Raw genomic sequence first — 46,728 nt, 5'->3', positions numbered from 1 at the left:
CTTCGTCGGTCGCTTCTTCAGCATTTGCCCCAGTTGCCTCGACTTCGTCGGTCGCTTCTTCAGCAGTTGTCGCAGCCGCCTCGATTTCGTCGGTCGCTTCTTCAGCATTTGCCTCGGCCGCCTCGACTTCGTCGGCCGCTTCTTCAGCATTTGCCTCAGCCGCCTCGGCTTCGTCGGTCGCTTCTTCAGCATTTGCCCCAGTTGCCTCGACTTCGTCGGTCGCTTCTTCAGCAGTTGTCGCAGCCGCCTCGATTTCGTCGGTCGCTTCTTCAGCATTTGCCCCAGTTGCCTCGACTTCGTCGGTCGCTTCTTCAGCATTTGCCTCAGCCGCCTCGACTTCGTCGGTCGTTTCTTCAGCATTTGCCTCAGCCGCCGCGTCTTCGTCGACAGTTTCTTCAGCAGTTGTCGCAGCCGCCTCGACTTCGTCGGTCGCTTCTTCAGCATTTGCCTCAGCCGCCTCGACTTCGTCGGTCGCTTCTTCAGCATTTGCCTCAGCCGCCGCGTCTTCGTCGGTCGCTTCTTCAGCAGTTGCCTCGATTGCGTCAACTTTGCCGACTGTCGTCTTGTCGGCATCGGTTTCGTTGGTTTCCTCCGCCTCAGGCTCGCCGCGTATATCGGCAGAAGCTGCAAGACGTTCTTTCTTCAGCAGGCGAGCGTTGTAAAAGGTGACGCCCAAGGATGCTGTAAGTACGAAGATGAGGATGATTGCATAATGCGTTGCCGTCAAGAAGGATGAGATGTTGAGCGTCGCAAAATTCACGAGGAAGGCCATGACTGCGCAGAGAATCAAGGGTTTGTACTTGATGGGGCAGTCAAAGAAAATGGCGATTCGGTGAAGAAAGAGGATACTCGCCGCCATGATGGCGACAGCAAGCAGGAAAAACGTCAATACCTATCACCACGCTTCGTTTCGATAAGTTTTTCCGCAGACGCCTTTGCGTCCGCAGGGGCTGGGGGCTGCTTGCAGAACCCCTGACATTAGCTATTTCGACGCCTATCCTTGAATTCCTGCCGCAGTTTTTGAAAAACTGCTTCGTTAAAGTCTTTTGATAAAATTTTTCTCTGCAAAAAGGGAATGTCGGACGGACGGCGAATATTATACATTGAATAGGATTCACGGGACAGTGCATCTTGTTTGGAAGTTGCGCTGTTTTGGTGATGTGAGGTTTTGCTTTGTTCTTTTTTTGGTAAGGAGAGATTCAGATGACAGAGGCAACATTGACGATTGAGAACAAGACGGGAATCCATGCGCGTCCGGCTTCCGTTTTTGTACAGACGGCTGCAAAATTCAAGTCCAAGGTGCAGGTCAAAGCGAAGGGCAAGACGGCGGATGCCAAGAGCATCCTCATGCTCATGAGCCTGGGACTTGCCAAGGGAACGGAAATCACGATTGAGGCGGACGGCCCCGATGAGGCAGATGCTGTGGCGGCTCTCAAAGAACTTATCGTAACGAAGTTCGGCGAGGAGTAATCAGGGAAGCTCCGGGGAGATGTTCGTTTATGCCCCGGAGCTTTTTTATAAGAATTCATCAAAATCGTTGTGCGACATCTGAACGATCCATGAATGGGGGAGAAGCATATGGCAGAAAGTTTGCGCGGCAAGGGCGTCATCGCCGGCATTGCGATCGGCACGATCATGATGGCAGGACAGAACATTGACGGCCACCTTAAAGGATATACGCCCGGCAACAAGGACATTGAGAACCAGAAAATCAAGGATGCCATTAAGGCTGTTGTCGCCGTATTGCAGGAGAATATCAAGACGCTGCAGGCGAAGGGGATGGCGGAGCAGGCGGCTATTCTTGAAGCGCACCGCATGCTCGCACAGGATCCGATGATGGAAGAAACGATGCACACGAAGATCGAAACGCTCGCGAATGCTCCTCTGGCGGTGCTCGACACGGCGAAGGAACAAGCGGCAATTTTTGAGCAGATGGACGATCCGTATTTCCGCGAGCGCGCTACCGATATCCGCGACGTCGGCAAGCGCATCGCAAAGTACATTCTTGGCGTCAAGGAGCCGGAGATCGGCGACGATCCCGTGATCCTCTGCGGGCACGAGATCGAACCGTCCGTCATCGCCAACATCCCAACGGACAAGATCGCCGGCGTGATCTTGGGACAGGGAAGCACGACATGCCATGCCGTCATCATCGCCAAGGCGCGCGCGATTCCGACGGTCGTCGGCATTGGCGAGCGACTGGCGGAGATCCCTGATGGCGCATGCGTCGTCATCGACGGCGAGCGCGGCGACATCTTCGTGCGCCCCGACGAGGTGACGTTGGCGGACTATCGCGAGAAGATCAAGCAGCAGGAGGAGCGCAAGGCGTACTACGCCGAGTTAGCGCCTCTGCCTGCCGTCACGACGGATGGCGTGCGCGTCGAGCTTTGCGCCAATATCGGCAATCACATGGACGTTGACGCGGCGCTCACTTATGGTGCAGAGGGCGTGGGACTGTTCCGCTCGGAATTCGTATTCATGGGCAGGCAGGACATCCCGACGGAAGACGATCAGTTCAAGGCGTATAAAGAAGCCGTCGAGAAGTGCGGCGGCAAGATCTGCGTGATCCGCACGATGGACATCGGCGGCGACAAGCCTCTGCCGTACCTCAATATTCCTCCCGAGGACAACCCGTTCCTCGGTTACCGTGCGCTTCGTATCAGCCTGCAGCGGAAGGATCTCTTCTTGCCGCAGCTCAAGGCGATTCTTAGAGCCGGCGTCTACGGCAAAGCGGCAATCATGGCGCCGATGGTCATCAACGTCGCGGAGTTCAAGAAGGTTCTGGAGTTCGTCGACGAGGCGAAGCTGGAGCTTTCGCACGAGGGAAAGGCATTCTCCGAAAACGTGCAGGTCGGCATCATGGTCGAAACGCCGGCGGCTGCCATCATGACGCCCGAGCTTGCCAAGTACGTCGACTTCTTCAGCATTGGCACGAACGATCTCGTGCAGTACACGCTCGCCGTTGACCGCGGCAATTCGAGCATTTCGTACCTCTACAATCATTTCAATCCTGCCGTCCTGCGCCTCGTCGAGCGCACGGCGCGCGCCGCGAAGGACAATGACATCTGGTGCGGCATGTGCGGTGAGATGGCGAGCGATCCCTACGCTGCCGTCCTCTTGATGGCGATGGGGCTGACCGAGCTCAGTATGAGCGCGCCGTCGATTCCGCGCGTCAAGGAAAAGCTGCGCGCCGTTTCCGCTGTGCAGGCCAAAGAGATCCTCGCCGACGTCATGAAGATGGAAGACGGGGAAGAAATCAAGGCGTACCTGCAGAAGGTTCTCGCCTGATGCTGCGCTTTACAGCAAGCAGGAAAAAGATAATTCGAGGTCTGATCGCGGCGATGTTTCTCGCCGCGATTCTCGTTTTTGCCGACCTTTTCGTGTTGAGCCGCAGCGCCGCGCTGATCTTCAACCATGCGATGACCGAGCAGACGATGCTGCGCGGCACGGTGACGGTAGAGAAGCTGCATGCGAACGTCTTCGGGGAGGTGCGCTTTGAAAATCTCGACTGGAAGGATCCGGAGGGCAATACGATCCTTTTTGTGCCGCGCGGCAGTTTTCGTGCGCGTCCCTACGATGTCCTCACGGGAAATTTGAAGTCGACGACGATTCAGGAGCTGACCTTGGACGGCGCCGTGCTCTCGATGGCCTTGGACGACGACATGCAGTTCGATTTCCTGCGCCATTCGCCGGAACTTGACGCGTTGGAGGAGGCAAGACTCAAGGAGAAGGAGCGCGAGGAAAAGGAACGCGCCGAAGAACGTAGAGCGAGGCGCGAAGACATGACGGAGGCGGAGCTCAAGGCGCTCGGCGAGGCAGCGCGAGCCAAGAGGAAGGAGGCGATGAAGGAGCGCCTGAAAAACTTCAACCGCGAGGGCAAGAAGCTGCGCCTGAAGCTCGATCTCACGAACTGCCGCGGTGAGCTTTTCTATCGTCGCCGCCATTACCTGCTGCAGGGCATGGAAGTACATGCCGACATCAACACGTCAGAGGAAGTCGCCGTCAAGGGATCGGTCGTGGGACTCGGCGGCACGATGAAGGGAATCGGAATGACGCTCAATGGCGCGGTCGATATGCGCGAGGCAGATCGCCCTGTCGCCGACCTTTCCGTGCTCGTCAGCGAGGTCGATCCGAGTTCGTTGGGATTCGGCATGGACATTCGCGACAAGATGACGCTCTCCGTGCGTTTCACCGGGCCTTTGGAAGCGATGGAGGGCAAAGGCTTCGTGCGCATGAAGAAGCTCCGTATCCCGGGCATTGAGTTCAGAAACGTTGAGGGAACGGTGCGCTGGCACGACGCTCGCCTTGACTTCACCGACGTCACGGCGGACGTCTTCGGCGGCAAGCTGTACGCCTACGGCGACTACGACCTCGACACGCGCTATTGGAATCTTTACGGGAAAGGCGAGGGATTGGAAGCGGCGGAAGGCTTCCCGAACGCATGGCTCGACTGCAAAGTGGAGCTTGACCTCACGATTCACTCGTCGGGCAGTTCGCGGCGCACCCAGTACAGCGGGAGCTTTCGCTCAGGCGCGGGGACGTACCGCTGGGTTGTGCCGTTTGCGAGCCTTTCGGGTACTTTCGACAGTGCGTGGCACGACCTTCGGCTCGGCAACCTTGAGATCGATCTCGGCGATGGTTACCGCGCACGCGCCGAGATGTTCCGCAAGAAGGACGGCAAGACGACGCTCTCGCCGATCGAAATCTACGACGCCGACGGCAAACGCGCCTCTTTTGGCTGGAAGGAAAAGTGGTAGAGGACAGGCGGGGCTGCTGTATGGAGATCACCGTGCAGCAGCCCCGCTTTTTATGCGAGGACAGAATTATATTAGATTTATATCTCGATAAAAGGAAATTATTTTCCGAAGAAGGATTTTCGTCGCGCATAGCGAATACAATAGGCGCAAGGCGGAAAAGCCCTATTTTTTTGCGCCGTGGTCAAGAGGAAACGCGTGAAAAGCAGAATTTTTCCGAAAAAAACCAGAAAAATCTTATTGCCTATTGCGCGGGTTTATAGTATCATAAACGATGTAGGGCTTTTAGCGATGTTATCATAAACGGAGGGGTAATTGTGGAAATTCTCGTATGTATCAAACAAGTCCCGGGCTCGAACAAGGTTGAAGTCGATCCGGTGACGGGCGTCTTGAAGCGCGACGGCGCTGATTCCAAGATGAACCCGTACGACCTGTTTGCTCTCGAGTGCGGCTTGCTTCTCAAGGAGAAGTACGGCGGGCGCGTGAGTGTCATCACGATGGGACCGCCGCAGGCGAAGGCCGTCCTTTACGAAGCGTTCGCCATGGGTGCGGATGAAGGCGTCATCATTTCCGACCGCTCGTTCGGCGGTGCAGACGTCCTCGCGACGAGCTACACGCTTTCGCAGGGCATCAAGAAGTTCGGCACGTTCGACCTGATCATCTGCGGCCTGCAGACGACGGACGGCGATACGGCTCAGGTCGGGCCTGAGGTCTCCGAGGCGCTCGATCTGCCCTGTGTCTGCAACGTCAAGAAGATCAAGGGCGTCGAGGACGGCGGCATCTTGGTTGACATGGAGATGGCGCAGGACGTCGAGCACTTGAAGGTTCAGTTCCCGTGCCTCATCACGGTGCAGAAGGACATCGTGCAGCCGCGTCTGCCGTCGTATCTCAAGAAGAAGGCGACGGAGACGAAAGAGATTCCGATGTTCACGCTTCAGGACATGGCGGACAAAGACAAGAACCATTACGGTCTGAACGGCTCGCCGACGCAGGTGCAGCGCATCTTCCCGCCGACATCCGACAAGGAGCAGGTTTCGTGGACGGGCACAGCGGAAGAAGTCACGGACAAGATTATGGGCATGCTGAAAAAGAAGAAGTTCATCGCCTGATCGTTTGAACCAAGTCGAAGAAACTGCCCGCATGGCGCGAAAGACGCGCCTTGGAGGGAGTCGAACAAGAACTGGAGGAAATGCACATGGGGAAACTCATTGTTCATCAAGATAAAATTACCAGCGCGGAGATTATGGAGGCAGTCATCGCCGTCTGCCCGTTCAATGCACTGGAAAACAAAGACGGCAAACTGGACATCAACGCGGGCTGCAAGCTCTGTAAGCTGTGCGTGAAGAAAGGTCCTGCGGGCGTCATGGAGTTCGTCGAGGATGAAGTGAAGCCCTCGGTCAACAAGGACGATTGGAAGGGCATCGCCGTTTACGTCGAGCATGAGGAAGGCGTGATTCACCCCGTCACGTTCGAACTCATCGGCAAGGCGAAGGAACTCGCGGCAAAAATCAACCATCCTGTGTATGCAGTATTCATTGGCAGCGACATCAAGGGACGCGTCGATGAACTCAGACACTATGGTGTGGACAAGGTGTTCTGTTGCGACAACCCCGAGCTTAAGTATTTCAAGATCGAGACGTACACGTCGGCATTTGAAGCGTTCATCAACAAGGTGAAGCCGACGGCGATCCTCGTCGGTGCGACCTCGGTCGGTCGTCAGCTTGCGCCACGCATCGCAGCCCGCTTCAAGACGGGACTTACGGCGGACTGCACGATTCTCGACATGAAGGAAAACACGGATCTCGTCCAGATTCGCCCGGCGTTCGGCGGCAACATCATGGCGGAGATTCATACGCCGAACCATCGTCCGCAGATGTGCACGGTGCGTTACAAGATTATGAACGCGCCCGAGAGGAGCGCAGAACTTTCCGGCGAGGTTGAGGAGTTCACGGTGGCGCCCGAGAAGCTCAAGAACCGCGTCGAAGTGCACGGCACGACGAAGAAGCCGAAGGAGCAGAGCATCGAGAACGCCGAGATTCTCGTCGTCGCAGGCCGCGGCGTCAAGAAGAAGGAAGACCTCGCGATGATCGAGGAGCTGGCAGAGCTCTTGGGCGCACAGGTTGCCTGCACGCGTCCGATGATGGAAAGCGGCTGGTTCGATGCGAAACATCAGATCGGTCTTTCGGGCCGCACGGTTCGCCCGAAGCTCATCATCACCTGCGGCGTATCGGGCGCGATTCAGTTCGTCGCTGGCATGAACAACTCGGAAAACATCATCGCCATCAATTCGGATCCGAAGGCTACGATCTTCGATGTGGCAAACTACGCCATCGTCGGAGACATCTATGAGATCGTTCCGCAGCTGATCGAAAAGATCAAGAAAGGGGAGGCCGTTGTAGCATGAGTAACTACAAGACTTTCGACGAAAAAGACTTCGAGGCTCTTGCCCAGATCGTTGAGCGCGAGCGCCTTCTTTGGAAAGATGAGATCAAGGAAGAGTACAGCCATGACGAGTTGAGCGCCGAGGCGCATTATCCGGACGTCGTAGTACGCGTACTCTCGACGGAAGAAGTTTCCAAGGTCATGAAGTACTGCTATGACAACAACCTGCCTGTGACGCCGCGCGGCGCTGGCACGGGACTCGTCGGCGCAGCCGTCGCCGTGCACAAGGGCGTCATGATCGATACGACACTCATGAACCACTTCCTTGAGCTCGATGAAAAGAACCTCACGCTGACGGTTGAGCCGGGCGTGCTCATCATGGAAATCTATGCTTACGTCGAGCCGCATGGTCTTTTCTACCCGCCCGATCCGGGCGAGAAGTCTGCGACGATCGGCGGCAACATCTCGACGAACGCCGGTGGCATGCGCGCCGTCAAGTACGGCGTCACGCGCGACTATGTGCGCGCCCTGGAAGTCGTTATGGCGGACGGCACGATCATGAACCTCGGCGGCAAGGTCGTCAAGAACTCGACGGGATACGACATCAAGGACATGATCATCGGCTCAGAGGGAACGCTTGGCATCGTCACGAAGGCGACGCTGAAGCTCATCCCGCTGCCGAAGAAGACGGTCACGCTGCTCGTGCCGTTCCCGACCTTGAAGCATGCGATCGATACGGTACCCGTTATCATGAAGTCGAAGGTCATCCCGACGGCCGTCGAGTTCATGGAGCGCGAAGTCATCATGGACGCTGAAGAGTTCCTCGGCATGAAGTTCCCCGACAAGACGGCGGACGCTTATCTGCTGCTGAAGTTCGACGGCAACTCGACGGAGGAGATTTCGGGCACTTACGACGATATCGCGAAGATCTGCCTCGATCAGGGCGCGATCGATCTCTTTATCGCCGATACGGAAGAGCGCGAGACGCCGATCTGGAAGACGCGCGGTGCGTTCCTTGAGGCGATCAAAGGCTCGACGACGGAGATGGACGAGGTCGACTGCGTTGTGCCGCGTGACTGCGTCAACACGTTCGTCGAATACGTGCATCAGGTGCGCGAGGACATGGGCATCCGCATCAAGAGCTTCGGACATGCGGGCGACGGCAACCTCCACATCTACATCCTGCGTGACGACATGAACGACGAGCAGTGGAAGAAGAACCTCGGAGATGCTATGGACCGCATGTATAAGAAGGCACGTGAGCTCAAGGGTCTCGTTTCCGGTGAGCACGGTATCGGCTTCGCGAAGATGTCCTACATGGGCGAGAACTATACGCCTGAGAAGATCGAGCTCATGCGCGGTATCAAGAAGGCCTTCGACCCGAAGGGCATCCTGAACCCGACGAAGCTTTTCTGAGGAGATGCAGTCAAGGTGCATTTACACCTTTGGCGACTAAATGATGAAGTTTTGTGGAAGCTGCAGCTGAAAGCAGCGCTTCCCGATAGACAATCCAGCTTATGAAAGCCCCTTTTCCCGCCTTGCTGCGAAAAGCGCCGTGCGGGCCGCCTCCTGCACGATCTTGAGCGGCAAGCCCGGGAGAAGGGGATTTCTTAAGAAATAATATATACTATTTATTTTTAAAACAATTTAATCAAGGAGGATGGACCATGCTGAAAATCTGTCAGGATTGGCCCAAGGAAGCATTCGATGACAAACTCATCGATGCGAAATATTGGGACGATTTTGAGAAAAACGCCACTCTGGCTGCTGCGGAAGTCTTTCGCGTGAAGGATCTGGCAGCGGCGAAGGCGAAGACGGCGGAACTCATCAAGGAGTTCGAGTGTAAGAAGGTCATCGCGACGTGCGGCGACAATAATGCGGGCATCAAGAAGATCTACGAGGAGCTTTCTACGCCCGAGGTGCCGATCTATACGGACAAGTTCGAGATTGCGGAGAATGCACCGACAGCCGACCTCGGCCTTTCTGTCGCGGAATTCGGCGTCGGCGAGACGGGCGGCGTCTGTGTCGATACTTACTCCTATGAGGCGCGCGTCACGGGCATGCTGCCGCCGGTACATGCCGTATACATCAATGCAAACTATATGACGGAAAACCTCACGACGGCTTTGAAGATCATCTCGCGCGTCTACAAGCGCGGCTACGTCGGATTCATCACGGGACCGTCGCGCACGGCGGACATCGAGCGCGTGCTGACGCTCGGCGTTCATGGCCCGAGCCGCTTCTTCGTCATTGCGATCGAAAATATGGAAGGGAGTGAGGGCTGATGGCACGCGATCTGCGCAAGGAAATCAACGAAAAGCTTGAGGACCCGATTCTTCGCGGCGCTCTCGGCAAATTCGCCGAGCAGTATCCGGGCGCTCGCTTGAAGTCGTACGAAGGGTATGACATCGAGGCTCTGCGCGAGGATCTGCGCGCGATGAAGCACGATGCCGTGCAGCACATCGACCAGCTCGCCGACCAGTTCGAGGCTGCCGTCCGTGAGCGCGGTGGCGAAGTCTTCCGCGCGAAGGACGGGCAGGCGGTCAAGGACTACCTCCTCAAGATCTGCAAGGAAAATAACGTCAAGCGCATCGTCAAGTCGAAGTCCATGGCGAGTGAGGAAATCCGCCTCAACGAAGACATCGAGGCGCATGGCATTCACATCCGTGAGACGGACTTGGGCGAATGGATGCTCTCTGTCGCGGGACAGCACCCGTCGCACATGGTCATGCCGGCGATTCATTTGAATCGCGAGCAGTGCGCGGGCTTCTTCTCCAAGGAACTGAAGAAGGACATCCCAAGCGACATCCCCTTCATGGTTCAGACGGCGCGCCAGGTGCTGCGCGAAGAGTTCCTGCAGGCGGATCTCGGCTTCACGGGCGCGAACTTCGGCGTTGCCGAGAACGGTGCGACCGGTCTCGTGACGAACGAAGGAAATGCGCGCATCACGACGACTTTGCCGCGCATCAACGTCGTCCTCATTGGCTATGAGAAGCTCATCCCGAAGGTTGAAGATATTTCCAAGATTCTGCGCCTCTTGCCGCGAAATGGCACGTGCCAGAAGGCGACGAGCTACGAGACGTTCATCTCGGGGCCGACGCCCGTCATCTACAAGAAGGACGGCAAGTGGGTAGAGGAAAACCGCAAGCTCTATGTCATTCTCCTGGACAACGGCCGTTTGGACGCTGCGCGTGACCCCAAGCTCAACGAGGTCTATCAGTGCGTGCGCTGCGCCTCGTGCCTCAACGTATGTCCGATCTGGACACTCGTCGGCGGCAACGTCTACGGGCATATCTACTCGGGCGGTATCGGGGCGATTCTCACGGGTCTTTTGGACAACGGTCTCAAGGATTTCTCGAAGTTCAGCGATCTCTGCATAGGCTGCCGCAAGTGCGTGCAGATTTGCCCGGGCAAGATCCCCATCCCGGACATCATCGATGAGCTGCGCTCGAGGAACGTGAAGGAAAACGGCATGCCGTTTGCAGAAAAGACGGTGTTCCAGAACATCCTCACGAACCGCAAGGTCTTCCATACGCTTCTGAGGATCGGCGCGAAGGCGCAGAAGCCGATGACGAGCGGCAAGTTCATTCGCCATCTGCCTCTGTTCTTTGCGAAGATGACGGACAACCGCAGTCTGCCCGCCATCGCCGATACGCCGTTCCGCGACCGCGCCAAGGCGCTCGAAAAGGACAACCCGCAGAATCCGAAGATGCGCGTCGTCTTCTTCACGGGCTGCAACATGGACTTCGTCTTCCCTGATTCGGCAGTCAACGCCGTGCGCGTGCTGCAGGATGCCGGCGTCGCCGTGACCTTCCCGCAGGAGCAGAGCTGCTGCGGCAAGCCTGCGATGGGCATGGGCGACCGTGATACGGGAAGGAAGCTCGCGAAGAAGAACATCGAGGCGCTTCTCGCGTCGAACCCCGATGCCATCTTCTCGGCTTGCCCGACCTGCACGGAAACCTTGGAGAAGACGTACGTCGAGATCTTCGAGGACGATCCTGCCATGCTCGCGAAGGTCAAGACGTTCTCCAGCAAGGTTCGCGAGTTCACGAGCCTCGTCGCGGAGCTCTACGAGAAGGAAGGCCGCCTAATGCCTGCGGCTGCTGGTGGACAGAAGGTCACGTACCACGATTCGTGCCACATCCGCCGCGGTCTCGGCATCTACAAGGAGCCGCGCGCGCTTCTGGAGGCAACGCCGGGCATCGACTTCGTCGAGATGAAGGACGCCGACCACTGCTGCGGCATGGCGGGCGCCTTCGGCGTCAAGTACGTCGAGATCTCGATGCCGCTGCTCGAGAAGAAAGTCAACAACATCAAGAACACGGGTGCCGAGGTTTGCGCGGTCGCGTGCCCGGCCTGCATGATGCAGATCGGCGGCGGTCTCGACAAGCAGGCGCCGAACATCAAGATCAAGCACGTCGCCGATATTCTTGCGGAAAATATCGCGGCAAGGGGAAGATGAGCTTGATGTAAAACCGCAGTTTGGCAGCGTTCGATGCTTCCTGCAGACAGCCTGCGGGTAGCATCGAAACGGCTGCGATGCCTAGGGACGCAAGTTGTCCCGAATCTTTGAAAACTGGATAGGAGTTGAAATTCATGTTAGCTTTGCTCGCAGCAGTACCTATTCTGCTGACCATCGTGCTGACCGTTGTGTTCAACATGTCAGCGAAGAAGGTTCTGCCGATCGCTTGGGCAGTCATTGTCGTCATCGGTTATTTTGCCTGGGAAATGAAGGTTTTGGACATCGCTGCGTATTCTGTAGCGGGTTTCCTCGGCTCTATTGATACGCTCCTCATCATCTTCGGCGCGATCCTGCTGATGAACATGTTGGACAAGGCGGGTGCCATGCACCGCATCCAGGGCATGTTCAATGGCATCACGGAGGATGCGCGCATCCAGCTCGTCATCGTCGGTTTTGCGTTCAGCGCTTTCATCGAAGGTGCGGCGGGCTTCGGCACGCCGGCGGCGATTGCGGCCCCTCTGCTGATTGGCTTGGGCTTTCCTCCGATGGCAGCTGCGATTTCCTGCCTCATCCTGAACTCGACGCCGGTTCCCTTCGGTGCAGCTGGCACGCCGACGAATGCGGCAGCTGACATCGTCAAGGAGATGCTGCCCACGATCGGCATCACCGACTTCGAGGCGTGGAAGCTCGGACTTTCCTTCATCTCGGCGCTCGGCATGGCCGTCGGCGCGCTCCTCATCATCTTCGTTGTCGTCGGCATCATCACGCGCATGTTCGGCAAGAACAAGTCTTTCATGGATGCCATGCCTGTCCTGCCGTTCTGCCTCTTTGCCGCTGTCGTCTTCGACATCTTCTTCCTCCTCCTTGCCAAGTTCATCGGCTCGGAGATCACGTCGCTGACGGCTGCAGCCATCACGATCTTCGTGCTCATCGGCGCAGCGAAAGCCGGCTTCCTCATGCCGAAGACGGTCTGGCGCTTTGAGAGCGATGAGAAGAAGGATAAGAAGACGGAAGATATTCCGCACATGTCGCTCTTCAAGGCTTGGATTCCGTACCTCTTCGTTTCTCTGTGGCTGATCCTCACGCGCATCCCGCAGCTCGGTCTCAAGGGACCCATCAAGAGCGTCGTCATCTCTGTCAAGGGCATCCTCGGCGTTCCGGAAGCCGCATGGAACTTCGCGATCCTCAACAACCCGGGCGTCGCGCCGTTCATCCTCATCGTTCTTCTCTCGATTCCTCTCTATGGCCTTTCTGGCACGCAGGTCAAGGAAATCTTCTCGAAGTCCGCAAACCAGGTCTATGGTGCGACCATCGCCCTGATCTTCGGCTTCGGTCTCGTCTACATGTACCGCTATTCGAGCATCAACGGCCTCGGCCTTGACTCCATGCTGCTGACGATGGCGAAGGGCGTTGCAGAGCTTGCGGGCGGCAACTACTTCTACTTCGCAACCTTCATCGGTTCGGTTGGCGCGTTCATGTTCGGTTCGAACACGGTGTCGAACATCATGTTCTCCCCGCTGCAGTTCCAGACGGCGCAGCTCCTCAACATCCCGCCGACCGTCATCCTCGCCTTGCAGAATCAGGGCGGCGCGATCGGCAACATGATCTGCATCAACAACATCGTTGCTGCTGCCGCCACGACGGGCGTCATCACGATCAAGGGCATCGAGGGCAAGCTGATCCGAACGGACATCGTGCCATGGGCGATCTACTACGTCATCTGCATCATCACGATGCTTATCGCCATGCAGTTCGGTATTGCACCGACGGTTTGACGCATCATCAGTCGCACACCATACGAAATAGAAAAGAATCCTCAAGTCTCTGGCTTGGGGATTCTTTTTGCTTCAAGCATTCAAAGGGGGAGAGAACGTCAAACGGGAGAGAGACTTCAATTTTTGAGATGGAAGAAATTCTTGATGATGTTCTTCTTTTCCGTGGAGGCGGCCTCGTGCGCCGCGCTGCTGTTTGCACTGTTGTAGAAAGCGTGCGACCCCATCTTGCTGCTCGTCAGCCATTCCTCGGAAAAGATGGGTTTGTTCATGACAAGCGTGGCAATCTGGTTGCGGATGGATTCAAGATCTGCATCAGGCAGTTTCTTTTCCAAGGCGGTACTGAGGAGAGCGCCGATATCGGCAATCTCTTTTTCCTTCAAGGAGCGTATGGTTGGCGTCAGACTCGAAAGGCGCAGAGCGGGAAGGAAGATGTCCTTCGCCATGGTCGGTACGCGGTCTGCCTTGACCTGGAAACCGGCCTTTCCCAGATACTCCGTTATATCGATTTCCTGTAGTTCTACAGGGAGCAGCGGCAGGACGAGATGCGTGTCCGTGCCGTCACAGAGGAGGGGGATTTCGCTCCTTTCCAAAGCATGTTCGAGCTCCTTGCTGTTGGCGAGAACTTGTTTGCCGTATTGACGAAAGGTTTCTGTTCCAGCTTCCAAGAGGGCCGCGGCCAATGCCGCCATATGATTGATATGGAGTGAGGTATGCCCCGTATTGATGACGGTTTTATCGAGCTTCTGACTGATTTCCTTCGTGGAAAGCACGATGGCGCCGTCCGGACCGTGCAGCGAATCATTCGTGGGGAACGTGACGACATCGGCGAACGGCACGGGGGAAGGAAGGAGGTCGGCCGCGACGAGGCCGACGCTCTGCCCGATGTCCACCCAAAGGTATGCGCCGACTTTTCGCGCAATCTCAGAGAGGCGGCGATAATTCGCGTTGCGCGGGTAGCTGACGGGAGAGAAGATGATCAGATGAGGTTTTGTCTCATCCGCCGTCTGCTCGACCTCATCCCAGTCGAGAACTTGTTTTTTTGCGTCTATACCGAAGTTTTTGAAGGTGAAGCTGAGGCCGCTGCAATGTTCTGCTTTGCGCAGATTGAAAGAAAGTACGCGGCTGTTTGGCTGCAGCAGCGCGAGGCAGACGACACGCGAAGCGGCGCCGATATTGCCGAGGCGGACGATGGCATGCTCGCTGCCGAAGAGTTTTTTCGCCCGCTTGATGGCAATCTCTTCGAGATTTGTGCTGTTTGCATTCGGATTTTGTGCATCGAAGGCGCTGTTGGCGAGCAGACTGCCTTCCAGATAGTGAGCGAAGGGCGACATGGCATTGTTGTTTGGCACGAGGGAGAGCATGTAGCGCTGACGCTGGATTTCATCCTGCAGCAGGGCGAAGATTTCGGGATCGAAGGCTTGCAGTTTGCTCAATAACAGCTCTTTTTTCATATAGAAAGCTCCTTTCAGCTAAAACGGCCATACCACGGGGATGATAACAGCGCATACGATGAGAGAAAGTACAGCGAGCGGCACGCCGATCTTCACATAATCCATGAAGCGGAATTTGCCGGGGCCCAGGACCAAGGTGTTGGGCGGCGTGGCGACGGGCGTCGTGAAGGCGCAGGAGGCGGCGATGCCGATCGCCATGAGCACGGGGTGCGGCGACACGCCGATCGATTGAGCGATGGAAATGCCAATGGGGGCGAGGAGCGCCGAAGACGCCGTGTTGGACATGAACTGCGTGAGTCCGCAGGAGAGCAGGAACATGGAGACGACGATCAGCATGGGCGCAGGATGCGTGCCGATGAGGTCGAGGACGCTGTGCGCGATGAGCTTTCCCGCGCCGCTCGTATCCATGGCCTTTGCCAGGGGAAGCATGCCGGAGAAAAGGAAGATCGTCGTCCAGTCAATGCCCTGATATGCCTGCTTTTCCGACACGCATCCCGTGAGCACGCAGGCGAGGGCACCGACGATCGCCGAGGTCTGCATGGGGACGTGGATCTGCTTTTCGAGCACCATCGCGATGACCGTGGCGATGAGGATCGCCGCGCAGATGATCATCTTCCGCGCATCTTTGGGTGCTTCGGAAGATTTGTCGTCCATCTCGCTTTCTGACATAGTGTGCGGGCAGAGGCGACTGCCGATGAACACCATGTAGAGCACGCCGATGATGGACAAGGGGATGCCAATCCAGGCGAACTCGAAGAAGCCGAAGGGCGTCAGGCCGTTCGCGTCCAAGGTTGCGCTCATCAAGATGTTCGGCGGTGTGCCGATCATCGTGATCGTGCCGCCGACGTTCGCAGCGATGGCGAGTGCCATGAGCTGAGGGGCGACGGGAAGCCGCGCGGCGGCGCAGATCTGCATGACGACGGGAATCAGGCAGGCGACGGTCGCCGTGTTTGACGAAACCGAGGACAGGGCGATCGTTATGACCATCAAGGCGACCATCAGCCGCTTTTCGTCAGTGCCCGATTTTTTTACCACTTCTACGCCGATCTTCTGAGCAAGACCCGTCTGGAACATTGCTGCACCGATGACGAACATGCCCGCGAACAATACGACGGTGGAATTCGACAGGCCGGCAAACACTTCGGCGGGTGTCAGCACGCCGAGAAAGCCCAGTGCGATTGCCGCTCCCATCGCCGTCACCGCCAGCGGGATGATTTCCGTGGCGAAGAAGAAGGCGGCAATGCCGAGTACCGCCAAGGTCAATGTTGCTGCATCCATTTTCTTATCATCTCCTCTTCTGAAAGGTACATCTTTATGGACGCTTTTCTGAGTAGTTATATCCTTCTGTTTTTTCTGAACATATCCTGCCTGATTTGGGAATCATATCCTATGAAATATCTTTATAAGATAATAACTAAAAAGAATTATTTTGTATAAGAACATCTTTCTTCCTATAAAATAGAAATAAGACTGCATTTCATCAACAAGGTGAGAGAATGCAGTCTTTGAGATTGTTTGCTCAGCCCTGCCAGCCCATGGCGTGGGAGACGGCGTTCTGCCAGCCGTCGTAGAGGTGTTCGCGCTCTTCTTTGCTGAAGTGCGGCGTGAAGCAGGCGTCTTCCTGCCAGAGGGCAGCGAGTTCTTCCGTATTCTTCCATAGCCCGGCGGCAAGACCTGCCATGTAGGCGGCGCCGAGCGCCGTCGTCTCGCTTTCGACGGGGCGGCGCACGGGAAGGCCGAGGATGCCCGCCTGCATCTGCATGAGCAGATTGTTGCGGCTCGCGCCGCCCGATACGCGAAGCTCCTCGATGGGAAGAGCCGCATCCGAGCGGATCGCTTCGTAGACGTCGCGCACCTGGTATGCCATGGTGGCGAGCGCCGCGCGAACGAGATGAGCGCGGCGCGTGTCCTCAGAAAGCCCGATGAGCATGCCGCGCGTCTCGCTGTCCCAATAGGGTGCGGAAAGGCCGCGGAAGGCAGGTACGAAGTAGACGCCCGCCGTGTCCGTGACGCGCTTGGCGATCCATTCGGATTCTTCGAGCGAGTCGAGGATCTTGAGTCCGCGCCGCAGCCATTCGAGTGCGACGCCTGCCACGAAGATGCTGCCTTCGAGCGCGTAAGTGACATGATCGCCGAGCTTCCAGGCGACGGTGGCGTTGAGTCCGTTGTGCGACTGCACGTAGCGATCGCCCGTGTTGAGGAGGAAGAAAGAGCCTTCTCCGTAAGTGTTCTTCGCCGTGCCAGGAGTGAAGCAGCACTGTCCGAAGAGGTCGGCCTGCTGGTTGCCGAGGATGCCGCTGATGGGAATCTCCGTGCCGAATACAGCAGGCGAGGTCATGCCGTATTCGTGTGAGGATGAATGAATCTCCGGCATGAGGGCGTGCGGGATGCGCGTATGCTGCAGGAGCGTCTCGTCCCATGTGCCATGTGCGAGGTGGTAGAGCATTGTGCGCGAGGCATTCGAGTCGTCCGTCGCGTGCACCTTGCCGCCCGTGAGCTTCCACAGAAGCCAGCTGTCGATCGTGCCGAAGGCGAGGTCGCCTTTTTCCGCCAGCTCGCGTGCGCCGGGTACGTTGTCGAGGAGCCAGCAGATCTTGCTGACGGAGAAATACGGCGAGAGCACCATCGCCGTATTTTGGCGGAACTCTTCCAGGAGATCGGCGTTCTTGCGGAAGCGCTCGACAATCTCCTTCGACTGCATCGACTGCCAGCTGATGGCGTGGTGAATCGGCCGCCCCGTATGGCGATTCCAGATCACCGTCGTCTCGCGCTGATTCGTGATGCCGATCGCCGCGATTTCCGACTTTTTGATGCCCGCCTCGCGAATCGCCTGCTCCGCCGTCTGAATTTGCACCGCCCAGATCTCATCTGCATCCTGCTCGACCCAGCCGGGCTGCGGGTGATAGACGCTTAATTCCTTCTTCACGAGGGCGACGAGATTCGCCCATTCATCAAAAATCGCCGTGCGGTTCTTCACCGTGCCCGAATCGAGTGCAAGGATGTATCTCCTGCGCATAGGAAAAGTCCCCTTCCGTATGATGCCGTCACAGACATTATATCATAGGAAGAGGGCTTTGTGGCTTTTATGTGCAACGAGACGATATTATATACGCATAGAGGATTTGACGTATATCGTATCCCATTGTATAATAAGTGTAGAAGAAGGTGCTACTGGTAAACGGTCAGCCCCTCGTGAAGATTGAGTAAGAAACCCCGCCTACAGTTGTGAGCCGAAGGCGGGGTTTCTTATTTTGCCTTTAACGCAACGATGGAAATCGTTACGAGGAAAACGAACGACAGAAAATCGTACAGTTCCATAAGCAGCGCCCCCTTTCAGGGGCTAAGAATCGACCGCCTACCGTTCTAGCAGCACCAACTATATTATAACATATAGTTGGTCTTAGGTCTGTTCTTTTTTCTGCAAGGGAGAAATTTGGCTATACCTCTTACAGCATGCCGATGCCGTGCGCTACGAAGTAGGCGGCGGCGGCGCCGGCGAGGGGGGCGATGACGGGGATCCAGCCGTAGGCGAAGTCGCTGCCGCCCTTGCCCGCGATGGGCAGGAGGAAGTGGGCGAGGCGAGGGCCGAGGTCGCGCGCAGGATTCATCGCGTAGCCCGTGGGGCCGCCGAGGCTCAAACCGAGGCCGACGATGAGGATGCCGACGATGTACGGACCGTAGCCGGGTACGAACGGGCCGTTGACCTTGGCAAAGATTGCCCAGATCATGAAGAGCAGGAAGAAGGTTGCGATGAACTCGCAGAGGAAGTTCTTCCAAGCGCAGCGAATGGCGGGCGCCGTGCAGAAGAGGCCGAGCTTCGTCGCCTTGTCCTGCGTCTTTTCAAAATGGGGCAGATAGGCGAGCCAGACGATGGCGGCGCCTGCGATACCGCCGAGAATCTGGATGACGGAAGTCGCGAGGAACTGCTGGAAGTTGTAGACGCCGGCAAGCATTTTGCCGATGGTGACGGCAGGATTGAGGTCAGCCTGCGGCGCACCGAGCGAGATGGCGGTGAATACGCCGAAGGTCACGGCAAAGCCCCAGCCAAAGACGATGCAGATCCAGCCGCCTCCCTTGCCCTTGGAGCCTTCGAGGGAGCATGTGGCGCAAACGCCGCAGCCGAAGACGATAAGGACCAGCGTGCCGAAAAATTCGCCGAGAAGATTATCGTACATCTTTGCACCCTCCTATTCTTCATCCGCGAGCCAGTTCGCAGCGTGCTCGACGGCCTTCTTCCAACCCTTGTAAAGCTTGTCTGCTTCCTGTTGGTCGAGCGAAGGAGTAAACCGCGTGTCGAGCTGCCAGCTCTTCTTCAACTCTTCTTTCGACGCCCAGACGCCTGTGGCAAGACCTGCGAGGTAGGCGGCGCCCAAGGCGGTCGTCTCCGTGATCTGCGGGCGGTCGACGGGAACGCCGAGGAGATCAGCCTGGAACTGCATGAGGAGGTTGTTGGCTACAGCGCCGCCGTCGACCTTGAGCGCGGCGAGGCGATTGCCCGAGTCGGCTTCCATCGCGCCGAGCACGTCGCGCGTCTGATAGGCGAGGGAGTCGAGCGTGGCGCGAACGATGTGCGCCTTCGTAGTGCCGCGCGTGAGGCCGATGATCATGCCGCGCGCATTCATGTCCCAATACGGTGCGCCGAGACCGACGAAAGCGGGCACCATGTAGACGCCGCCGGCATCCTTGACCTTCTTCGCGACCCATTCGGAGTCGGGGGCGGAGTCAACGAGACGCAGACCGTCGCGCAGCCATTGGATGGCGGAGCCGCCGACGAAAATCGAGCCTTCGAGCGCATATTCGACCTTGCCGTCAAGTCCCCAGGCAATGGTCGTCACGAGTCCGTTCTTCGACATGCAGAGATCTTCGCCCGTGTTCATGAGCAGGAAGCAGCCCGTGCCGTAGGTGTTTTTCGCCTCGCCGGGAGAGAAGCAATTCTGACCGAAGAGCGCCGACTGCTGGTCGCCCGCCATGCCTGCGACGGGAACGGAAGCGCCGATGATGGACGGAATGGTGTGACCGTAGACCTCGCTCGACGGGCGAACCTCGGGCAAGAGGCTCTTCGGCACGGTCAGATGCTTCAGGAGTGCCTCGTCCCATTCGAGCGTCTTGATGTTGAACATCAAGGTGCGTGATGCGTTCGAGTAGTCTGTCTTGTGCTCCTTACCGCCCGTGAGCTTCCAAAGAAGCCATGTGTCGATCGTGCCGAAGGCAAGCTCGCCCTTTTCCGCGCGTGCGCGTGCGCCTTCCACATGGTCGAGGATCCACTTGACCTTCGTGCCCGAGAAGTAAGCGTCGATGACGAGTCCTGTCTTCTCCTTGAACTCATCGACGAGACCTTGACGCTTCAAGTCTTCGCATATATCCGCTGTCTGGCGCGACTGCCAGACGATGGCGTTGTAGATCGGCCGTCCCGTCGTCCTGTCCCAGATGACCGCCGTCTCGCGCTGGTTCGTGATGCCGATGGCGGCGATGTCACTCGCGACGAGTCCCGACTGCTCGAGAGCTTCTCGCATGACTTCGTGCATGGAGCTCCAGATCTCTTCCGCGTCGTGCTCGACCCAGCCGGGCTGCGGGAAGTGCTGCGTGAACTCCTTCTGTGCGACGCCGACGATCTTGGAATCCACATCGAAGATGATGGCGCGATTGCTCGTCGTGCCGGCGTCAAGCGCCATGACGTATTTCTGTCCCATATTGCCACTCCTTTTCGTTCGTTTCTCGACTCTGTTCCCCTTGCCCAGTGCCGCATTGCTGCATCGCCGGGCAGATCTCGTTGGATGAAACTGTGGGGTGGTGCCTTCTTCGCGTTCCTTGATGACCGCCTCCCTTCCGGGTGAGATTCCTTCCCTGGCGGCTCGTCATATCGGGCTGCAGGAGACTTGAGGGAGCAAGGATATGCTTCCTTATTTATATCCATACGCTTGCGCGAGGATTTCGATGGGGTGGCATGTCGCCTTGCCCGAGCCGTGGCGGATCTGTAGACGGCAGGTGCCGCAGTCGGAGACGACGGTGTCAGCGCCGACCTCGGCGATGCGCTCGAAGACCTTCTCACCGACCTTCATGGAGATTTCGTACTTGTCGCCCTTGAAACCGAAGCTTCCCGACATGCCGCAGCAGCCGGCGGCGAGGTTCTCGATAGAAAGGCCGGGGATGCGCTGCAGGAAGTTGAAGGACGGCAGCCCGATGCCCTGGGCGCGCAGATGGCACGGCGCATGATAGGAGAAACGCCGCTCGATGGGGGCGAAGTCCTCGCTGAGTTCGCCGCGCTCCTCCATGATGTCGAGGAACTCGAAGGCGTCGTAAATGCCCGAGGAAATCTCGCGCATCTCGGAGTCTTCGAAAAGCTCGTGGTACTCGCTCTTGAGCATCAAAGAGCAGCTCGTGCAGCAGGCGACGACGGGAATGCCCTTCGCCTTCCAAGCGAGGATGCGCTCGGCGTTCTTCTTCGCGTTCTCGTGCGCCTCGTCGAGGTAGCCCGAGGCGACCATGGGAGCGCCGCAGCAGATGAAGGATTTGTCCGTGATGACCTCGTAGCCGTTCTTCTGCATGACGTTGATGAAGGCGCGGCCGATCTCCGGCTCGTAGTCGTTGATGTAGCAGCCCGGATAGAAGACGACCTTCTTTTCCGACGGCTTCTGCTCCATCTTGGCGAAGATGCTGTAGAAAGAATCGGGCGCGAAGGCGGGCATATCGCGCTCGCCCGCGATGCCGACGGCGGCGAAGATGCCGAGCGCCTTGCCGATCTTTATGCCGATGTTGGCGCATGTTGCGCCAAAGGGCAGGGAGCGCACGAGCTTTGCCATGCGCTCGCCGTGCGCGAGCATGTCGTCCCTCTGCGAGTGCTTGTGCGTGCGGTAGTATTCGCCGCGCTGCAGCATGTTGAGCGTTGCGACGCGCACGCCCGAGGGACAGGTGATCTCGCAGTTTTTGCAGTTCGAGCAGTATTCGAGACTGCGCTCGATATCGTCCTCGGCGAACTTCATGCGGCTGTGTGCGGGTCCCGTGAGCTTCGGGCCGGCAAAGGCGCGCGTGGCCTCCGTCACGGGGCAGTTCGCGATGCAGCAGGTGCAGGCGATGCAGTGGTCGGCGGTGTCCGGCGTGGTTTCATGCAGTTCAAAAGTTTTTTCCATCAAATTCCGCTCCTTTCACGCCTGTGCCGCTTTGTAGGCCGACGCCAGCGCCACGCCGTTGCCTGAATGCTCGCGACAGAAGTCGCATCCGGCAAGCTCGCGCCCGATGACGTGGACATTTTCGAAGACGAGTGCGCCTTTTTCATCGACGGGGCGAAGCATTTCGTCCGTGCGGATGCCCGCCTTCATGAAGGGCTGAGCATCAAAGATGTCGGCAGCCGTCCACTTCTCGGGGTCTTTTTCGCACGCGACGGGCAAATCGAAGATCGGCTCATAGGCTTCTCCGGGATTCTCGGAGATGAGTCCGGCGCTGTAGAAGCCACCCGTCGCGAGGATGAACTTCTCGGCGCGGTAGTCCTTCTCGTGGACGCCTGTGACGCGAATGGAAAGGCAACGCTTGCCATCTGCCGAAAAGCCCGTGACGTGCGCGTTTTCGAAGAATTCGACGCCCATGCGGCGCGCCGCTTTCATGAGCACATCGCGCAGGCGCATGCCGTTCGCCGAGGGCGGCATGGCGGTCGTCTCAAGGATCTTTCCCTTCATCGCTGCCTGCAGCTTTTTGAAGACCCTTTGTCCACGCACGCCGAGGATCTGCGGGAAGATGAAGACGCGGTTTGCGCCGTCCTCGGCGGAGAGTTGGCGGCTGACCGTCGTTGCACCGTCGCCCTCAAGCCAGCGTGCGGCGTCGAGGATCGAGAGATCGCGCTCGGCGACGGCTTCAGGCATGACCTCGAACGTGCGGATGCTCGAAGCTTCCTTGAGCGCATCGGCGAGGTTCGCCGCGATCATCTCGGGGTAGCAGTCCTTGAGCCCCTTGACGCCGACGACGATGACGTCCTTGCCGGTGAAGTCCGGCGCCTGCATGGATGAAGGCACAAGGCACGAGGGCTTCAAGGTGCCGACGGGCGTCACAGCGGATTGTTGCTCATGCAGGCTGCCGCAGTAGGGGAAGCCCTCCTCTTCCATGAGCTTGAGGAAGAAGTCGGCAGCTTCCTCGATGGAAGCTTTGCCGATTCTATGGTAAGGATGCTCGGCGGGCAGCTGCTCGATTGCCGCCAGGGGATCCTTCACCCATGTGTGTGCTTCGTCGTAGCCGAGGAGGTCGATGAGTCCGCTGTTCAAGGGGAAAGAACCCGAGCCGTAGAGGAATACGCTCGCTTTTTTGCCGTTTTTGGCGCAGACGATGGCAGCCATGAGACCGGCAAAGCCACCGCCGATGATTGCTACGTCCCGTTGTTTCATGCTTTCTTGCCTCCATTGACATTAAAGGAAAGCTCGTAGAGAGCTCGCGTCATCTCCGTCTCGCGGATGTTGCGTCCCATGAGGACGGGGCGCACGCCCTTCCAGCGGCCCTGCAAAAAGCCCTTGAGCTGGCCGAGCGAATCCTTCGCGCCCTCTGTGCTGCCGACGCGTCCGAAGATGCCGGCGGCGCGCAGGCTGCAGAAATTGCCCTGGCACGTGCCCATGCCGAGGCGCGTGCGGCGCCGGATGTCGTTGATGATGTGGCTGTCCGCGCTCTTTGCGATCTCCTCGATCTCTGCGAGCGTGATGTTCTCGCACTCGCATACGAGCGCGCGCGACTCCGGCTCCTCTTCGAGGCGCTTGGCGACGCGCTCGAAGGCGTCCGGGCCGAGGCGCGTTGCCGCGAGGTTCGTGCCGAAGGACGGGAAGTACTTCGCCGCCTTCTTCTTCGCCTCCTCGCTGACTTCGGGCACGAGCGGCTCGTCGGCCGTGCGGCACGGCGTCTTGACGTTGAGCTTCTCGGCGATCTGGTCGCTGATGCGCTCCGCCATCAGACGGTACGTCGTGAACTTGCCGCCGACGATCGTCATCATGCCCTTGAGCCCGTCTTTTTCGTGGTCGAGAATCACGAAGCCGCGCGACGCGCCGCGGCCCGATGCGCCCGGCTGCTTGTAGAGCGGACGCGAGCCGGCGAAGGCGCGCAGAATGCGGTAGTGGCGAAGATCCTCGAAGGTCTCTTCACCGATCTTCATCAATGCCTCGATCTCCTCATAGGACGAGCTCGTGTCCTCGGGATCGTCGATGCTCATCGACGTCGTGCCGAGGATCGTGATCGAGCCGTGCGGCACGAAGATGTCGCCGTCCGACGGCTTGTGCAGGCGATTGACGACGTGGTTCGCGAGGCGCTGGTTGAAGGCGATGAGCGTGCCCTTGTCGGGCTGCACGGGGACGTTGAGTCCCGCAAGCTCTGCGACCTTCTCGCACCAGCCGCCCGCCGCATTGACGAGGATGTCGCAGGCGATGTCGTATTCCTCGCCCGAGAAGCGATTGCGCACGCGCACACCTTCGAGCTCGCCGTTCTTCTGCAAGATGCCGACGACTTCGGCGTATGTCTTGTAGCGGCCGCCGTAGCGTACGGCGGAAGCGACGTTCTGGCACGACATGCGGAAACCGTCGATCGCCGCGTCGGGCACGGCGTAGGCCGAGACGATGTGACGCGACAGGCGCGGCTCCATGCGGAAAGCCTCATCGAGCGTCAAGGGGCGCGCCTCGATGCCGCTCGCCCGACAGCCTTCGACCCAGCTCGCCTCGAAGTCCGCATCGTCCGAGTCGAGACGCACGAACATGCCGCCGATCGGCTCGACGCACGACTTGCCGATCTTTCGGAGGATCGTGTTCTCCTCGATGCACTCCTTGGCAGCCTCCTGATCCTTGACGGCGTAGCGTCCGCCGCTGTGCAGAAGACCGTGGTAGCGCGAACTAGCGCCGTTGACGAGATCTTCCTTTTCGAGCAGCAGCACGTCGATGCCGCGCATGGCGAGATCGCGCAGAATGCCGACGCCCGTAGCTCCTCCTCCGATGACGACGACCGTTGCCTTCTCCATATCGTTCTCCTTTCTTCAAAAGCACGGATAAGATGAAGCCTCTCCGTGTCTGCCGATCTGCCCGAGCGCTGCCGCGCAGCGCGGTGCTTTGAGTTTTGCGCCGTGCAGGAAATATTCTTGGACATGAAACGAAATTTCACTACAGCCTGACAAGCAATACGATTTTTCGTTTCCAAGAGACGCAAAAGCCACTTTTTCTTGACAAGTTCATGGTATCATAAATTTTCAGATTTATCAATATAAAATCGAGGAATTTCCAACGAAAAAAAGAAAATTATTGCGGCGACATTTTGAAGGAGAACATTTTGGCACATGCCATGCGAGGCGGAAGGTTGCTCGTTTTGCTCCTGTCGTAGTATAATGGGGGCGAGAGGAGGCAGACGGCATGGCGATTCAGATGGACGGACAGAAGGAGCGATATAAAAGCTGCATCGAGCGCTTGTGCCTGATGGATGATACGTTCTTCAACGTATGTATGGACGGCTATCTCGCGGGGATGGCGTGCATCCTGCGCATCATCCTGGCGCTGCCGGAATTGATTGTCGAGAGCGTCACGGTGCAGAAGACGACGGACAGCCTCCATGGCCGCGGTGTGAGGTTCGACGCCTTCGCGCGAGCGGGCGAGAGGCTCATGAACATCGAGGTGCAGCGGGACGATCGAGGGGCTGTGCCTGAGAGAGCGCGATTCAACAGCAGCATGATGGATGCGAGGGAACTCCAGAAAGGCGAGGAAGTGACGGAATTGCCCGAGACGTATGTGGTGTTTATTACGGAAAAAGACGTTTTAGGCAAGGGGCTTTCGCGCTATCATATTGAGCGAACAATCAAAGAAACGGGCGAAGGCTTTGGTGATCGATCACATATCATCTACGTCAACGGTACAATACAGGATGAGACGCCGTTGGGCAGGCTGATGCACGACTTCTTTTGTCAAGATGCGGAGAAGATGTATTATGAAGAACTGAGAAATCGAGCGAGTTTTTTCAAGAACGAAGAAGGAGGTCGAGTCGAGATGTGCAAGATCATGGACGAGATTCGTCAGGAAGGTATTAACTGGGGCATGGAGCGTGATCGTTTGGAGAGTTTGCGGACAATCATGCAGACGATGCAGTTGTCAGAAGATGAAGCGATGAACGCACTTTTGATTCCGCCCGAAAAGAGGGCGAAGTACAAGGAGCTTTTGGCGCAGTGAGCGATGAACTCGTATTGTGAAATATACGAAATGAAATACATGCGCGGCAAAAAGGAGGCGAAAGCGTGACGCGTGAGGACTATGTCAAGTCGCTGATCAAATCGAACGGCTGCAATCTCAAGGAATTCGCGGCGAAGATCCACATGCCGTACACGACGCTTCTTTCCATATTGAATGGCTCCATCGGCGGCGCGGCGATGGACAACGTGCTGAAGATCTGCCGTGCGCTCGATCTGACCGTCGAAGAGCTCAACAATATCGTCGCGAAGTCCGCACCTGCGCGTGGGCAGGAAGCGGACGGCATCGACCCGCATTTATTGGAGTTGATCCGCAAGCTGCCGATGGAAAAGCAGCTTGCGCTGAAGCTGCTTTTGGCAGATATGTGAAGGCGCAGCAGGAAGGGAAATCCTTCGTGAAGAATCTGCGTTCTTGAAAGCTGCTGTGCTCCCTAAAAGAGCGGGCAGCTTCTTTTTGCATCGTTTTCGGGCACAAAAAAACGCCGCAGATGCGGCGCGATTTGCATGGCTGGGGTAGCTGGACTCGAACCAACGCATGCGGGATTCAGAATCCCGTGCCTTACCAACTTGGCGATACCCCATTGACGAGCGTTGCTGTCAACGTTGACTATTATAGGAGAAAATACGTATACTGTCAATCCCTTTTTTTATAAAAATTTATGATTCAAAGATTCTTTGGCTGACAGGAATATAAAAACAAGCTATAATATAACTGGAGGGAATGGCATAGAAAAGGGGGATTCTTCATGCAGACAATCGAGGATTTCTACCGTGAAGCGCTGAAAAAGGCCACAGGGCGAGAGGAGTTCGAGTACGATCCCGAGCAGCTCAACTGTCTTTTCCATCCGACAGTGCATGAGCCGGTCTGGGGCGAGGAAAAGCTTTCGGACGAAGGGCAGAAGAAAGCGCTCACGAAGGATGCGCATGCCGTCTTGGAAGACGTCCTCGCGGGCAAGCGGGCGGGGCGCAAGGCGTACATCCTGCTCGCGCCGGCGTTCCTCGGACAGTATCACGATGTCAAGACGGGGCAGATCCGCAATGCCTTCCGCAAGATGGGGTTCGACGGTCTCGTCGAAGTCGCGCTCTTCGCCGACATCCTGACGCTCAAGGAAGCTTTGGAGTTCGACCGCAACATTCAGTCGGAGTCGGATTACATGCTCACGAGCTGCTGTTGTCCCATGTGGGTGGCGATGATCAAGAAGAGCTTCCGGCATCTCATGCCGCATGTGCCGCCGTCCGTCTCGCCGATGATCGCTGCAGGACGCACGGTGAAGAAGCTCTATCCTGACGCCTTGACCGTGTTTTTAGGGCCGTGCATGGCGAAGAAGACGGAGGCGAAAGATCCTGACCTCGTCGGCGCCATCGACCATGTGCTGACGTTCCAGGAGTGCAAGGACATCTTTGATCGCCTCGGCATTCAGCCGCAGGATCAGTCGGACAAGAAGCGCGTCTACTCGTCGGAAGCGGGACGCATCTACGCCTACGCAGGCGGCGTATCCCAGGCGGTGCAGATGACGCTTGACCGGCTGAATCCCGAGCGTGCGATCAAGGTGCGCTCGCGCCATGCGAACGGCGTCGCCGAGTGCAAGCAGATGCTCAACGCCCTCATGGAAGGAGAGGTCAAGGCGAACTTCTTCGAGGGCATGGGCTGCGCGGGCGGCTGTGTCGGCGGTCCGAAGAAGCTCATTCCGCAAGAAGAGGCGAAGGAGCATGTCAAGGCGTACGGCAAGCGCTCGCCGTACCGCACGCCGCTCGACAATCCCTACGTCTTGGAGCTTCTGACGCGCCTCGGCTTCTACACGCTCGAAGGGCTGTTGTACGACGAGACCTTCTTTTCAAGGAAGCGCTTTGCCTGACAAAGGAAGCAGTCTTAAACTAAAAATGAAAATGAGACGGTGCATATGTCGCATTCGGCATATGCACCGTCTTTTTGTGCCGCGATATCCTCCGAATCTGTCTTGCCGCCGTTTGTAGCGGGCGGCAGCTGCAGGAAATATTTCAAGAGGAGCGCTGCATGAGAACACTTGCCAAACGTATGTTCTATATGCTATACTGATTTAGCGAACAAATGTTTGGATAAGATGGGAGGAAGAAGGAATGAAGTATTGGGATTTGCCTGAGGATTGGGAGATCGAGGCGGCGCTGCCCGAATATGTCGATGGGGAGGGCGACGCCACGCGCCTTTTCTTGGCGGACGGTACGGATCGTCTCGTGCGGGCGCGTCTGCGCACTGTGCTGGAGCGTTTGGCAAGGCGTCATTGCCGTTCTCTGCCGCTGCTGCGTGCGTGGGCGAAGGAGCGCACGGCGCTTGCGCAGACGGCGCCCTTGGCGATTGCATCGGAACTCGTGCTCGTGCCCTTTCGCGCACGGCGGCCGCGCATTCGAGGCGATGCGGCGATGGGCGTCGTGAATGCCATGCACGCGCAGCTCGTTCGCGCTGAAGAGTCGGCTGAGATCGAGCTTTCCTGTGGCAGGCGCATCCGTGCGCTTTGGGGCGCGGCAACCCTCGCCGCCCATCTTCGCGCGGCGGAAATCCTGCGTCAAGACCTCGATGCAAAGACCGAAGCTGCCGTACTGCGCCGCCTCTTCTGGCAGAAGGCATGGAATCGTGCCGCTTTAGGAAGGAAATAGAAGAAAATGAAAGAACGTGCGTAGAGCGCCGCAGCGAAATGGGCTGCGGCGCTCTTTGCTGTATGGCGTGAAGAATAGAAAAGCCCCCCAAGCTAGCACCTTGGGGGGCTTTTCGCGTACCGAATTTGATCACAACGTTTGCCACCCACAGTATAACATATTCCGTAATCGCATGCAAGGCACACGCGTCGTCTTCTCCTGCCGCCGTTCGTGTACGCGCCGTTCCTCCCAAACTTCCCGTCGAGTCAACCATCACTCGGCTTTTGCGCCTGCCGCATCCTCTTCGCTACAATAGCGGCAAGCGCTAATACATAGAGGAGCCGGTTCCTCGCCCAAGGGTGAGGAAAATGACGATCAACGAAATGGTTTTACAGTCGCAGAGGGGAAATGGCGAAGTTCTGGCAGAACTTTGCGAGAAGTTTCAGGGGATGTTCTTTCGCGCGGCGCGGCAACGCCATCTGCGCACCGTATTTGAGGACGCTTTGCAGGCGGCACGCGAGAGCTTCCTGCGCGCCGTGCGCGATTTCGACGCGGCGCTCGGCGTGCCGTTCGAGGGCTTTGCCAAGCGCCGCGTCTACGGCGATCTGCATACCTTCTTCCGCCGCGAGCGTGCCTATTGGCAGCGCGAGGTGCATCCGGGAGATGACGAGGAGGGCAAGAGCTTCTGGGAGTCTGTCGTAGATGATGCCGCAGGCGGCACGGCTGCAAACTTCGCGCTCAAGGATGCGCTCTTCGCTGCGATGAGGACGCTGTCGGAGCGCGAGAAGGAGCTTCTGTCGCTCGTCTATCTTGCGGATTGGAGTCTCAAGGAAGCCGCCGCGAAGCTCGGTCTCAGCGCTGCCTATGCCGCCGTCGTCAAGCGGCGTGCGCTGCAGAAGCTGAAGAAGCTGCTCGTGTGATCGGAGAATATGGGAAAACGGCGAAAGGTCAGCGCCTTCGGCTTGACCTCTTGGGGCTTCATGGCAAAAAAAATCATCGCCTTGCTTAAGGAAAATGGAGGAAGCTACGATATAATTGCTGTAAAGTGATAGGGAGGTCGGCGGAGACCTCTGGGCATATCAGGGAAGACAGTCGCAGCGTAAGGAAGCGCGTTTCTTTGGCTGTGGCGTCAATGATCAGGGAGGTTTTTGCTGTGCCACTAGTAGTAAAGAACAATATGCAGGCAGCGAATACGCTGAACACGCTGAACAAGAACGAGAAGGACCGTGCGAAGAGCCTTGCACAGGTTTCCTCGGGCATGAAGATCACGAGCGCGGGCGACGATCCGTCCGGCCTGTCGATCTCTGAGCGCATGCGCGTGCAGATCCGTGCGCTCGATCAGGACAACCAGAACACGCAGAACGGCAACAGCATGATGAAGGTCGCCGAGGGCGCTGTCGCCTCGACCGTCGAGATCTTGCGCACACTCAAGGAGAAGTGCATCAATGCGGCGAACGACACGAATACCGATGACGACCGCGCGACGATTCAGAAGGAAATGGACGCGATGGTCGACCAGATCAACGACAACGCGAACATCCAGTACAACGGCAAGATTCTGATGAGCGGCACGTACAATAACCAGGTGCTCCCAGATGGTGGCGGCACGAAATCCTCTTGGGCGAATCAGTCGTTTGCCGAGGGGACGAATCCGTCGGGTACGGCATTGACCAATTACAAGGATCGTAATGGGAATAGTTTGGGGATTTTGCCAACGGACTGGATGACTGTTTCCTATGTCAAAGATGGCAAGACATACGAGAAGACGTTCCGCGTCGGAAGCTTTAACTTGACGGCTTGTTTTACTAATACTGCAAGTGGAACTGGAAAGTTTGTTCCAGATCCGGGCAATACGGATTTGGAGGCTTATCAAGGCCCGGCACCTAATGGATTGTCCAAGGTCGGCATTGATCAGTATGGGCATGATGTCGTTACAGCGGACGGCAAGGATGCTCTGACGATTCGCGCGAAGAATGGCGGCACGACGGGTCAGATTGGCGGCGTGACCTTCTGCCTGACCGATTCACAGGGCAATATCAAGAAGGCGCAGAACAATATGTTCGACAAGTTCCAGATGACGGTGCGCGCCCAAGATCCGACGCCCGACAATGCTATGGTCTTCCAGATCGGCACCCGCTCGAACCAGGCGGTCAAGGTCGGCTTCACCGATATGCACGCGAAGGCGCTCGGCATGATGGGGTCTGACTCAAAGGCGATTCAGGTCACGACGCGCGCACGCGCCAATGCGGCGGTCAATGTCATCGAGAACGCCATCGGCATGTGTCTCGATCAGCAGACGGTGCTCGGCGCGGCGCAGGCTCGTCTGCAGTTCACGTCGTCAAACATCATCACGGCGAGCGAGAACACGCAGGGTGCCGAGTCGACGATTCGCGACGCCGATATGGCGAAGGCGATGACGGACTACACGAAGAGCAATATCCTCACGCAGACGGCGCAGGCCATGCTCGCACAGGCGAACCAGTCGTCGAGCGGCGTGCTGAGCTTGCTGCAGTAAGTATACAGGTGGCTTTTGCCGCCTCAATGCCCTGCCGAGGCAGGAGTCGAGAAGGAAAGAAAGCCACCACATCTTGTGGTGGCTTCTCTTGCGATAGAAAGGAAGATAAGAAATGAGAGGAATGAGCAAGAAGGACGCCTTGGCTTGTCAAGTCAGCCTTGGTCTCTTTGCCGGCCTCCTCGGCATTGCCTCGACGGCGCACGGTGCGCCGATTGCTGACGGCGGCGGCCCAGCGAATAATGGCGTGCGTGCAGGCAGTGCCGCGATCAGTCAGTCAGGAACGACGACGAACATCACGAGCACCACGACGAACAATGTCATCGGCTGGAAGGATTTTTCCGTCAAGAGCGGTGAGACTGTGCAGTTTGATGGCGGCGCAAAGACGAACAATTACCTCAATATCGTCACGGGCAATGTGACGTCGCATATCGACGGCGAGATGAAGGGCGGCAACAACGTCTATATCGCCAACACGCATGGCGTCATCTTCGGCAAGGGTGCGAGCGTCGATGTCGGCAATCTGTATGTGACGACGCAGGATTTGACGGGTGTCGACTATTCGCAGGCTGCGAACAGCAGCAAGATCGGCGATGGTACTGTCATTGACACGCCAGCAAACGGGAAGGCGGCTTCGTCGGCAAAAGCCGATGTCGTCAGCCTCGTCGATAATACCTCTGGGAAGAACTTGAAAGCAGCTAAGATTGTCCTCGAGGGCAGGAGCGTTCGCATCATGAACGATGCGAATATCGAGTCGAGCGAGGTCTATACGCTTGCCAATACAGATCCACTGAAGGTGGAGGCGGGTGGCACAAAGACGGTGCGCCCGTATACGGGCTATGTGCATGTCGGTCATACGAATACCGGAGTCTTACCAGGAGATCCTCTGCCGACCGTAGGAGCTGGAGGAAAGTACAAAAACTTGACGGGGGACAATCTGTACAAGCTGATTGGCTCGGAATATGAGCTGGACCTCATGGAAAAGAACAAGAACTATATGCTGCGCAGCGATATCACCCTGACCGGCACGCATACGCCGTATGGCACGAGCACGGATCCGTTCAAGGGCAAATTCGATGGCATGTTCCATGAAATCTCAGGTTTGACGCTTGGCGCGGGCACGAGTGCGGAATATGTGGGACTGTTCGGCACGACAAAAGGCGCGACCATTATGAACGTCGGGCTGAAGAATGCAAATCTTTCCTCTGTTCAATATGGCGGCGGTCTTGTCGGTCATGCCAAAGAAAACACGGTTATTAGTGCCGTCTATAATGAATCGACGACAAGTATTGGTGCGGGAAGCTATGCAGGCGGCATCGTTGGAATGTTGGATGGTTCATCATTAGATCATGCCTATAATGCTGCGACTGTGACGCAAGGGGGAGGACTGGCTGGAGCTATAACTGGCAATGTCAAGATATATGCTGTTTATAATACTGGGACAACTACAGGTGGAGTTTCTGCTGGTGTTTATCAGGTTTTGGACAATTATGTTGCAGGCAGTTTTATTAAAGACGCATATACTACGACTGCCGATTTGACTGCACCAACGACCCAAAATTTTATTTTTAACTCCTATACCAAGAATTCTAATGGTAAAGCAACCCTTGTTGTACCTAGCGGTACACCGGTGGAAAAGGATGCCAAACAGGCAGCAACCTACGCTGGTTGGGACATCTCCGACGAGGGTGGTGCGAACAAGACATGGCGCATCTTCGCGGGGCAGTCGACGCCGCTTCTTACCGCCTTTATGAAAGGGACAGTGCAGGCGGAGTATTCGTATGCCGATTTTCAGCAGGCGAATCACGGGCATTCGGACAATATCGCTTCCGGCTATACGGTGCAAGCGGAGGACAAGACGAACGGCAGCTATGTCAAGCGCCCAGGTACGGAGAGCAATGGGGGCAAGGACATCACCAAGCGCACTTACAATGCCGACTATCTGAAGATCGCGCATAAGGACGGCGACAACTACACGCCCGTCACGAGCGTAGGTACGACGGATGATGACATCAAGCTCTACGGCGCGAAGGATCGCAGCCTTGTGGAACTGAACAAAGCGGACTCGCAGGGCAAAGGCGGCGGCGGCGGCCGACGCAATGCGGGCAAGGAAGCCATGCTCGTCAGCGGGCAGCACGGCTACGACATCGCGGGTGCGAACGTCACGATCGACAAGCGCAAGGTTATCGGTGATGTTGGCCAGATGGGCAAAATCCAGCGTGAGTACGACGGCACAGCGAACGCCGGAGATGCGTTCAAAGCAGCGCTCACGGCGGGCAATGTCGTCGTGCGAACCGAAGGGCTCGTCGACGGTGATGGCGCAACGATGACCATAAATACCAACGGCGTGACGTTCCGCGAGAAAGGCAACTGGACGTCAGGCGCGGCTCTAAGTCCCAATGCTGGATACAACAAGTCGATCTATGTAGACAGCTCCAAGGTGCATTTCGGCAACGCCGACGGCAATTACGAATTTGATGCGACGAAGATCAACGACAAGAAGCTCACGGGCAATATCCTTCAGAAGACGATCAAGGCGAAGCTGACTACGGATACGGGGATCAACAAGACGTATGACGGCACATCGGCTGTCATTGGCGCTGCTTATCAGCCGAATCCCAATCTTGTTTTGGATTCGGCGACGCCGCTTGTGGCATCGGGTGATGTAAAGCTAAACCAGGCTGATGTCACGGCGAAGTACAAGACGAAAGCGACGAATGAGGAAGCAAAGAACGCAGGCGCGCACGATGTCGCATATGAAGGTGTCAAGCTCACGAGCACGACTCCTGGGATGACGAAGAACTACAAGCTCGTCGATCAGGAGGGCAATGTCCTTTACCGTGAGGCCATTGACGATGATCCGAATGCAGCTGCCGCCGTGACTTCGGGCGGCACGCTCTGGGGGAAAGGCACGATTGCAAGGCGCAAGCTCGATGTAAACCACTTCAGCATCACGGGCGCTTCGAAGGAATACGACGGCAAGGACTACCTCCTCGTTGACGGCACGGAGCATAAGGTGGAGGTTGCGGTCGATGCGAATGCCGGCACTGCTACGGACACGCAAAAAGGTCTTGTCGAAAAGGACAAGAACAACCTCCAATTCACGATCAGCGCCACAGACGGCAAGGCATACTACAAGAACGCCAGCAATGCCAATACGAAGGATGTTTACTCAGCTACAAGCCCCAACGGCGCGCAGTTTCTTTCCTATACCCTTAAAGCGAGTGGCTCGGCGCTCGAAAACTATGCGTTCGAAGATGGCGCTACGACGAAAGACCTTACGACTACAGACACGTATGACATCAAGAATACAGCCACAATCAAACCGCGCACGATTACGCTCGACCTCTTGAAGAAGACGGGTATCGACAAGGTGTATGACGGCAATGCGAACGTCAAAGATGAGAACAAGGTCTTCGGCACGAACTTCGACTATGCCGCGGGCGCGACGGACAAGCACAAGCTCGTCGCGGGCGACGGCGCGAGCATCACGGCGACGTCTGCCGTCTACAAGAAGAAGGCGAGCGGCTTGGAGACTGCCGACAAGGACGTCTCGCGCACGGCGACGGGCGATGTTATTGAAGATGGCAAGGGCGTCGAGTACAAGATCGGCCTCGCGGGTACGAATGCCGCGACGAACTATCGCCTGAAGTATGGAACGAACACGACGAACGGCGGCGCAACCGATACCATCACGATGACGGGCACGGGCAAGATCACGCCGAAGAAGCTGACGCTTACCTCTACTTCGACAGTCACGCGCGGCTACAATGGCGGCTCGGAGGCTTCGGCGTCGCTGCTGGATGGCAAGCATACCCTCGACGGCAAGATCTCGGGCGATACGATCGCGCTCAATACGGGTACCGGCACTACGATCACGGGAACGTATTACAAGGACGCGACGAAAGCTGAGAAGGCCGTAAACCGCGGCACGGACTATACCGTGGCATATACGGGCATCTCGAAGGCTCTCACGGGAGCGGACAGCGGCAACTATGAGATTGACGATGCGTTCGACGTCCTCGGCGATATCACGAAGATGGTCCTGACGAAGGACAACCTCAAGATACTCTTGAAGAGCAAGGTCACGAAGACGTACGATGCGAACGAACGTGCCGAGGCGGACGGACTGCGGAAGCTCACGGTCGATGGGACGGAACTCAAACCGGGCATCGGCTACGAGATTGAGCGGGCGAACTCCGTATATTACAATACACTTGCCAATACAGGAGACTTCAAGGCACCGAACGCAAACGCGCAGGAGGATGATGGCGCTACACTGCACGCAGGTGCCGCTGCCTATGGCGTCAAATATAAGATCAAGCTTCTCGGAGATGCCGCAGGGAATTACGAGCTTGGCAACTGGACCGATGGGAATGCGGCGACAACAGGAAAGTACACGGTGGACGGCAATCGCATCACCTTCGAGCAGGAAGGCGTCGGCTACATCCAGTCGCGCAAGATGTATGTGAGCCTCAGCGGCAACGCCAAGAACCCGGAAATGACCACGAAGTCCTACGACGGAACGACGAAACTGATCCTCCAGGGAGCGACCAGCGGAGATCCGTTCCTCAGTCTTGGCAATGGCGGACAGAAGGACGCGGGATTTGCCACGAAGGATGATGGTTTGTATGATGCGTCAAATATCTCGACGGGCGCTTATCAAAATCGCAATGCCGGCGTTGCAGACGACAAGGTTCTCTATACGCCGAAGGTTACTGGTGTGCAGACGAACTATGTTTTCTACCATGCGCCGGACGGTGGCTCGACGTATGCGGGACAGAAATGGGATGCTGCGCATGCGCCACTTACGGGCAAAGGCACGATCACCCAGGCGGATCTTCTCGTCAAGGCTCCTACGGACGTCCGGCGGCAGTACAACGGTGATACCAATGTGGATGCGGTGCAGGGCAAACTGATCTTGGCGACGCAGAAAAAGCACGAATCGGCGCCGGGAGCAGACGATGCAAACCGCTCCACGGGTGTACTTGACGACGTCCAGCTCAATGAGATCGACCCGTCGAAGGACGGCACGGGCGCAGGCCTTTCGGACAAGTACTATCGCCACTACAATGCTGCGGATGTCAATGTGGATGCTGCTGCGCAGGATCAGGCGAAGTATGTGACGTATCGTCGCATCAAGCTTACGGGCACGGATGCAGGGAATTATCGTCTGGTCTATGCGGTAGGCGGAGGAGAAAAGCCTCTCGACAAGGATGCGGATTACGCCGGCTACTATACAATGACGGGCAAGGGCATTATAGAAAAGCGCCAGGTCAATAAAGATGATTTCCGCTTTGATTTTGCGGGCGTCAAGAAGGTCTACGACGGAGATACTCCCGTAAAGTACGACAACGATTCGACGAAAGCGGCGAATTACATCACGAAGGTTGCTGTTGATCTTGGCGGCACGATCGGTGAGAAGTCTCTTGGCTATACGCTGGTTGAGGCCAACTATCTGGACAAGAACGTAGCTGCAAATTCGGGTACGGGTAATGTCACCTATAAGCTCAAGCTCAACGATGACCTGCTGAAGAACTACGATTTCGCCGATCTCAACAATACGGCGGGACAGGCTGTGGGCTACAGCTACGACAGTGCGAACAACACCATTACGCGCACGCTCGGCGTCGGCACGATCACGAAGCGTCCCGTCTATGCACATGTCGTCAACTCCAATGTGACGAAGACGTACAATGCGAAGAAGGACGTCATCGATGAGAGCGGCGCTAAGCTTTCGGGCGACCAGCTCGTGACGTTCGACAACGTCAAGAACGGTGTTGCTCAGGCGGAAGCCGGACTGATTAAGAAGGACAATCTCGGAAACGCGACGACGGCTTCCTACACGGAGAAGAAGGTCGGCGATCAGAACAGAACGATCGACTATACGCTTGCTCTCAGCGGCAATTCAGCGCTCTTCAATAACTATGAATTGCAAGATGAGAATGGCCATGCGACGTTGACGACGCATACGAACACGATCAACCGCCGTGCGCTGAGGCTCAAGGCCGATGCGGTCACGAAAGTATTCGACAACACGCCTAATGTCAAGGTCGGCGGCGTAGATTCCCCGAATGACGGACTGCATTTCTTTGACGGCAATGATAAGCAGTGGGATGACAGTCTCACGCCTGTACAAGATGATGTCAAGATCGACACCGTCGCCCCCAACGTCTATGCGCGTGAATACAAGTCGAAGAATGCGACGAGGACAGAAGAGGATAAGAAGAACAACGTCAACTATACGGGTATCAAGCTCACGGGCACGGATGCAGCGAACTACTATCTCGCCGACAGCGAGAAGAACGCGCTCCAGGGCAATGATACGGCAGGTTACACGATGACAGGCGACGGCGAGATCACGCCGTTCCAGGTCACGCGTGCGAATTTCAATCTGAAGCTCAAAGACTTGGACAAGACGTATGACGGCAATGTCTTCGTCAAGGATGGCACGCCTGAAAACCCTGCGGGATGGAAAACCAGTCATATCGACAAGAGCGAGATCACAGACGGCTCGAACAACCATCTCTACGATCTCGATGTCGATAAGGTGGCGTCGGCGACGTATCGCAATGCTGCGGATACGGCGGACGACAAGAACGTGGACACGGGCAAGAAGGTGCTCTTCAAGCTCAAGTTCACGAAAGATACGCTGAACAACTTCGATTTCGACGCTCTCAAGACGGCGGATGCCAACGGCAGCCGCATGATTGACGGCGTTTACCATGCCTACGATACGGGCAAGATCACGCCGAAGGATCTGCGCGTCAAGCTCGATGGCTATGCACGCAAGGCGTATGACGGCACGGCGGACGTCAAGGACGTCGAGGATCGCCTGTCCTTGGTGAAGGAGGATATCGTTTCAGGCGACGAGGTTTCTCTCGGAAGCTCGAAGGGCTACTATCAGCAGGGGACTGCCGCCGGATCGCCGAAGGTGGCGAATGCGAACATCGCGCCGGCGGCGGCGAACGCGAACGGCTACGACGTCGCCTATACCGTGCAGAGCGATGGAGCGGACAGGAACAACTATCGCTTCATCAATGCGGCGGACGGCACGGTGGTCGACCACAACGGCGGCAGCATCTATGCCAAGGGCGACATCGAGAGGCGCAAGCTCTATGCGAGCACGAAGCCCGTCGAAAAGACGTACAACGCTGATACGGATGTGCGTATCAACAATGCGCCGGCAAATGCCAATGACCTCGTGGAATTCCACGACGCCGAGGGCAAGAAGGATGTGGTCTTTGCGTCTGGCTCTTACGGCACGAATGCGACGACGGCAGCCTATGTGGCAAATCCCGCCGTCCCGTCTGCCGCTGCTGCAGATGCGTCCGATACGGCGAACAAGTGGGTCAAGTACACGCTCAAGATCGACGGTCAGGATGCCGGCGGCACGGACTATGCGAACAACTACGTCGTCTACGACGAGGAGCACCCGAACAGCGTCCTCTATGATGCGGCGGCGGGGACGAACGACGGCCTTACGACGACGGCGAACAAGATCAACCGCGCACCTTTGACGGTGACTGCAGGCTACGCGACGAAGCAATACGACGGCGGCAAAAAGGTCAAGAACCCGAGTCCCAACACGCTCCTGAACATCACGGGAGGCTGGAAAGGTACGGACGGCGGCGATCTGAACCGCACGGACTACACGGCGACGTATCTCGATGAGAATGTCAACAAGGAAGGCGTCGACTACGGCAATATCCAAATCGACCCCACGGGAACGACGAAGGTGTCGAATTATACCCTGTCGTACAACGGCAAGGAAGTCGCGCGAAATGGCGAAACCTACAGTCTGCACGGCGATGGCGAGATCACGAAGCGTATCCTGACGGGTGACGACCTCAAGGCTGGCTTTACGACGACGCCGATCAAGAAGTCGTACGACGGTACAGCGGACGTCAAGAACCCCGTGCAGTATGTCAACTATATGCGCACGCGCTACACGAAGGACGACGGCACGCCGCTCGACCTTAGGGCGGATGGCTATACGGTCGAGCGCGCCGACTATGTCGCGAGTGCGAATACCGCGGCGAAGGACGTCGGCAAGAGAAAGGATGTCAAGTTCCAGTTCGCCTTAAGCGACGGCAACTTTGACTATTCGCATCTGACGGATGCGAAGCGCGGTGCCGATGGCGTCTACCGCTTCAGCCAGAACTATGACCGCGATGCGTCGGGCTTTGGGCGCGGTGAGATCTTTGGTAGGCGCGTGGCGCTGACGCTCCACCTCGTGCAGAAGGTCTACGACGGCACGACGGAGGTCAAGGGCGGCTACTATACGAAGGACGAGAAGACGGGCAAGTTCGTTGAACACAATCCGAACCTCGACTGGAAGAAGGTCATCACGCTCGACGGCGACGGCAAGATCGGTGGCGACGAGAACAGTGGCTTTGCACATGGTGAGAAGCTCGACTTCAACGCGACGGGCGAATATACGGATGCTAATGCGAACCGCGACCCGCATTACACGGGGCCGCTGCAGCCGGCGAACAAGGACGTCACCTACAAGATGCGCCTCAAGGATGATGCAGCGAACAAGAACTACACCTTCCAGATTCGCGTCGTCGATGCGGCGGGCAATACGTTGAAGACCGCTGCGTCGGAGACTACGACGTTCATCGATCCCGCGGACAGCACGGTGCATGACGGGCACAAGTTCGACGGTCTCGGCAACATCTGGCAGAAGCAGCTGACGCTCACGAAGACGAACGGCTGGGGCAAGAACTACGACGGTAACGCCAATGTCACGAATGCCGTGAAGAAGGGGCTGCAGTTCGACGGCGTTGCACAGCGTGACACGGGGTTCTTCAACTTCAGTGACCCCGCAAATGCGAGGGCCAACACCTTCGCTGGGAAGCTCTCGGGACGCTACGGCGACCGTGCTGTGGAAGGCTCCTTCCTTGACACGCCGGGCAATACGGCTGTCTATAAGCATGTCAAGCGCCCGCAGGGCAATCTCAACGGTACGCCCGAGGCGCGCGACGTCGAGCTTACGGGCATCAAGGATGCCCTTGCCAGCCTGCAGACGCCCGGTTCCGTCGCAAACAACTACTTCTACGACGGCGACAACACCGTCTACGGCACGGGTGTCATCAAGCCTTTGACGCTCGACCTTAAGAAGACGTGGCTGAAGAACGGCGCGGACTTCTCCAAGACGTACGACGGAGACCCGCTTGCCAAGATCGGCGGCAAGGCGCTGAGCCCTGATAACAAGCAGGCCTTCCACGACAAGCTCAAGCTCAGTGTCGATCTCGGCACGGGGGAAAGTCCCATCGAGCTTGACTATACGCTGTACGGCGATGAGAAGGGCGACTACGAGGGTTACCGTCCGCACTACGAGAACCTCTCGGGCGGACATGCGCACCACGGTCAGAGCGACGCCAATGTGAAAAACAGCGCCGATCCGATGGATACGCTGAACAAAGACATCGTCTACAAACTCAAGCGCATCAACGGCGACAAGGCGTGGGCGAACCAGACCGAAGGCGCTCGCTACAAGGATTGGGAGCTTTCGGAGAATCCGAGCGGCGCCGATCTCCGCTTGAGTGATGCCGCGACCGATACCCATACCGACAATACGTCGGGACTCAGGGCGGTGATCACGCCGAGGAAGGTCGATGTGCAGGCGGACGCCTACAGCAAGATCTACGACGGCACGACGTCTCTGACCGCACCTTCCCTGAGCGCCGGCGAACTGGCGAAAAAGCAGCAGGAGCTCCGCTCCAAGCTGCATGTCACGGACGAAAAGGCGGCGAAGATGCTCAAGGACGATGGCATAGACTTCACGGTCGATACAGCTGCTTCGCATTTCCTCAACAAGGACTCGCGCACGGCCGATGCCGATGTGGCAAGAGACCGCGCGGGCAACGTGCTCAAAGACGCCAAGGGCAATGTCCTCAAAGACGGCAAACTCGTGGAGTATAGACTCCAGAAGACGGGCGACGCCGTCAAGCAGGGCAACTACGAGCTGCCGTCGGCGGCACTTCCCTCGGGCGTGCAAACCGACACCGTGCTCGGCACGGGCAGCATCACGCCGCGCATCGTGCGCGTAGCGTTCGATCCGGCGAGCACGGCTGCGCCGGACAAGATTTACGATGGCACGCAGTATGCCGTCAAGGACGGAAATATCCATAGCCGCACGTTCAAACTCGTGGATGCTGTAGGCGATGAAGGTGTCGTCGCGGCGGACGCAGGCGATGTCAAGCTCAATCAGACATATAACGTCGGCAGGTTCGCCTCGCCGAACGTCAAGAAGGACAAGAACGGCGTACAGGCGCAGGACGTCACCTACCATGAGGGCATAGAGCTGACCAATCGCAGGAACAAGGCGGGCAATTATAAGCTCGTCAGTGACAATCTCAAAGATACGGCGAAGATCATGCCGCGCCCGATCACGGCGACACTCAAGAATGAGCCGATCGTCAAGGAGTACGACGGTACGAAGGAAGTTCAGGATCTTCGCAGGTACATAGGCAAGGACGCCAATGGCAAGGATGCGTTTGAAACGAAGACAGCTTTCCGCGAGGGCAACATCAATCTCGTGGACAAGAATGCGAAAGTCACGGGCATTTTCGCCCCCGCACAGCCGACTTGGGAGGCCAAGGACAAGGCGAGGGGCATGACGCTGACAAAAGCGGAGTACGACAATAAGAACGTCGGCAAGAACAGGCGTGTGACGTACGACATCGCCATGAACAGCGACAACTACATGCTGGTCGATGCAGCGGGCAGTTCGCTGATGTCGGGTGACCGCAAGGCGCAGATTGTGTCAAATCGGGGCGAGATCGATCGCCGTAAGATCAAGATCGATGCTGCGAAGGACGCCAACAAGATTTACGACGGCACGGCGAACGTCCTCAATCCGCTCGGCAATCTGAGCTTCAACTATAACGGAGCGAGTGCGGAGCAGAATGAGGCGAACGGTCTCGTTAAGGGCGAGGGCGATGCCGTGAAGACTGCTCTGGGCGTCCAAGGCGTCTACCGCAACGACAAGGACAGCGACGTTGATGCGAATGCAGCCGACAGCGACGCAAAGGACTACAAGAATCACCCGGTGCGCTACACCTTCAAGAAGGATGAGGAGCACAATCCCGTCCTCGCGAACTATGAAATCACGACGGCAAAGGGCGACAACACCATCTACGGCAAGGGCATTATCCGACGCCGCACGCTGGACGTCCTGCCCGATTGGCAGGCGACGTACGTCGGTAAGGGTGGCATGAACTTCACGGGTCACATCGCGGACGGTTCGGCGCAGGCGAACGAAGGAAGCCCGCTGACGGACAAGGTCAAGAAAGATTTGCAGAGCTTCAACAGCGGTGTGTTCTTCTATGGACCGAAGGGCAGCGTGGACTACAGATCCCCGGATCCGTATGAGATTTTGGGCTGGTACACGAAGAACGGCGAGAAAACGCTGGCGAACGGCAACTACGGCAGCAACTATACGCTGCGTTCCGTGCCGAGCAAGCTCTTCGTCGCACCGCGCGTCGACAAGGTCGTGCCTGAGCGCACGATACGTCCTGACAGCAAGGTGTACGAGAGGGCTGCTTTTGATGAAAGCAACGCGTTCGGCAAGAGCAAGGATCTTAACGCCGCGCTCGCCTATACGGGCGAGGGCGTCAACATCGGCGGCACGAAGCCGCAGCAGGGCACGAGTGCGAATGCCAGCGGTGCGGGCATCCGCCAGCAAGGCACAGGGACGAACATCGGCAGCAGTGCGAGCGTTAGCGGCACAGCAGGTGCGAACGGCAAGGTGCAGGGCGCGACGGGCGCGGCGAATGAAGCCGCGCGCGCAGCGGGTGCACAACCGGGCGCAAGTGTTAAGCCGCAGGGCGCACAGCCGGGTGCAGCAGTCAAGCCGCAGGGCACGACGAGCGGCAACGCCGCGCTTGCCGGCGGCGCAGCAAGTCAGGGCGGCTACTACCGCCCGAGCGCACAGCAGGGCGCAAGTGTTAAGCCGCAGGGCGCACAGTCTGGTGCGGCAGTCAAGCCGCAGGGTACGACGGGCGGCAATGCCGCGCTTGCCGGCGGTACAGCAAGCTCGGGCGGCTACTACAGCCCGAGCGCACAGCTGGGCGCAAGTGTTAAGCCGCAGGGCGCACAGTCTGGCGCAGCTGTCAAGCCGCAGGGTGCAACGAGTGCTGTCGGTTCTGCGGGCAGAACTGGCGGTGCAGAAAGCGTCGTTGATCGCGGTCTTGCCGCAGCAGCGGGCGTGAGCGTCGGTTCTTCGAGCGACGCTCGCACGGGCGCGAGCGGCAGTCTGCGTAACTCGGGCTCTTCGAGCGGTGCAGGCTCCTATGCGGACGGCTCTTCAAAAGCTGCCGACCGAGGCCTCGCCAATGCCTTGGGCAAGGGTGTGGGCAGTGCCGGCTACTACAGCGGCAAGGGCTACAGCCATACCGACGATGACGAGGAGGAGGAAATCAAGAAGAAGACGAAGGCATCAGCATGATCGCCGCGCACGTCTGAGCATAAGGAAGGAGGCTCCCGCCGCAGCGGGAGCCTCCTTCTGCTATGTGCATGGCAGAACGTGCCGAAGTATGCTATACTTTATACGTTGCCTCTCCAGACCGGCAAGGGAAGGAGGTGCATTTGCTGTGGAGGATATCGTTACAACCTTCCTTCTCTCCGTCACGGCAGGGGTGGTCTGCCACTACCTTTGTCAATGGCTTGACGCGAGAGCGAAAGGCAACAAGCCTGAGCCTTAATCCCAGCTCGCAAGAAAGAGGATAGAAAATCCCCCCAAGGTACCATCTTGGGGGGATTTTCGTGCATGTACTATGGAATCGTTACAACATTCCTGCCATCTACAGTATAACATATCTGTTTGTTGTTATGCAAGTCATTCTATCGATGGCATAGAAGTGAAAATTTGATTCGGACGATAGGAAGAAGATATTACAAGTTTAGCGAAGCAGAGCCAGGGCAGAGTAGTGGGATGCCATCGTGTTCATCTGCGCTTTCTGCGCGAAGAGGAAGAGCTTCTGCTGCGTATCGTTGTTCTTGAACTCGCTCGCGGCCTTTGCCATGTCGGTGCCGTTGCTCGTTGTCGAGGCGGCCATGAGGTTTTCTTCCTGCGTGACGAAGTTTGCCGACTGGTAATTGAGGCGCTGCTGTGCCGCGCCGATGGTCGTCGCCTGGTCGAGCGTCTTGTTGAGCGCCGTCGTGACCTTGTCGAGGGCATCGGCGATGCCGGCGTCCGTGCCGAGGTTCAGCGTGGATTTGCCGTTCGCGTCCGTCAGGCCGAGCGCGGAAGAACGCATGTCGCCGAGGTTCGTGATGCTCGTCGAGCCGTCGAGGGAGGCGACGTTCGCGGACTTCGAGCCGTCGAGGAGGTTCATGCCGTTGTACTGGATGCCGGCGTTGTCATTGAGCGTGGCGATCGTCTGATCGACCATCTTGCCGAGATCGCGGCGGTCAGAGTCGCTGTTCGTGCCGTTGGCGGCGTTGAGGAGCGTCTGCTGCAGCTGGCCGAGCGCTTCGACGGAAGAGCTTACGCCGCCTTCCGCCGTCTTGAGCATGGCATTCGTGCGCTGCGAATTGGCATCCGACTGGCTGACAGCGGCGATGTTCGCATTCATGCGCATGTCGATGGCATAGGCGGAAGGTCCGAATACGGCGGACGGGTGCTTCGTGCCGCTCGAAATCTGACGCGCGAGGTTGTTCGATGTATGGTTGATGCGGTTCAAGGTCGAGTGCTGGATGAGGTTGTTTCCGAGTGTGATCGCCATGAGGCAGCACATCCTTTCGTTGGTGACGATATGTTCATTCGTATACGTTCATTATAAAAGAAATTGAAAAAGAAAGCAAGACCTTTTAACTAGAAAAAGCAAAAGTAGGCGCAGGCGGCAAAGTGTGGTATACTATAGGGCAAGGAAAAGAACGCATTTCCGAGGCGCGAGGAGGGGTGTGCCATGGGCAAGCCAATGACGAGTGCAAGAAATGAGGAAAAGATGGAAAGAAAGACGAGCCGGACGAGCCTCGAAGCGGCAAAGCTGATTCGGCAGGCTTCCATAGAGCTGATGAAGAAGAACGCGAAGCTCTACAAGGAGTTGGAGAATCGATGAGCAAGATTCAGTTGGTGGTGGACGATGTGCTTTATTTCCACGAGGAAATGGAGCGCACGTCCCGCATGGAGAAAGGCGTGCGCGACATGGGGCTGCTGGCCTCGGCGGTCAACGCACCCTTCCAGAGTTTCGGCGGCGTGGAGCTTTATCCGACATTGACGGAGAAGGCGGCGCGGCTGTGCTATGGCATTGCGAAGAACCACCCGTTTTTTGACGGCAACAAGCGCACGGCGCTTCATTCGATGCTGGTGTTCCTCGCGGTCAATGGCTGTGCCTTGGAGGAAGAGGACGCTGTGCTCGAAGAGGTCATCATCGACGTGGCAGCGGGCAATATGGCATCCGATGAGCTGGCAACATGGCTGAGCGAGAAGGTGCGGCGTCGGGAGATGGAAGGGATGTGGCATGGATGAAGGCATTGCGGCTGTACGGGGCGCGTGATCTGCGTCTGGAGGAAGTGGAGCGCCCCGAGCGCACGAAGGACGAGGTGCTGCTTGAGGTCAAGGCGTCGGGCATCAGCATGTCCGACGTCAAGAGCGTCTACGAGATGGGCGCGCCGGAGGGCAATGTGCCGCAGATCCTCGGGCATGAGTTCGCGGGGCGCATCGTTGAGGCGGAGGATGTCGCTCTTGTCGGTCGCGCGGCGGCGGCGTATCCGATGCTTTTTTGCGGGCGCTGCATGGCGTGTCTTGACGGGAGGCCGCGCGACTGTGGCGAGATGCAGCTCTACGGCGCGGGGCGTGCGGGCGGCATGGCCGAGTTCGTAGCGGTGAAGAAGCAAAATCTCGTGTTTTTGCCGCCCGACGTGAGCTTTCGTGCGGCGGCGCTGACGGGAGCGGCGGCGGTGGCCCTGCATGCTTTCCGCAAGACGGGCGTAGGCCCTGGCTCGACGCTCGTGGTGTTCGGACTCGGCTCGATCGGTCTGGCGCTGGCGAGCTGGGCGCGCGAGGCCGACGTCCGAAACGTTGTGCTCGTGGCGCGAACGATGGAGAAGGCGGCGTTTGCTCGCTCGCTGGGCTTTTTGCAGTCGGTTGACATCGAGGGCTCGGACGTCTACAACTACGTCATGCGCCTGACGGGTGGGCGCGGCGCCGATGCGTGCATCGAGGGTCTCGGCGAGGGCGGTGCGCTGGAGACGGCGCTGCTGTCCGTGAAGCGCGGCGGGCGCGTCGTCGTCATGGGAAGGCCGGAGAAGAGCCTTGAGATGACGGGCCTCATGTACGATCTCTTGCTGCAAAAGGAGGTCGAGTTGCACGGCGCATGGAAGAGCAGCCTCAACACGCGCCCTGCCGAATGGCTCGACGCGATGAACGCGATGCGCAGCCATGCAGTCGATGCTGAGGCGCTCGTGACGCATACCTTTCCGTTTGAAAAATACGAGGAGGCGTTCGCCTTGCTGCACGACAAGCAGGAGATGTACTGCAAGGTGCTCTTCGTGAACGGGGAGGAAGCGCATGGCTAAGCGCAGCAAGCGTCAGAAGAGGGTGCAGGGCGGCTCAGCGAAGAAGCCGCTCGCGGCGTTTGCAGGCGG

Annotated in this window: 31 protein-coding genes and 1 tRNA gene; 21 read left to right on the top strand and 11 right to left on the bottom strand. The window is 57.6% G+C overall.

All coding sequences use genetic code 11. The annotated features are described in order from the left end of the window. The coding region (locus HMPREF1153_RS12140; RefSeq protein WP_009646729.1) for a hypothetical protein at window positions 1–889 on the bottom strand (889 nt) is incomplete at its 3' end. Between the two features lie 314 nt (window positions 890–1,203). Here HMPREF1153_RS12140 and HMPREF1153_RS09555 point away from each other — a divergent pair. The 10 genes from HMPREF1153_RS09555 (at window position 1,204) to HMPREF1153_RS09510 (ending at window position 13,373) form a co-directional block, all read left to right on the top strand. After that, a complete protein-coding gene (locus tag HMPREF1153_RS09555) occupies window positions 1,204–1,470 on the top strand; it encodes an HPr family phosphocarrier protein (protein WP_006190627.1) in 267 nt (88 codons plus the stop codon). 108 nt (window positions 1,471–1,578) lie between these two features. Beyond that, on the top strand, window positions 1,579–3,288 hold the full coding sequence (gene ptsP, locus HMPREF1153_RS09550; protein ID WP_009646725.1) for a phosphoenolpyruvate--protein phosphotransferase: 1,710 nt from the start codon (window positions 1,579–1,581) through the stop codon (window positions 3,286–3,288). Window positions 3,289–3,341: 53 nt separating this feature from the next. Further along, window positions 3,342–4,757 (top strand): hypothetical protein, encoded by a 1,416-nt coding sequence (locus HMPREF1153_RS09545; RefSeq protein ID WP_232208272.1) that lies wholly within the window; start codon window positions 3,342–3,344, stop codon window positions 4,755–4,757. A gap of 20 nt (window positions 4,758–4,777) precedes the next feature. Further along, entirely contained in the window at window positions 4,778–5,017 is a 240-nt protein-coding gene (locus HMPREF1153_RS09540) for a hypothetical protein (RefSeq protein ID WP_009646746.1), read from the top strand. 54 nt (window positions 5,018–5,071) lie between these two features. Continuing rightward, the gene (locus tag HMPREF1153_RS09535; protein WP_009646755.1) at window positions 5,072–5,863 is read left to right on the top strand and encodes an electron transfer flavoprotein subunit beta/FixA family protein; all 792 of its coding nucleotides are present in this window, start codon (window positions 5,072–5,074) and stop codon (window positions 5,861–5,863) included. 86 nt (window positions 5,864–5,949) lie between these two features. Continuing rightward, window positions 5,950–7,158: an electron transfer flavoprotein subunit alpha/FixB family protein gene (locus HMPREF1153_RS09530; RefSeq protein WP_009646743.1), complete on the top strand. Its 1,209-nt coding sequence runs from the start codon at window positions 5,950–5,952 to the stop codon at window positions 7,156–7,158. Continuing rightward, a complete protein-coding gene (locus HMPREF1153_RS09525) occupies window positions 7,155–8,552 on the top strand; it encodes an FAD-binding oxidoreductase (RefSeq protein ID WP_009646730.1) in 1,398 nt (465 codons plus the stop codon). The genes HMPREF1153_RS09530 and HMPREF1153_RS09525 overlap by 4 nt, the downstream gene beginning before the upstream one ends. A gap of 251 nt (window positions 8,553–8,803) precedes the next feature. Next, complete coding sequence (locus HMPREF1153_RS09520) at window positions 8,804–9,421, top strand: LutC/YkgG family protein (protein ID WP_009646748.1); 618 nt, start codon at window positions 8,804–8,806, stop codon at window positions 9,419–9,421. Further along, a complete protein-coding gene (gene ldhH / locus HMPREF1153_RS09515) occupies window positions 9,421–11,598 on the top strand; it encodes an L-lactate dehydrogenase (quinone) large subunit LdhH (RefSeq protein WP_009646756.1) in 2,178 nt (725 codons plus the stop codon). The genes HMPREF1153_RS09520 and ldhH overlap by 1 nt, the downstream gene beginning before the upstream one ends. Window positions 11,599–11,732: 134 nt before the next feature. After that, on the top strand, window positions 11,733–13,373 hold the full coding sequence (locus tag HMPREF1153_RS09510) for an L-lactate permease (protein ID WP_009646739.1): 1,641 nt from the start codon (window positions 11,733–11,735) through the stop codon (window positions 13,371–13,373). A gap of 116 nt (window positions 13,374–13,489) precedes the next feature. Here HMPREF1153_RS09510 and HMPREF1153_RS09505 read toward each other — a convergent pair whose 3' ends face one another. The 8 genes from HMPREF1153_RS09505 to glpA form a co-directional block, all read right to left on the bottom strand. Continuing rightward, window positions 13,490–14,824, bottom strand: a complete 1,335-nt coding sequence (locus tag HMPREF1153_RS09505; protein ID WP_009646735.1) for a hypothetical protein — start codon at window positions 14,822–14,824, stop codon at window positions 13,490–13,492. A gap of 18 nt (window positions 14,825–14,842) precedes the next feature. Continuing rightward, window positions 14,843–16,102: an SLC13 family permease gene (locus tag HMPREF1153_RS09500; RefSeq protein WP_009646747.1), complete on the bottom strand. Its 1,260-nt coding sequence runs from the start codon at window positions 16,100–16,102 to the stop codon at window positions 14,843–14,845. Between the two features lie 241 nt (window positions 16,103–16,343). Further along, window positions 16,344–17,840 carry a glycerol kinase GlpK gene (gene glpK, locus HMPREF1153_RS09495; RefSeq protein ID WP_009646751.1) on the bottom strand — a complete coding sequence of 499 codons (1,497 nt, stop codon included), beginning with the start codon at window positions 17,838–17,840 and terminating at the stop codon, window positions 16,344–16,346. A 430-nt stretch (window positions 17,841–18,270) separates the two neighbouring features. Further along, the gene (locus HMPREF1153_RS09490; protein ID WP_009646745.1) at window positions 18,271–18,999 is read right to left on the bottom strand and encodes an MIP/aquaporin family protein; all 729 of its coding nucleotides are present in this window, start codon (window positions 18,997–18,999) and stop codon (window positions 18,271–18,273) included. Window positions 19,000–19,011: 12 nt separating this feature from the next. Next, a complete protein-coding gene (glpK, locus tag HMPREF1153_RS09485) occupies window positions 19,012–20,514 on the bottom strand; it encodes a glycerol kinase GlpK (RefSeq protein WP_009646737.1) in 1,503 nt (500 codons plus the stop codon). 210 nt (window positions 20,515–20,724) lie between these two features. Further along, a complete protein-coding gene (locus HMPREF1153_RS09480) occupies window positions 20,725–21,951 on the bottom strand; it encodes an anaerobic glycerol-3-phosphate dehydrogenase subunit C (protein WP_009646732.1) in 1,227 nt (408 codons plus the stop codon). Between the two features lie 15 nt (window positions 21,952–21,966). Beyond that, window positions 21,967–23,193, bottom strand: coding sequence for an anaerobic glycerol-3-phosphate dehydrogenase subunit GlpB (gene glpB, locus HMPREF1153_RS09475; RefSeq protein ID WP_009646752.1), 1,227 nt, complete (start codon window positions 23,191–23,193; stop codon window positions 21,967–21,969). Further along, on the bottom strand, window positions 23,190–24,797 hold the full coding sequence (gene glpA / locus HMPREF1153_RS09470) for an anaerobic glycerol-3-phosphate dehydrogenase subunit GlpA (protein WP_009646726.1): 1,608 nt from the start codon (window positions 24,795–24,797) through the stop codon (window positions 23,190–23,192). Before glpA ends, glpB begins: the two co-directional genes overlap by 4 nt. A 385-nt stretch (window positions 24,798–25,182) precedes the next feature. On the opposite strand from glpA, the gene HMPREF1153_RS09465 reads away from it, so the two are divergent. Then, window positions 25,183–25,989: a PD-(D/E)XK nuclease family transposase gene (locus tag HMPREF1153_RS09465; RefSeq protein ID WP_009646731.1), complete on the top strand. Its 807-nt coding sequence runs from the start codon at window positions 25,183–25,185 to the stop codon at window positions 25,987–25,989. Between the two features lie 65 nt (window positions 25,990–26,054). After that, the gene (locus tag HMPREF1153_RS09460) at window positions 26,055–26,375 is read left to right on the top strand and encodes a helix-turn-helix domain-containing protein (RefSeq protein ID WP_009646750.1); all 321 of its coding nucleotides are present in this window, start codon (window positions 26,055–26,057) and stop codon (window positions 26,373–26,375) included. 136 nt (window positions 26,376–26,511) lie between these two features. On the opposite strand, the gene HMPREF1153_RS09455 is transcribed toward HMPREF1153_RS09460, so the two are convergent. Beyond that, window positions 26,512–26,587, bottom strand: a tRNA-Gln gene (locus HMPREF1153_RS09455). A 165-nt stretch (window positions 26,588–26,752) separates the two neighbouring features. On the opposite strand from HMPREF1153_RS09455, the gene HMPREF1153_RS09450 reads away from it, so the two are divergent. The 6 genes from HMPREF1153_RS09450 (at window position 26,753) to HMPREF1153_RS12960 (ending at window position 43,841) form a co-directional block, all read left to right on the top strand. Further along, window positions 26,753–27,862 carry a [Fe-Fe] hydrogenase large subunit C-terminal domain-containing protein gene (locus HMPREF1153_RS09450; RefSeq protein ID WP_009646749.1) on the top strand — a complete coding sequence of 370 codons (1,110 nt, stop codon included), beginning with the start codon at window positions 26,753–26,755 and terminating at the stop codon, window positions 27,860–27,862. Window positions 27,863–28,103: 241 nt separating this feature from the next. Beyond that, window positions 28,104–28,637: a hypothetical protein gene (locus tag HMPREF1153_RS09445; RefSeq protein WP_009646742.1), complete on the top strand. Its 534-nt coding sequence runs from the start codon at window positions 28,104–28,106 to the stop codon at window positions 28,635–28,637. Between the two features lie 347 nt (window positions 28,638–28,984). Then, window positions 28,985–29,536, top strand: a complete 552-nt coding sequence (locus HMPREF1153_RS09440) for a sigma-70 family RNA polymerase sigma factor (protein ID WP_009646753.1) — start codon at window positions 28,985–28,987, stop codon at window positions 29,534–29,536. A gap of 233 nt (window positions 29,537–29,769) precedes the next feature. Continuing rightward, window positions 29,770–31,131: a flagellin N-terminal helical domain-containing protein gene (locus tag HMPREF1153_RS09435; RefSeq protein WP_037370498.1), complete on the top strand. Its 1,362-nt coding sequence runs from the start codon at window positions 29,770–29,772 to the stop codon at window positions 31,129–31,131. A gap of 121 nt (window positions 31,132–31,252) precedes the next feature. Continuing rightward, window positions 31,253–43,585 carry a two-partner secretion domain-containing protein gene (locus HMPREF1153_RS09430; RefSeq protein ID WP_232208271.1) on the top strand — a complete coding sequence of 4,111 codons (12,333 nt, stop codon included), beginning with the start codon at window positions 31,253–31,255 and terminating at the stop codon, window positions 43,583–43,585. Between the two features lie 145 nt (window positions 43,586–43,730). After that, on the top strand, window positions 43,731–43,841 hold the full coding sequence (locus HMPREF1153_RS12960; RefSeq protein ID WP_198003347.1) for a nitrate reductase: 111 nt from the start codon (window positions 43,731–43,733) through the stop codon (window positions 43,839–43,841). Between the two features lie 198 nt (window positions 43,842–44,039). On the opposite strand, the gene HMPREF1153_RS09425 is transcribed toward HMPREF1153_RS12960, so the two are convergent. Next, window positions 44,040–44,864 (bottom strand): flagellin, encoded by an 825-nt coding sequence (locus HMPREF1153_RS09425; RefSeq protein ID WP_009646727.1) that lies wholly within the window; start codon window positions 44,862–44,864, stop codon window positions 44,040–44,042. 183 nt (window positions 44,865–45,047) lie between these two features. Here HMPREF1153_RS09425 and HMPREF1153_RS12955 point away from each other — a divergent pair, with 183 nt between their 5' ends. Genes HMPREF1153_RS12955 through HMPREF1153_RS09415 form a run of 3 tightly spaced genes read left to right on the top strand, consistent with a single transcriptional unit; the run spans window position 45,048 to window position 46,659 of the window. Further along, entirely contained in the window at window positions 45,048–45,200 is a 153-nt protein-coding gene (locus tag HMPREF1153_RS12955; RefSeq protein ID WP_009646744.1) for a hypothetical protein, read from the top strand. Further along, entirely contained in the window at window positions 45,197–45,610 is a 414-nt protein-coding gene (locus tag HMPREF1153_RS09420) for a type II toxin-antitoxin system death-on-curing family toxin (protein ID WP_009646733.1), read from the top strand. The genes HMPREF1153_RS12955 and HMPREF1153_RS09420 overlap by 4 nt, the downstream gene beginning before the upstream one ends. After that, window positions 45,556–46,659, top strand: a complete 1,104-nt coding sequence (locus tag HMPREF1153_RS09415) for an alcohol dehydrogenase catalytic domain-containing protein (RefSeq protein ID WP_232208270.1) — start codon at window positions 45,556–45,558, stop codon at window positions 46,657–46,659. The genes HMPREF1153_RS09420 and HMPREF1153_RS09415 overlap by 55 nt, the downstream gene beginning before the upstream one ends. Window positions 46,660–46,728 lie beyond the last annotated feature (69 nt).

Source organism: Selenomonas sp. CM52, from assembly GCF_000292955.1.
GTDB lineage: Bacteria > Bacillota > Negativicutes > Selenomonadales > Selenomonadaceae > Selenomonas.
This window is presented reverse-complemented; position numbering and strand designations above follow the sequence as displayed.

Excerpts from the sequence above, each read along its gene's own strand:
- HMPREF1153_RS09500 (WP_009646747.1), bottom strand. The coding sequence starts at position 16,102 with ATGGATGCAGCAACATTGACCTTGGCGGTACTCGGCATTGCCGCCTTC.
- HMPREF1153_RS12955 (WP_009646744.1), top strand. The coding sequence starts at position 45,048 with ATGGGCAAGCCAATGACGAGTGCAAGAAATGAGGAAAAGATGGAAAGA.
- HMPREF1153_RS09555 (WP_006190627.1), top strand. The coding sequence starts at position 1,204 with ATGACAGAGGCAACATTGACGATTGAGAACAAGACGGGAATCCATGCG.
- HMPREF1153_RS09510 (WP_009646739.1), top strand. The coding sequence starts at position 11,733 with ATGTTAGCTTTGCTCGCAGCAGTACCTATTCTGCTGACCATCGTGCTG.
- HMPREF1153_RS09415 (WP_232208270.1), top strand. The coding sequence starts at position 45,556 with ATGGCTGAGCGAGAAGGTGCGGCGTCGGGAGATGGAAGGGATGTGGCA.
- HMPREF1153_RS09440 (WP_009646753.1), top strand. The coding sequence starts at position 28,985 with ATGACGATCAACGAAATGGTTTTACAGTCGCAGAGGGGAAATGGCGAA.
- HMPREF1153_RS09420 (WP_009646733.1), top strand. The coding sequence starts at position 45,197 with ATGAGCAAGATTCAGTTGGTGGTGGACGATGTGCTTTATTTCCACGAG.
- HMPREF1153_RS09465 (WP_009646731.1), top strand. The coding sequence starts at position 25,183 with ATGGCGATTCAGATGGACGGACAGAAGGAGCGATATAAAAGCTGCATC.
- ptsP (WP_009646725.1), top strand. The coding sequence starts at position 1,579 with ATGGCAGAAAGTTTGCGCGGCAAGGGCGTCATCGCCGGCATTGCGATC.
- glpK (WP_009646737.1), bottom strand. The coding sequence starts at position 20,514 with ATGGGACAGAAATACGTCATGGCGCTTGACGCCGGCACGACGAGCAAT.
- HMPREF1153_RS09425 (WP_009646727.1), bottom strand. The coding sequence starts at position 44,864 with ATGGCGATCACACTCGGAAACAACCTCATCCAGCACTCGACCTTGAAC.
- HMPREF1153_RS09490 (WP_009646745.1), bottom strand. The coding sequence starts at position 18,999 with ATGTACGATAATCTTCTCGGCGAATTTTTCGGCACGCTGGTCCTTATC.
- glpA (WP_009646726.1), bottom strand. The coding sequence starts at position 24,797 with ATGGAGAAGGCAACGGTCGTCGTCATCGGAGGAGGAGCTACGGGCGTC.
- HMPREF1153_RS09430 (WP_232208271.1), top strand. The coding sequence starts at position 31,253 with ATGAGCAAGAAGGACGCCTTGGCTTGTCAAGTCAGCCTTGGTCTCTTT.
- HMPREF1153_RS09530 (WP_009646743.1), top strand. The coding sequence starts at position 5,950 with ATGGGGAAACTCATTGTTCATCAAGATAAAATTACCAGCGCGGAGATT.
- HMPREF1153_RS09520 (WP_009646748.1), top strand. The coding sequence starts at position 8,804 with ATGCTGAAAATCTGTCAGGATTGGCCCAAGGAAGCATTCGATGACAAA.
- ldhH (WP_009646756.1), top strand. The coding sequence starts at position 9,421 with ATGGCACGCGATCTGCGCAAGGAAATCAACGAAAAGCTTGAGGACCCG.
- HMPREF1153_RS09505 (WP_009646735.1), bottom strand. The coding sequence starts at position 14,824 with ATGAAAAAAGAGCTGTTATTGAGCAAACTGCAAGCCTTCGATCCCGAA.
- glpK (WP_009646751.1), bottom strand. The coding sequence starts at position 17,840 with ATGCGCAGGAGATACATCCTTGCACTCGATTCGGGCACGGTGAAGAAC.
- HMPREF1153_RS09450 (WP_009646749.1), top strand. The coding sequence starts at position 26,753 with ATGCAGACAATCGAGGATTTCTACCGTGAAGCGCTGAAAAAGGCCACA.
- HMPREF1153_RS09545 (WP_232208272.1), top strand. The coding sequence starts at position 3,342 with ATGTTTCTCGCCGCGATTCTCGTTTTTGCCGACCTTTTCGTGTTGAGC.
- glpB (WP_009646752.1), bottom strand. The coding sequence starts at position 23,193 with ATGAAACAACGGGACGTAGCAATCATCGGCGGTGGCTTTGCCGGTCTC.
- HMPREF1153_RS09525 (WP_009646730.1), top strand. The coding sequence starts at position 7,155 with ATGAGTAACTACAAGACTTTCGACGAAAAAGACTTCGAGGCTCTTGCC.
- HMPREF1153_RS09445 (WP_009646742.1), top strand. The coding sequence starts at position 28,104 with ATGAAGTATTGGGATTTGCCTGAGGATTGGGAGATCGAGGCGGCGCTG.
- HMPREF1153_RS09540 (WP_009646746.1), top strand. The coding sequence starts at position 4,778 with ATGGAGATCACCGTGCAGCAGCCCCGCTTTTTATGCGAGGACAGAATT.
- HMPREF1153_RS09480 (WP_009646732.1), bottom strand. The coding sequence starts at position 21,951 with ATGGAAAAAACTTTTGAACTGCATGAAACCACGCCGGACACCGCCGAC.